Origin of the sequence: Mycobacterium sp. M23085, from assembly GCF_045343915.1 — a bacterium.
GTDB lineage: Bacteria > Actinomycetota > Actinomycetes > Mycobacteriales > Mycobacteriaceae > Mycobacterium.
In genome coordinates this window covers 5,420,570-5,476,802 of sequence record NZ_CP174280.1, presented here as the reverse complement: position 1 = coordinate 5,476,802, position 56,233 = coordinate 5,420,570, and the positions used below count along the sequence as shown (strand labels likewise).

At 69.0% G+C, this 56,233-nt stretch carries 55 protein-coding genes and 1 pseudogene (2 of these 56 cut by a window edge); 27 read left to right on the top strand and 29 right to left on the bottom strand.

Going from position 1 to position 56,233, the window contains the following annotated elements; genetic code table 11:
* Both idsA2 and ACIUM1_RS25510 read left to right on the top strand, forming a co-directional pair.
* Window positions 1-449, top strand: partial view of a bifunctional (2E,6E)-farnesyl/geranyl diphosphate synthase gene (idsA2, locus tag ACIUM1_RS25515; protein WP_406815244.1) — the 3' end only. It extends 601 nt beyond the left edge of the window; only the last 449 of its 1,050 coding nucleotides appear in the window; the start codon falls outside the window, past its left edge; its stop codon occupies window positions 447-449.
* Between the two features lie 4 nt (window positions 450-453).
* Window positions 454-1,995: an alpha-(1->6)-mannopyranosyltransferase A gene (locus ACIUM1_RS25510; RefSeq protein WP_406815243.1), complete on the top strand. Its 1,542-nt coding sequence runs from the start codon at window positions 454-456 to the stop codon at window positions 1,993-1,995.
* Between the two features lie 10 nt (window positions 1,996-2,005).
* Here ACIUM1_RS25510 and ACIUM1_RS25505 read toward each other — a convergent pair whose 3' ends face one another.
* The gene (locus ACIUM1_RS25505; RefSeq protein WP_406815242.1) at window positions 2,006-2,410 is read right to left on the bottom strand and encodes an Rv2175c family DNA-binding protein; all 405 of its coding nucleotides are present in this window, start codon (window positions 2,408-2,410) and stop codon (window positions 2,006-2,008) included.
* 197 nt (window positions 2,411-2,607) lie between these two features.
* Here ACIUM1_RS25505 and ACIUM1_RS25500 point away from each other — a divergent pair, with 197 nt between their 5' ends.
* Window positions 2,608-3,816, top strand: a complete 1,209-nt coding sequence (locus ACIUM1_RS25500) for a protein kinase domain-containing protein (RefSeq protein WP_406817864.1) — start codon at window positions 2,608-2,610, stop codon at window positions 3,814-3,816.
* Between the two features lie 126 nt (window positions 3,817-3,942).
* Window positions 3,943-5,394, top strand: coding sequence for an FAD-dependent oxidoreductase (locus ACIUM1_RS25495; RefSeq protein ID WP_406815241.1), 1,452 nt, complete (start codon window positions 3,943-3,945; stop codon window positions 5,392-5,394).
* Here ACIUM1_RS25495 and ACIUM1_RS25490 read toward each other — a convergent pair.
* The 4 genes from ACIUM1_RS25490 to ACIUM1_RS25475 form a co-directional block, all read right to left on the bottom strand.
* The gene (locus ACIUM1_RS25490; protein WP_406817863.1) at window positions 5,391-6,380 is read right to left on the bottom strand and encodes an IS481 family transposase; all 990 of its coding nucleotides are present in this window, start codon (window positions 6,378-6,380) and stop codon (window positions 5,391-5,393) included. The genes ACIUM1_RS25495 and ACIUM1_RS25490 overlap by 4 nt on opposite strands.
* A gap of 107 nt (window positions 6,381-6,487) precedes the next feature.
* The gene (locus ACIUM1_RS25485) at window positions 6,488-7,876 is read right to left on the bottom strand and encodes a class II 3-deoxy-7-phosphoheptulonate synthase (protein WP_406815240.1); all 1,389 of its coding nucleotides are present in this window, start codon (window positions 7,874-7,876) and stop codon (window positions 6,488-6,490) included.
* An 87-nt stretch (window positions 7,877-7,963) separates the two neighbouring features.
* Complete coding sequence (locus tag ACIUM1_RS25480) at window positions 7,964-8,458, bottom strand: polyadenylate-specific 3'-exoribonuclease AS (protein ID WP_406815239.1); 495 nt, start codon at window positions 8,456-8,458, stop codon at window positions 7,964-7,966.
* Between the two features lie 23 nt (window positions 8,459-8,481).
* The gene (locus ACIUM1_RS25475; RefSeq protein WP_406815238.1) at window positions 8,482-9,366 is read right to left on the bottom strand and encodes a hypothetical protein; all 885 of its coding nucleotides are present in this window, start codon (window positions 9,364-9,366) and stop codon (window positions 8,482-8,484) included.
* Between the two features lie 92 nt (window positions 9,367-9,458).
* Between ACIUM1_RS25475 and ACIUM1_RS25470 the strand changes: the two genes are divergently transcribed.
* Complete coding sequence (locus tag ACIUM1_RS25470) at window positions 9,459-10,751, top strand: glycosyltransferase 87 family protein (protein WP_406815237.1); 1,293 nt, start codon at window positions 9,459-9,461, stop codon at window positions 10,749-10,751.
* Here the strand turns inward: ACIUM1_RS25470 and ACIUM1_RS25465 are convergent.
* The 5 genes from ACIUM1_RS25465 to ACIUM1_RS25445 form a co-directional block, all read right to left on the bottom strand.
* Window positions 10,748-11,476: a lysophospholipid acyltransferase family protein gene (locus ACIUM1_RS25465; protein ID WP_406815236.1), complete on the bottom strand. Its 729-nt coding sequence runs from the start codon at window positions 11,474-11,476 to the stop codon at window positions 10,748-10,750. The genes ACIUM1_RS25470 and ACIUM1_RS25465 overlap by 4 nt on opposite strands.
* 86 nt (window positions 11,477-11,562) lie before the next feature.
* Complete coding sequence (locus ACIUM1_RS25460; RefSeq protein WP_406815235.1) at window positions 11,563-11,967, bottom strand: hypothetical protein; 405 nt, start codon at window positions 11,965-11,967, stop codon at window positions 11,563-11,565.
* A complete protein-coding gene (locus ACIUM1_RS25455) occupies window positions 11,964-13,244 on the bottom strand; it encodes an ArsA family ATPase (RefSeq protein ID WP_406817862.1) in 1,281 nt (426 codons plus the stop codon). Before ACIUM1_RS25455 ends, ACIUM1_RS25460 begins: the two co-directional genes overlap by 4 nt.
* Complete coding sequence (locus tag ACIUM1_RS25450) at window positions 13,237-13,674, bottom strand: SRPBCC family protein (protein ID WP_065075751.1); 438 nt, start codon at window positions 13,672-13,674, stop codon at window positions 13,237-13,239. Before ACIUM1_RS25450 ends, ACIUM1_RS25455 begins: the two co-directional genes overlap by 8 nt.
* A gap of 102 nt (window positions 13,675-13,776) precedes the next feature.
* Window positions 13,777-14,166, bottom strand: a complete 390-nt coding sequence (locus tag ACIUM1_RS25445) for a polyketide cyclase / dehydrase and lipid transport (protein WP_406815234.1) — start codon at window positions 14,164-14,166, stop codon at window positions 13,777-13,779.
* Between the two features lie 178 nt (window positions 14,167-14,344).
* Here ACIUM1_RS25445 and ACIUM1_RS25440 point away from each other — a divergent pair, with 178 nt between their 5' ends.
* On the top strand, window positions 14,345-16,147 hold the full coding sequence (locus ACIUM1_RS25440) for an AMP-dependent synthetase/ligase (protein WP_406815233.1): 1,803 nt from the start codon (window positions 14,345-14,347) through the stop codon (window positions 16,145-16,147).
* A 20-nt stretch (window positions 16,148-16,167) separates the two neighbouring features.
* Here ACIUM1_RS25440 and pimB read toward each other — a convergent pair whose 3' ends face one another.
* The 4 genes from pimB to ACIUM1_RS25420 all read right to left on the bottom strand — a co-directional run bounded on the left by pimB (window position 16,168) and on the right by ACIUM1_RS25420 (window position 19,810).
* Complete coding sequence (gene pimB, locus ACIUM1_RS25435) at window positions 16,168-17,298, bottom strand: GDP-mannose-dependent alpha-(1-6)-phosphatidylinositol monomannoside mannosyltransferase (protein WP_406815232.1); 1,131 nt, start codon at window positions 17,296-17,298, stop codon at window positions 16,168-16,170.
* Between the two features lie 64 nt (window positions 17,299-17,362).
* Entirely contained in the window at window positions 17,363-18,205 is an 843-nt protein-coding gene (locus ACIUM1_RS25430) for a hypothetical protein (RefSeq protein ID WP_406817861.1), read from the bottom strand.
* Window positions 18,206-18,239: 34 nt separating this feature from the next.
* A complete protein-coding gene (gene ripC, locus ACIUM1_RS25425) occupies window positions 18,240-19,376 on the bottom strand; it encodes a peptidoglycan hydrolase RipC (RefSeq protein WP_406815231.1) in 1,137 nt (378 codons plus the stop codon).
* A gap of 179 nt (window positions 19,377-19,555) precedes the next feature.
* Window positions 19,556-19,810, bottom strand: coding sequence for a hypothetical protein (locus tag ACIUM1_RS25420; protein ID WP_406815230.1), 255 nt, complete (start codon window positions 19,808-19,810; stop codon window positions 19,556-19,558).
* 123 nt (window positions 19,811-19,933) lie between these two features.
* On the opposite strand from ACIUM1_RS25420, the pseudogene ACIUM1_RS25415 reads away from it, so the two are divergent.
* A pseudogene (locus tag ACIUM1_RS25415) lies at window positions 19,934-21,865 on the top strand (DEDD exonuclease domain-containing protein); the annotation flags it as partial.
* On the opposite strand, the gene trpD reads toward ACIUM1_RS25415, so the two are convergent.
* Entirely contained in the window at window positions 21,803-22,885 is a 1,083-nt protein-coding gene (gene trpD / locus ACIUM1_RS25410; protein ID WP_406815229.1) for an anthranilate phosphoribosyltransferase, read from the bottom strand. The pseudogene ACIUM1_RS25415 and the gene trpD overlap by 63 nt on opposite strands.
* Window positions 22,886-23,031: 146 nt before the next feature.
* On the opposite strand from trpD, the gene ACIUM1_RS25405 reads away from it, so the two are divergent.
* From ACIUM1_RS25405 to ACIUM1_RS25390, 4 genes are read left to right on the top strand one after another with little or no spacing between them, the layout of a single operon-like run.
* Entirely contained in the window at window positions 23,032-23,643 is a 612-nt protein-coding gene (locus ACIUM1_RS25405) for a heme-copper oxidase subunit III (RefSeq protein WP_406815228.1), read from the top strand.
* 29 nt (window positions 23,644-23,672) lie between these two features.
* Window positions 23,673-24,530 carry a c-type cytochrome gene (locus ACIUM1_RS25400; protein ID WP_406815227.1) on the top strand — a complete coding sequence of 286 codons (858 nt, stop codon included), beginning with the start codon at window positions 23,673-23,675 and terminating at the stop codon, window positions 24,528-24,530.
* Window positions 24,527-25,738, top strand: coding sequence for a ubiquinol-cytochrome c reductase iron-sulfur subunit (locus ACIUM1_RS25395; RefSeq protein WP_406815226.1), 1,212 nt, complete (start codon window positions 24,527-24,529; stop codon window positions 25,736-25,738). Before ACIUM1_RS25400 ends, ACIUM1_RS25395 begins: the two co-directional genes overlap by 4 nt.
* The gene (locus ACIUM1_RS25390) at window positions 25,735-27,432 is read left to right on the top strand and encodes a cytochrome bc complex cytochrome b subunit (RefSeq protein ID WP_406815225.1); all 1,698 of its coding nucleotides are present in this window, start codon (window positions 25,735-25,737) and stop codon (window positions 27,430-27,432) included. Before ACIUM1_RS25395 ends, ACIUM1_RS25390 begins: the two co-directional genes overlap by 4 nt.
* Before the next feature lie 9 nt (window positions 27,433-27,441).
* Here ACIUM1_RS25390 and ACIUM1_RS25385 read toward each other — a convergent pair whose 3' ends face one another.
* Window positions 27,442-28,011 (bottom strand): carboxymuconolactone decarboxylase family protein, encoded by a 570-nt coding sequence (locus ACIUM1_RS25385; RefSeq protein ID WP_406815224.1) that lies wholly within the window; start codon window positions 28,009-28,011, stop codon window positions 27,442-27,444.
* A 142-nt stretch (window positions 28,012-28,153) separates the two neighbouring features.
* On the opposite strand from ACIUM1_RS25385, the gene ACIUM1_RS25380 reads away from it, so the two are divergent.
* Window positions 28,154-28,420 carry a winged helix-turn-helix transcriptional regulator gene (locus ACIUM1_RS25380; protein ID WP_406815223.1) on the top strand — a complete coding sequence of 89 codons (267 nt, stop codon included), beginning with the start codon at window positions 28,154-28,156 and terminating at the stop codon, window positions 28,418-28,420.
* Here ACIUM1_RS25380 and ACIUM1_RS25375 read toward each other — a convergent pair.
* The 4 genes from ACIUM1_RS25375 to ACIUM1_RS25360 all read right to left on the bottom strand — a co-directional run bounded on the left by ACIUM1_RS25375 (window position 28,417) and on the right by ACIUM1_RS25360 (window position 31,777).
* Window positions 28,417-29,067, bottom strand: a complete 651-nt coding sequence (locus tag ACIUM1_RS25375; RefSeq protein ID WP_406815222.1) for a DUF2561 family protein — start codon at window positions 29,065-29,067, stop codon at window positions 28,417-28,419. The two genes, ACIUM1_RS25380 and ACIUM1_RS25375, sit on opposite strands and share 4 nt — an antisense overlap.
* On the bottom strand, window positions 29,067-30,056 hold the full coding sequence (locus ACIUM1_RS25370; protein ID WP_406815221.1) for an MmpS family transport accessory protein: 990 nt from the start codon (window positions 30,054-30,056) through the stop codon (window positions 29,067-29,069). Before ACIUM1_RS25370 ends, ACIUM1_RS25375 begins: the two co-directional genes overlap by 1 nt.
* Before the next feature lie 187 nt (window positions 30,057-30,243).
* Complete coding sequence (locus ACIUM1_RS25365) at window positions 30,244-30,663, bottom strand: cytochrome c oxidase subunit 4 (RefSeq protein WP_406815220.1); 420 nt, start codon at window positions 30,661-30,663, stop codon at window positions 30,244-30,246.
* A 13-nt stretch (window positions 30,664-30,676) separates the two neighbouring features.
* Complete coding sequence (locus ACIUM1_RS25360; protein WP_406815219.1) at window positions 30,677-31,777, bottom strand: cytochrome c oxidase subunit II; 1,101 nt, start codon at window positions 31,775-31,777, stop codon at window positions 30,677-30,679.
* 157 nt (window positions 31,778-31,934) lie between these two features.
* Here ACIUM1_RS25360 and asnB point away from each other — a divergent pair, with 157 nt between their 5' ends.
* Window positions 31,935-33,893, top strand: a complete 1,959-nt coding sequence (asnB, locus tag ACIUM1_RS25355; RefSeq protein WP_406815218.1) for an asparagine synthase (glutamine-hydrolyzing) — start codon at window positions 31,935-31,937, stop codon at window positions 33,891-33,893.
* A 78-nt stretch (window positions 33,894-33,971) separates the two neighbouring features.
* Here the strand turns inward: asnB and ACIUM1_RS25350 are convergent, their stop codons facing one another.
* Window positions 33,972-34,943, bottom strand: coding sequence for a carbohydrate kinase family protein (locus tag ACIUM1_RS25350; RefSeq protein ID WP_406815217.1), 972 nt, complete (start codon window positions 34,941-34,943; stop codon window positions 33,972-33,974).
* A 184-nt stretch (window positions 34,944-35,127) separates the two neighbouring features.
* Here ACIUM1_RS25350 and ACIUM1_RS25345 point away from each other — a divergent pair, with 184 nt between their 5' ends.
* Complete coding sequence (locus tag ACIUM1_RS25345) at window positions 35,128-35,820, top strand: hypothetical protein (protein WP_406815216.1); 693 nt, start codon at window positions 35,128-35,130, stop codon at window positions 35,818-35,820.
* 59 nt (window positions 35,821-35,879) lie between these two features.
* Here the strand turns inward: ACIUM1_RS25345 and ACIUM1_RS25340 are convergent, their stop codons facing one another.
* Both ACIUM1_RS25340 and ACIUM1_RS25335 read right to left on the bottom strand, forming a co-directional pair.
* Window positions 35,880-36,239, bottom strand: coding sequence for an iron-sulfur cluster assembly accessory protein (locus ACIUM1_RS25340; RefSeq protein WP_007770699.1), 360 nt, complete (start codon window positions 36,237-36,239; stop codon window positions 35,880-35,882).
* 96 nt (window positions 36,240-36,335) lie between these two features.
* Entirely contained in the window at window positions 36,336-37,412 is a 1,077-nt protein-coding gene (locus ACIUM1_RS25335; protein WP_406817860.1) for a glycerate kinase, read from the bottom strand.
* Between the two features lie 191 nt (window positions 37,413-37,603).
* Between ACIUM1_RS25335 and ACIUM1_RS25330 the strand changes: the two genes are divergently transcribed.
* From ACIUM1_RS25330 to ACIUM1_RS25315, 4 genes are read left to right on the top strand one after another with little or no spacing between them, the layout of a single operon-like run.
* Window positions 37,604-38,293 (top strand): DUF3043 domain-containing protein, encoded by a 690-nt coding sequence (locus ACIUM1_RS25330; protein WP_406815215.1) that lies wholly within the window; start codon window positions 37,604-37,606, stop codon window positions 38,291-38,293.
* 27 nt (window positions 38,294-38,320) lie between these two features.
* Window positions 38,321-38,857 carry a bifunctional adenosylcobinamide kinase/adenosylcobinamide-phosphate guanylyltransferase gene (locus ACIUM1_RS25325; RefSeq protein ID WP_406815214.1) on the top strand — a complete coding sequence of 179 codons (537 nt, stop codon included), beginning with the start codon at window positions 38,321-38,323 and terminating at the stop codon, window positions 38,855-38,857.
* Window positions 38,854-39,927, top strand: a complete 1,074-nt coding sequence (gene cobT, locus ACIUM1_RS25320; protein WP_406817859.1) for a nicotinate-nucleotide--dimethylbenzimidazole phosphoribosyltransferase — start codon at window positions 38,854-38,856, stop codon at window positions 39,925-39,927. Before ACIUM1_RS25325 ends, cobT begins: the two co-directional genes overlap by 4 nt.
* Window positions 39,924-40,688: an adenosylcobinamide-GDP ribazoletransferase gene (locus ACIUM1_RS25315; protein ID WP_406815213.1), complete on the top strand. Its 765-nt coding sequence runs from the start codon at window positions 39,924-39,926 to the stop codon at window positions 40,686-40,688. The genes cobT and ACIUM1_RS25315 overlap by 4 nt, the downstream gene beginning before the upstream one ends.
* Window positions 40,689-40,698: 10 nt before the next feature.
* On the opposite strand, the gene ACIUM1_RS25310 is transcribed toward ACIUM1_RS25315, so the two are convergent.
* Entirely contained in the window at window positions 40,699-41,808 is a 1,110-nt protein-coding gene (locus ACIUM1_RS25310) for a branched-chain amino acid aminotransferase (protein WP_406815212.1), read from the bottom strand.
* Between the two features lie 55 nt (window positions 41,809-41,863).
* Window positions 41,864-42,967 (bottom strand): glycine cleavage system aminomethyltransferase GcvT, encoded by a 1,104-nt coding sequence (gene gcvT / locus ACIUM1_RS25305; RefSeq protein ID WP_406815211.1) that lies wholly within the window; start codon window positions 42,965-42,967, stop codon window positions 41,864-41,866.
* Between the two features lie 44 nt (window positions 42,968-43,011).
* On the opposite strand from gcvT, the gene ACIUM1_RS25300 reads away from it, so the two are divergent.
* Together ACIUM1_RS25300 and ACIUM1_RS25295 are read left to right on the top strand one after the other, a co-directional pair.
* Window positions 43,012-44,130, top strand: a complete 1,119-nt coding sequence (locus tag ACIUM1_RS25300; RefSeq protein WP_406815210.1) for an adenylate/guanylate cyclase domain-containing protein — start codon at window positions 43,012-43,014, stop codon at window positions 44,128-44,130.
* 15 nt (window positions 44,131-44,145) lie between these two features.
* Complete coding sequence (locus ACIUM1_RS25295) at window positions 44,146-45,699, top strand: leucyl aminopeptidase (RefSeq protein ID WP_406815209.1); 1,554 nt, start codon at window positions 44,146-44,148, stop codon at window positions 45,697-45,699.
* On the opposite strand, the gene ACIUM1_RS25290 is transcribed toward ACIUM1_RS25295, so the two are convergent.
* Complete coding sequence (locus ACIUM1_RS25290; RefSeq protein ID WP_406815208.1) at window positions 45,696-47,291, bottom strand: phytoene desaturase family protein; 1,596 nt, start codon at window positions 47,289-47,291, stop codon at window positions 45,696-45,698. The two genes, ACIUM1_RS25295 and ACIUM1_RS25290, sit on opposite strands and share 4 nt — an antisense overlap.
* Entirely contained in the window at window positions 47,288-47,737 is a 450-nt protein-coding gene (locus ACIUM1_RS25285; RefSeq protein ID WP_406815207.1) for an SRPBCC family protein, read from the bottom strand. The genes ACIUM1_RS25290 and ACIUM1_RS25285 overlap by 4 nt, the downstream gene beginning before the upstream one ends.
* Before the next feature lie 142 nt (window positions 47,738-47,879).
* Between ACIUM1_RS25285 and ACIUM1_RS25280 the strand changes: the two genes are divergently transcribed.
* Window positions 47,880-48,221, top strand: a complete 342-nt coding sequence (locus ACIUM1_RS25280) for an aminopeptidase (RefSeq protein WP_406815206.1) — start codon at window positions 47,880-47,882, stop codon at window positions 48,219-48,221.
* A gap of 6 nt (window positions 48,222-48,227) precedes the next feature.
* Here ACIUM1_RS25280 and ACIUM1_RS25275 read toward each other — a convergent pair whose 3' ends face one another.
* The gene (locus tag ACIUM1_RS25275) at window positions 48,228-50,006 is read right to left on the bottom strand and encodes an SDR family oxidoreductase (RefSeq protein ID WP_406815205.1); all 1,779 of its coding nucleotides are present in this window, start codon (window positions 50,004-50,006) and stop codon (window positions 48,228-48,230) included.
* Window positions 50,007-50,204: 198 nt separating this feature from the next.
* Between ACIUM1_RS25275 and sucB the strand changes: the two genes are divergently transcribed.
* From sucB to ACIUM1_RS25250, 5 genes are read left to right on the top strand one after another with little or no spacing between them, the layout of a single operon-like run.
* Entirely contained in the window at window positions 50,205-52,025 is a 1,821-nt protein-coding gene (gene sucB, locus ACIUM1_RS25270) for a 2-oxoglutarate dehydrogenase, E2 component, dihydrolipoamide succinyltransferase (RefSeq protein WP_406815204.1), read from the top strand.
* Window positions 52,026-52,054: 29 nt separating this feature from the next.
* Window positions 52,055-52,978 (top strand): TIGR01777 family oxidoreductase, encoded by a 924-nt coding sequence (locus ACIUM1_RS25265; protein WP_406815203.1) that lies wholly within the window; start codon window positions 52,055-52,057, stop codon window positions 52,976-52,978.
* Window positions 52,979-53,025: 47 nt separating this feature from the next.
* Window positions 53,026-53,724 (top strand): lipoyl(octanoyl) transferase LipB, encoded by a 699-nt coding sequence (lipB, locus tag ACIUM1_RS25260; RefSeq protein ID WP_406815202.1) that lies wholly within the window; start codon window positions 53,026-53,028, stop codon window positions 53,722-53,724.
* Window positions 53,721-54,644: a lipoyl synthase gene (lipA, locus tag ACIUM1_RS25255; protein ID WP_406815201.1), complete on the top strand. Its 924-nt coding sequence runs from the start codon at window positions 53,721-53,723 to the stop codon at window positions 54,642-54,644. Before lipB ends, lipA begins: the two co-directional genes overlap by 4 nt.
* Before the next feature lie 57 nt (window positions 54,645-54,701).
* Window positions 54,702-55,454 (top strand): DUF4191 domain-containing protein, encoded by a 753-nt coding sequence (locus ACIUM1_RS25250; RefSeq protein WP_406815200.1) that lies wholly within the window; start codon window positions 54,702-54,704, stop codon window positions 55,452-55,454.
* 51 nt (window positions 55,455-55,505) lie between these two features.
* Here ACIUM1_RS25250 and ACIUM1_RS25245 read toward each other — a convergent pair whose 3' ends face one another.
* Window positions 55,506-55,925 carry an RDD family protein gene (locus tag ACIUM1_RS25245; protein WP_406815199.1) on the bottom strand — a complete coding sequence of 140 codons (420 nt, stop codon included), beginning with the start codon at window positions 55,923-55,925 and terminating at the stop codon, window positions 55,506-55,508.
* A gap of 247 nt (window positions 55,926-56,172) precedes the next feature.
* On the opposite strand from ACIUM1_RS25245, the gene glnA reads away from it, so the two are divergent.
* On the top strand, window positions 56,173-56,233 hold the start of the coding sequence (gene glnA, locus ACIUM1_RS25240) for a type I glutamate--ammonia ligase (RefSeq protein ID WP_406815198.1). 1,376 nt of this gene lie beyond the right edge of the window; 61 of the gene's 1,437 nt are visible here — the first part of the coding sequence; its start codon is at window positions 56,173-56,175; the stop codon falls past the right edge of the window.

Genomic DNA, 56,233 nt, shown 5'->3' with positions numbered 1-56,233 from the left:
TGCAGCTCGGGGCGGCCGCCGCGGCCGAGCGGCCCGACGTCCACGACGTCTTCGGCCAGTTCGGGACGGATCTGGGGGTGGCGTTTCAGCTGCGCGACGACGTGCTGGGGGTTTTCGGTGACCCCGCGGTGACCGGCAAGCCGTCCGGGGACGATCTGCGATCGGGCAAGCGCACCGTGCTGCTGGCCGAGGCGGTGGAGTTGGCGGAGCAGTCAGACCCGGTGGCAGCCAACCTGTTACGGACCTCGATCGGAGCACAGCTGACCGACGCGCAAGTGGAACAGCTGCGCGAGGTCATCGAGTCGGTGGGCGCCCTGGCCGCGGCCGAACAACGGATCGCCGCGCTGACCCAGCGGGCCCTGGCCGCGCTGGCGGCCGCACCCATCAACACCGCCGCCAAAGCGGGCCTGTCCGAATTGGCCAAGCTGTCCACGAACCGGTCCGCCTGAACCGATGACGACGCCCACGGACACCTCGGCAGCGGATTCGCCACCGGCCAAACCCGCTCGCGGCGAACGGCTTTCCCAGCTGAGAGCATTCCTGGCCGCCGGTGACTCCCGTCCGGCGAAGCTGGGCATGCTGGGATCGGTGCTGATCACCCTGGGCGGTCTGGGTGCCGGCAGCACCCGCCAGCACGACCCGCTGCTGGAGTCGATACACATGTCCTGGTTGCGTTTTGGCCACGGCCTGGTGCTGTCGTCGATCGTGTTGTGGACCGGCGTCGGCCTGATGCTGATCGCGTGGCTGGGTCTGGGCCGCCGGGTGCTGGCCGGCGAGGCGAGCGAGTTCGCCATGAAAGCGACCACCGGGTTCTGGCTGGCGCCGTTGCTGGTGTCGGTGCCGGTCTTCAGCCGGGACACCTATTCGTATCTGGCGCAGGGCGCGCTGCTGCGTGACGGTCTGGACCCGTACGCGGTGGGCCCGGTCGCCAACCCGAACAGCCTGCTGGACAACGTGAGTCCCATCTGGTCCATCACGACCGCACCCTACGGCCCGGTGTTCATCCTGGTGGCGAAGGTCATCACCATCGTGGTGGGCAACAACGTGGTGGCGGGCACCGCGCTGCTGCGGCTGTGCATGCTGCCCGGCCTGGTGCTGCTGATCTGGGCGACGCCCCGCGTGGCGCGCCATCTGGGCGCCGACGGTGCGACGGCGCTGTGGACCTGCGTGCTCAATCCCCTGGTGCTCATCCACCTGATGGGCGGGGTGCACAACGAGATGCTGATGGTGGGCTTGATGGCCGCCGGTATCGCGCTGACGTTCGGGGGCCGCCACGCCGCGGGCATCACGCTGATCACGGTGGCCATCGCGGTCAAAGCCACCGCGGGCATCGCTCTGCCCTTCCTGGTTTGGGTGTGGATGCGGCATCTGCGCGATCGCCGGGAATATCGGCCGGTGGCAGCGTTTTTCGCCGCCACGGCGTTATCGCTGCTGATCTTCGTCGCGGTCTTCGCGATCGTGTCCGCGGCGGCCGGGGTCGGCCTGGGCTGGCTGACCGCGCTGGCCGGATCGGTGAAGATCATCAACTGGCTGACCGTACCCACCGCGGCCGCCAACCTGATCCACGCGATCGGCAGCGGGTTTTTCCCGGTGAGCTTCTATCCGATCCTGCGCGTCACCCGGCTGATCGGCATCGCGGTCATCGCGGTGTCGCTGCCGCTGTTGTGGTGGCGGTTCCGCCGCGACGACCGGGCAGCGCTTACCGGCATCGCGTGGTCGATGCTGATCGTGGTGCTGTTCGTGCCGGCCGCCCTGCCCTGGTACTACTCGTGGCCGCTGGCGATCGTGGCGCCGCTGGCGCAGTCCCGACGCGCCCTGGCGATCATCGGCGCCCTGTCGACCTGGGTGATGGTGATCTTCAAACCCGATGGCTCGCACGGCATGTACTCGTGGCTGCACTTTTCGCTGGCCACCGCGTGCGCGCTGATCGCCGGGTACGCCCTGTACCGGGTTCCGGAGGGGCAAGCCGAGCCGGCCGACGCCGCCGCCGGATGAGCGAACGGGCTCAGTAGGCCATCGCTTGCGCCCGGCGCACGACCTCCCGCGCCTGGTGGGCGTGCAGGGCATCGACGGGGCGGGCGTTGTTGAGGGCGTCGCGGCTGCCATCGCGGGTGACCGTCAGCGAGGGGTCCCGGGTGAACAACCAGCGCACGATCTCGGTGTCGTGGTAGCCACCGTCATGCAGGATCGTCAACAGCCCCGGCAGGCTTTTGACCACCTCACCGGACTTGGTGAAGAACACCTGCGGTACCACCAGGCCCTCGCCGCGCCGGACCGCAACCAGGTGGCCCTCGCGGAGTTGCTGGTGCACCTTGGTGACCGGCACCCCCATCAATTCGGCGACCCGCCTCAGGTCGTAAATCGGCTCGTCGGGTTCTAGCACATCGTCGCCGGCAGGAATACTGCTCATCCGGGCAAGTGTATGCCTAGATGCCCGGGTTGAGCCCGTGTTCTACCGGCCAACCACGGCCACGCACCTACGATGGCCCGGTGGCCAAAGCTGAACCGCCCGGCCCTCCCCCGCGCGCGGGCGGGACCCCGGCCTCGGGCCGGCCCGGCCCGCCTCGTCGCCGGCCCGAAGCCGGGCCGGTCGATCCGTTGCACAACATGTTGCTGGACGGCCGCTACCTGGTGCAGTCCAGGATCGCCAGCGGCGGCACGTCGACGGTGTACCGCGGCCTGGACACCCGGCTCGACCGCCCGGTCGCGGTGAAGGTGATGGATTCCCGCTATGCCGGCGACGAGCAGTTCCTGACCCGCTTTCAGCGCGAGGCGCAAACCGTGGCCCGGCTGAAGGACCCCGGGCTGGTCGCGGTCTATGACCAGGGCTTGGACGCCCGGCACCCGTTTCTGGTGATGGAGCTCATCGAGGGTGGCACGCTCCGCGAGCTGCTGAGCGAGCGCGGGCCCATGCCGCCGTATGCCGTGGCGGCGGTGCTTCGTCCGGTGCTGGGCGGGCTGGCCGCCGCGCACCGGTCCGGTCTGGTGCATCGCGACGTCAAGCCCGAGAACGTGCTGATCTCCGACGACGGCGAGGTGAAGATCGCCGATTTCGGGTTGGTCCGGGCCGTCGCGGCCGCCGGAATCACCTCCGCCAGCGTGATTTTGGGCACCGCGGCCTACCTGTCGCCCGAGCAGGTGCGCGACGGTGACGCCAGTCCGCGCAGCGACGTCTACTCCGCGGGCATCATGACCTACGAGTTGCTGACCGGGCGCACACCGTTCACCGGCGATTCGGCGTTGTCGCTGGCCTACCAGCGACTGGACACCGACGTGCCGCCGCCCGGCGCGGTCATCGACGGCGTGCCCGCACAGTTCGACGAATTCGTCGAGCGGGCGACGGCCCGCGACCCGGCCGAACGGTACGCCGACGCGATCGAGATGCGCGCCGATCTCGACGCGATCGCCGAAGAGCTTGCGCTGCCGAACTTTCGGGTGCCGGCGCCCCGCAACTCGGCACAACACCGGTCGGCGGCGCTGCAGCGTGGCCAGTCCACCCAGCAGCCGCCCACCACGGCGCAGCCCGCGCCGCCCAGCCCGGCGCCGGTGCGGCAGCCCACTCGCCAGATGACGCGGGGCCTGCAGGACTGGCCGGAGCCGCAGCGGTCCCCGCAGACCGACGACGAGCCCGAGGATGACTACGAATACGAGCCGGTTTCAGGCGAATTCGCGGGCATCCCGATCAGCGAATTCGTGTGGGCGCGCCAGCACAACCGGCGCATGGTGCTGGTGTGGGTGGCGCTGGTGCTGGCTATCACCGGTCTGGTCGCCACCGCGGCGTGGACCGTCGGAAGCAACCTGGACGGTCTGCTGTAGCCGGGCGGTGAGCCGGCAAGAACCTGCCGCGACCGGGGATCAACCCGCTGCACTGCCGACAACACGATCTTAAAGTAATCACAAAGTTCTCTTATTTTTCTTATTTTTGGTGTACCGTACTTCTGCATGGGTCCGACAATGCAAGGCGTCGACTCGCCGAACCGGCTCGGCGAGCACGCAGTCGTACTGGGTGCCGGAATGGCGGGTTTGCTTGCCGCGCGCGTGCTTTCGGAGTTCTACGATTCGGTCAGTGTGGTCGAGCGGGACAGGTTGCCCGACTACCCGTGCCACCGCCGGGGCATCCCCCAGGGCCGGCACGTGCACAACTTCTATAGCCGCGGCCTGCAGGTGTTGGACGAATTGTTTCCCGGCCTGCTCGATGACCTGGCCAGGGCCGGGGCGGTCGTCGTCGACAACGGGGATCTGTCGAATTTCTACGTGCGCAGCGGGCGCTACGAGCTGAAAAGCTCGGGCGCGTTCGCCGATCCGGGCGCTTTGGCGCTCCATATGACGACCCGGCCGTTCATGGAGTTCCACCTGCGCCGGCGCGTCAAGGCCCTGCCCAATGTCACGTTCCTCGACGGGCACGACTTGTCCGAACTCCTCACCACCGCGGACATCGTCAACGGCGTGCGAATTGCCGGGCGCTACAACGGTTTTCCCACGACTCTGGACGCCGATCTGGTGGTGGACGCCATGGGGCGCGGGGCGCGCACCCCGGCCTTTCTGGAGAGCCTGGGTTACCAGCGGCCAACCGAGGACCGGACGGTAGCCAGATCCGGTTACGCGAGCCAACAATTGAGCATTCCCGACGGATCCATCGCCCAGCGATTGGTGCTGTTCAACCCCTGGGGCGGCAGGCCGGGGGGCTTGTTGGTGGCCAACGAGCACGACACCTGGATGCTGGCGATCGGGGTGCCGGCCGACACTGGCGAGCCGCCAACCGATTTCGCCGCGATGCTGGCGATGGCCGAGCCGTCCCTACCCCCGGCCATCGTCGAGGGCCTGTGCGGTGCGTACCCCATCGGGGAAGCCGTGATCTATCACCACGCCGCCGCGACCTGGCGACGCTACGATCAGCTGGCCGAATTCCCGTCCGGACTGCTGGTGATCGGCGACGCGATATGCAGTCTGGATCCCACCTACGGCCAAGGCATGACGATCGCCGCGCTGGAAGCTCTGACCCTGCGCGATTGTCTGCTGGCGGGCGATGCTCAACTGGCACAGCGCTTTTTTCGGGCGACGGCCCGCTACATCGGCGAGACGTGGGCCGCCAATCAGGCCAGAGACCGGCTCACGTCCCGCGCGCACCGCCCGCGCGGGATGCGGCAGCGGCTTGAACGCTGGATATCCAGAGCGGCATTGAACGCCTCGACCCGCGACGTCGTCCTCACCGAACGCTTCTTTCGAGTGTCCAACTTCGTCGACCCGCCGTCGCGACTGCGAGATCCCGCTCTGCTACCCCGCATCGTGTGGGGCAACCTGCGAGCCCGGTTCGCGCACCAGCGAAGTCACGCGGTCAAGGCTCCGATCGCGCCGCCGAGCCCGCAGCCGGAGCGGCTTACGGCGCTCCGCTAGTTGTTCTGACCTGACAGGTTAGGTACGCGGGTGGCGGGTGGTTGGCCGCCGAGTGCAGTGTGGCCGCGGTGGTGATTGTAGGTGTGTAGCCAGATGGGGAACTGTTCGCAGCGTTCGGTGTCGCTGGTGTAGAGGCGGGCATAGGCCCATTCGTCAGCCAAGGTCCGGTGGAATCTCTCCACTTTGCCGTTGGTTTGAGGGCGATAGGGGCGGGTCCTGCGGTGTTCGATGTCATCTAGGGCATCGCGGAATGCCTGGGATCGGTAACAGGAACCGTTGTCTGTCAGCACTTTCCGAACAGTGATGCCGCATTGGTTGAACCAGCTGTTAGCGCGTGTCCAAAACGCGGCGGCGGTGTCTTTGCGTTCGTCGGTCAAGATCTCGCTGTAGACGAGCCGTGAGTGCCCGTCTAAGGCGGTATGCAGGAAATGGTGCCCACGCAAGGGATGACGGTACTTACTCGATAGCCCCGAACTCTTGTCGGCCTGAGCGTTGCGGTTGCCGACGGTGCGGCCCAGCATCCGCCAGCCACCGCCGGCCGGGATCTTGCCCAGTTTCTTGACATCGACATGGACCAAATCACCGGGCTTGACGGATTCGATACGACGAATGACACGCCCAGTCGGGCGATCCAGCCAGCGCAGTTTGGCCAATCCGTAGCGGGTCAACACGCGGTGCACGGTCGAGGGGTGAATGCCCAGCAGGTAACCAATACGCGCGGGTCCCCAGCGTCGCAGGACGCGAATTTTGATGATCCGCCGCTCGATGCGTGCAGGCGTGCGATTCGGGCTGCGGTGCGGCCGTGAGCTGCGATCAACCATCCCCGCTAAGCCGTGGTTGCGATAACGGTGGGCCCAGCGGGCCGCCGTGGTGGGCGACACCTGGAACCGCTCGGCGGCCCGGCGCAGCGGCCAACCGTCTTCGACAACACAACGGGCCAGCCTTAGTCGACCGGTTTCTGACAAGGGGGCATTACGGTGGGACACGAAGACCTCCGAAGTGAGTGGTGCGTTCCTTGACAGCTCGCACTTCACTCGGAGGTCTTCGCTATGTCACCACGCCACGCCGTCCCTAACGTCTGTGGTCAGAACAGCTAGTCGCGCAGCATCTCAGCGACGAGGAAGGCCAACTCCAGCGACTGCTGGGTGTTAAGCCTTGGGTCGCAAGCGGTTTCGTAACGTCCGGCCAGGTCGGTGTCGGAAATGGCTTGCGCCCCGCCCAGGCATTCGGTGACGTTTTCGCCGGTGATCTCGACGTGGATGCCGCCCGGGTGGGTGCCCAGTGCGCGGTGCACCTCGAAGAAGCCCTGCACCTCGTCGACGATGCGGTCGAAGTGACGGGTCTTGTAGCCGTTGGACGACTCATGGGTGTTGCCGTGCATCGGGTCGCACTGCCAGATCACCCGATGGCCGGTGGCCTGGACCTTCTCCACGATCGGAGGCAGCAGATCGCGGACCTTGTTGTTGCCCATCCTGCTCACCAAGGTCAGCCGGCCGGGCTTGTTGTGCGGATCCAGCCGCTCGACGTATTCGACGGCCAGTTCCGGAGTGATCGTCGGGCCGATCTTGACGCCGATCGGGTTGGCGATCACTTCGGCGAAGGCAACGTGCGCGCCGTCGAGCTGGCGGGTCCGCTCGCCGATCCACACGGTATGCGCCGACAGGTCATACAGCTGCGGTTCGCCGCTGTCGCTTTCGGACAGGCGCAGCATCGACCGCTCGTAGTCGAGCACCAAAGCCTCATGGCTGGCGTAGATCTCGGCGGTCTGCAGGTTGCGGTCGGCCACCCCGCAGGCGCTCATGAAGCGCAAACCGCGGTCGATCTCGGTGGCCAGCGCCTCGTAGCGGGCGCCCGCCGGCGAGGTCCGGACGAATTCCCGGTTCCAGTCGTGCACCAGGTGCAGCGAGGCCAATCCCGAAGACGTCAGCGCCCGAACCAGGTTCATGGCGGCGCTGGCGTTGGCGTAGGCGCGCACCAACCGCGACGGGTCGTGCTCGCGCACCGCGGCGTCGGGGGCGAAGCCGTTGACCATGTCGCCGCGGTAGGACTTCAACCCCAGCGCGTCGATGTCGGCCGAGCGCGGCTTGGCGTACTGGCCGGCGATGCGGGCCACCTTGACCACCGGCAGGCTCGAGCCGTAGGTCAGCACCACCGCCATCTGCAGCAGGGTGCGCACGTTGCCGCGAATGTGGGGCTCGGTGTTCTCGGTGAACGTCTCCGCGCAGTCGCCGCCCTGCAGTAGGAACGCCTCACCCCGGGCCACCTGGGCCAGCTGCTCTTGCAGCCGGACGATCTCCGACGGCACCGTCACCGGGGGCACACTCTCCAGGACCGTGCGCATCGCCGACGCCTGGTCGGCAGGCCAGCTGGGCTGCTGGGCGGCCGGTTTGGCCAGTGCGGCGTCCAACCGCGTCCGCAGATCGGTCGGCAGCGGCGGCAGCGGCGGCAGCTGATCGATCGGGATGTCCACGGTCCAGTTCATCGGTTCATCTTAACCGGGGCGCGGCCGCCCCAGGTCAGGGTTGATCTGCGGGAACGCGGCTAGGTGGACACGTCCCAGCGCGCCGCCTCACTCCCCGGCGGTGATGAGCCGGTATCTGCGGAGCTGATCACGCGCGTCCACCAGTGCGTCGTGCGCATCGGACGGCCGGGGCGGCATCCGCGGGCTGCCCCGGTCTTCCCACAGTTGCCGCAGCTCACGGGTGAAACGGGGAATGGACCGCGGCAACTCCGGCATGGTCCCCCACAACTGGCACAACGCCACATGGTCGTAGGCCGCCACCCACGCCCACAGCTCGATCGGCTCAGCGGGCTCCTGCCCGGCACTCACCCCGAAGAAGCTTTCCAGGTCTTCCCGGATCTGGCGCCGGGAGCGCCACAGCTGCGACGCCGGCGGCGGCAACTTGGGCAGCACGTTGGCGCGCACCCAGGGCCCGGCGCGCTCGGGGTCGAACTCGGTGGACACCGCGTAGTACTCGCGGCCGTCTTCGGCGGCCACCCCGATCGAGATCAACTCGATGGTGCGGCCGTCCTCGATGAATTCGGTGTCGTAGAAATACCGCACCCGACGAAGCCTAGGTATCCGGGTCAGCGGCTGATCAAGATGGGCCCGGTGGGCGCCGGCGCGGGGTGGATCTCCTGGTCCAGCGTGGCGTCGACCGTGCGTTCGTCGGGCAACCGCGGTGTGCCGGCGATGGCGCACTGCAGGTACAGCTTGGCCCGCACCACCGGTCGGCGCAGCCTCCGCTCGCGTTGCAGTGCGCGGCGCATCTTGTCCGGCTGCGTGGAGTATCGCCACCGGGCCCACGGGGCGTGCGGGCGCGACAGCCGGACCGCGCCGATGACCAGCAGGATGACCAGGAACATGCCCAGCAGGCCGGTCCACACCTTGCCCTTGAGCACCACCACGACCGCCAGCGGCAGCGTCAACGCCATGGCACCGGCCACCACGGCCCGCAGCGCCGTCGAGCCGGCGCCGTGCCACATCGGCAGAAAGAACATCAGCGGGTGCAGGCCCATCATCAGCAGCCCGGCAACCGCCACCGCGGCGAACACCGCGTCCACCGAGGTGCGGCCGTCCTCGGACCAGTACACGTCGGACAGGTGCAGGATGAGCGCGTACTCGTCCAGGACCAGGGCGGCCCCGATTCCGAAAAGTGTTGCTGCAACGATGAATTCGGGCTCATGACCGTCGAGGGACAGCGTTACCAGCATCAGCCCGGACAGCAGGGTGAGCACCACCCCGAAGGTCACGTGGTGAATGTGCACCCCGCCGATGTGGACGTTGCGTGGGTGCCACCACCGCGCGGGCCGACCGGTGTCGGCGCGGTGGCGGATGAACCGCACGGACGTTCGGGTGACGAAAAAGGTGAGGATGAAGGCGACCAGGCAGCACAGCAGCGGCAGGTGGCCACTGGCGTGCACATCGTGTGCAAACCATCGGGTCACCTCGACCACGAACGAATCGAGCACTCTTGAAACGTACGCCTGTGGGCGCCGGGCTCGTGGGAGCCGCGCTGCACCAGGCGGGTGGGGCCCGGCGACCCATTACGCTGTTGTGCGACATGAGTACACGGCAGGCGCCCGGGGCGGGCTTGGCAGGTAAGCGTGGTCCCGGGTGGGCGCTGTGGTGGGGGCTGGCTTGGCTGGTGGCCGCCGCGGGGCTGAGCTATGCGGGGTGGCAGCTGTTCGGCCACACCCCCTATCGCATCGACATCGACGTCTATCAGATGGGCGCCCGGGCCTGGATGGACGGCCATCCGCTGTACCGCGGGGATGTGCTGTTCCACACGCCGATCGTGGATCTGCCGTTCACCTATCCGCCGCTGGCCGCCATCGTGTTCTGCCCGTTCGCCTGGATGCACATGCCCACCGCCAGCGTCGCGGTCACCGCCTTGACCCTGGTGCTGCTGGTGGTGTCGACCGTCATCGTGCTGGCCCGCCTCGACGTGTGGAGCACCTCGACGGTGCTGCCCGGTCCGGCCTGGCTGCGCCGGTGCTGGCTGGCCATCGTGGCCGCGGCCGCGGCGGCGGTCTGGCTGGAACCGATCAACTCGAACTTCGCCTTCGGCCAGATCAACGTGGTGCTGATGACGCTGGTGATCGCCGACTGTATGCCGCGGCGAACGCCGTGGCCGCGCGGCCTGCTGCTGGGCGTGGGGATGGCGCTGAAGCTGACCCCGGCCGTGTTCCTGCTCTACTTCCTGCTGCGGCGTGACAACCGGGCGGCGTTGACCGCGCTGGCGTCCTTTGTCGGGGCGACGCTGCTGGGTTTCGTACTGGCCTGGGACGACTCGTGGGAGTACTGGACGCACACCGTGCATCACACCGATCGGATCGGTTCCGCGTCGTTGAACACCGACCAGAACATCGCCGGCGCCCTGGCCCGGCTGGGCCTGGGACAACAGGAACGTTCCCTGCTCTGGGTGGCCGCGTCGCTGCTGGTGCTGGCGGTGACGGTATGGGCGATGCGACGGGTGCTGCGCGCCGACGAGCCGGCGCTGGCTCTGGTGTGCGTCGCGCTGTTCGGATTGGTGGTGTCGCCGGTGTCCTGGTCGCACCACTGGGTCTGGGTACTGCCGGCGGTGCTGGTGACCGGAATCCTGGGCTGGCGACGGCGCAACGCGGCGCTGCTGGTGATCAGCGCGGTCGGGGTGGCGCTGATGCGCTGGTCGCCGATCGACCTGCTGCCCAAGCACCACGAGGCCAGCGCGGCCTGGTGGCGTCAGCTGGCCGGGATGTCCTACGTGTGGTGGGCGCTGGCGGTCATCGTCACGGTGGGACTCACCGTCACCGCCCGCGGGGTGGCGCGCGATACCGCTCCGCAGCGGTTGGCGCCGGTTACCGCCGTCGGCTAACCGGCCGCGGTCTCGGGAATCCGCACGGGCTCGCCGGTGGCGGCGGCGTCGTTAGCGCTGTTTTTCAGGCTCGCCGCGTAGATGTCGACGTATTCCTGGCCGGACAGTCCCATCAGCTCGTAGATCACCTCGTCGGTGACGGCCCGCTCGATGAAGCGGTTGCCGGCCAGCCCCTCGAAGCGGGAGAAATCCATCGGCTTGCCGAAGCGGACGGTGACGCGGCCGAACCGCAGCATGTTCGTCCCGGGCGGGTTGACGACGTTGGTGCCGATCATCGCGACCGGGATCACCGGAACGCCGGTCTCCAGGGCAAGCCGCGCCAACCCCGTCTTGCCTTTGTACAGCCGCCCGTCCGGCGACCGGGTGCCCTCGGGATACATGCCGAGCAGCTTGCCCTGGCTCAGCACCTGCTGCGCGGTGTTCAGCGCGGCCTGGGCGCTGTCGGCGTCGGTGCGGTCGATCGGCACCTGTCCCACGGCGGTGAAGAACCACCGCTGAAACCAGCCCTTCAAACCGGTGCCGGTGAAATATTCCGACTTGGCCAGGAAGGTGATTCGGCGCCGGACCACCAGCGGAAGGTAGAAGCTGTCCATCACCGCCAGGTGGTTGCTGGCCAGTATCGCCGGACCGGAGCTCGGAACGTGTTCTATGCCTTCAACTTTCGGCCGACCCAGCAGCGACAGCAGCGGGCCGAGGAGCACGTACTTGAATAGCCAGTACCACATGGCCCTCCCTCTCGGCTGTAGGCGCTGATGTTCTGCGCCAACTGTACCCATCCCCACCCGAACCGACCACCTGCGGCGCGGCCCGCTCACTCCTCGAGCGTGACCGGGATGGGCTGATAGCGGGTTCGTGATTGGGCGTCCTGGGCGGCGTTCTTCGCGTCGCCCGACGGGCCGGGGCCACCGCCGGGCGGACCGTCCGGCGGTTCCGGCGTCGGCTTGGGTGACCGGTCGATGTCGTTGACGATGTCGCGGACCACCTCGAGCAGGGCGATGCTGTGGTCGGCGATCGCGGTGAGCAACGGGTGCTGGTCGCCGGTTGCCAGCGCGGCCAGCGCGCACACCGGGCACCACACCTGCTGGCACTTGCCGGTTCCGACGCCGGCACCGGCCGTCAACGCCGCCGCCGCGCGCACCGCGGGGTCGATGCCGTCCAGGATGGTCTGGGCGAGCCTGCGAAGTTCCGGACCGATGTCGGAATGAGCCTCACTCACCTCGGCCACACCTCCGGATCTGGTCGAAAACGCACCGTCAGTTCGCTGCCGCGCAGGTGTGCGTCCAGCACGGTGCAGCGCCGAAGCACTGATGCCAACCTAACCCTGCGCCGCAATCCCCCGGCACTGATGACCAGATCGTCATCGACGCGGCCCAGCGTCAGGGCCGACGGATCGAGTTGCGGCAACGCCAGCCGCATTCGGTAGATGGACCCTAGCCCCGTCCCGGATTCGAGGTCCACGGTGGGCCGCAGCGGACCGGGTGGCGCCGCGCCGCCCCGGCGCCGGGCGGCGTCGAGCAACCCGCTCAGCGCCTTGGGGCCGATCGGCTCGCCGGACAGGTGCGGGGTCATCACCAGCGCCACCCCACCGATGGTGGCGTCGAGCTCGTCGAGCACGCTCTGCTGCTCGGCGATCCGCTCGGTGTACCAGTAGAAGGCGGGGTGCTCGGGCAGATTGTGGTACTCGTACGAGTCGTCTTGCAGCAGAACCTGGTTCACGATCAGCTCTTCGACCCGTACCCCCATCAGCGCCAGAGATCCCAGCGTCCGGGCCGCCTCGGCGGCGACCACCCGTTCGGGCGTCAGCACCAGGTGCGCGCTGACCAGATCGCCGTCGGTGAGCAGGCTGCTGAGCGACTCCACATGAGAGCTGATCCGCTCGAGCAGTTCGACCACCGCCGCCGACCGGGTGTCGTCGGCGGTGACGGACAGCCGGCGGTGCCGCGGCCACGCCCGCTCGACGTACAGCCCAAAGGTGGCGGGCAGCGTCAACATTCGCAGGGCATCGGCCGTCGACGCGCAATCGACCACCACGCGGTCCCATTGCCCGGATCGGGCCAGCTCTCCGACGGCGTGCAGACCGAGCACTTCCTGAACACCGGGGAGAGCTGAAAGTTCTTCGGGCGCAATGGTATTCAGTTCAGAGTCGGGAAAGCGCCGGTTCAGTGTGGCGACCACGTCATGCCATCGGACCTCAAGCAGACCCAGCGTGTTCAATGCCAGCGCATCGAGAAACCCGCCGTCGGCCTCCGCTTGCCCGGTCTCGAGGTCGGCGAAGACCCGCACCGGTTCGCCTCGACTCGGCGGGACCGCGATGCCCAGGACGTCACCCAGCGAGTGCGCCTGGTCGGTGGAGACGACGAGCACGCGCTGCCCGGCGCTTGCGGCACCGACGGCGGTGGCGCAAGCCAAGGTGGATTTCCCTACCCCGCCTTTGCCGACGAAAAGGCTGATCCGAGCCGGGGCGGGCGCTCCGAATTCAGTGGACTCACTCAGCCTCGACTCGTTTCTTGAGATCTTTCAGCGCGGTGTCGGTCAACCGGCGCTCGGCCTTGCGCTTGAGCAGGCCGATCATCGGCATGGCCAGGTCGACGGAGAGCTCGTAAGTGACCTCGGTGCCAGATCCTTTGGCCGCCAACCGATATGAGCCTTCAAGGGATCGCAGCAGCGAGCTCGACACCAGCGTCCAGCTCACCGATTGGCGATCTTTGGGCCACTCGTAGGACATCACCATCGTGTCTTTGATGACCGTGGCGTCCATAACGATCCGCGCGACTTTGGGGTAGCCGTCGGCGTCCTTCTCCTGAACCTCGGCTTCCTTGTACTCCGAGATCCACTGCGGGTAGGAATCGATATCCGCGATCACCTGCATCACGGTGGCCGGGTCGGCTTCGATGTAGATGGTTTGCGTCGTCTTCTCCGCCACCTGGTTGCTGCCCTCTCTCCCGCGAACGGATCGACTCCCGCAATGTCGGGGACCCCGCGGGTCTCGGACCGACACGGTACTCTCCGCGCGGCCCTGACCCGGCTAAACTACCGGAGAAACTCCGACCGGACGTGACCGTTCCAGTGTCGTCTTGACCTCGAAGGCCATTTTCTTACCCGCCACCCGACGGCGGTGCGTCATCTTTGCCAAGTTCAGCTTGGCCAGTTGGTAGGCCGCGACCCCGGTCGGCTCGGCGTGCAAGAAGTAGTGCAGCACGACACCGTCCAGCGACGGTTCCAGCCAGACCTCCATGGTCCCGGTCAACGCGCCGGTCACCGACCAGCGGATGCCCTTTTCCCCGCGATCCTCGACGACCTGCAGTCGCAGGTCCGGCCACCAGCGGCGCCAGCTCGACTGGTCGGCGACCGCGGCCCCCACCCGTGCGCCGGCGGCGGCGACAAACGTCTCATCCGCGACCTGGATGCTGTTCATCATCACAGCTTCACACACGGCTCCGTGGCGTCCCGCCCAGGGCGGGGCGTAGGTGGCGCCGGGCAATCGCGGGGCCGGCCTGACCCAGTCCGGCCGTGCTGGGTCAACGCGCGGATTAGGCTGGTTGCCAGCAACCCGGCTCCCGGGAATCTTCACGAGGTCAATCGAGGTCATAAGAGTGCGTGAGTACAGCGTCCCCGCCCGCTTCTCCGTCGGCGAACACGACAACATCGCGGCGATGGTCTTCGAACACGAGCGCGACGACCCCAACTTCGTCATCTACCAGCGCCAAGTCGAGGGCGAGTGGACCGACGTCAGCTGCGCCGAGGCGGCCGAGCAGATCCGCTCGGCCGCTCTGGGTTTGATCTCGCTGGGCGTGCAGGCCGGCGACCGGGTGTCCATCTTCTCGGCCACCCGCTACGAATGGGCCATCCTCGACCTGGCGATCCTGTCGGTGGGTGCGGTCACCGTGCCGATCTATGAGACGTCGTCGGCCGAGCAGGTGCGCTGGGTGCTGCAGGACTCCGAGGCGGTGCTGGCGTTCGCCGAAACCGACGAGCACGCCGCGATGGTTACCGAGCTGACCGCCGAACTGCCCGCGCTGCGCCGGGTGCTGCACATCAACGGTTCGGGACCCAAGGCGCTCGACCAGCTGGCGGAGGCCGGTGGCTCGGTCGACCCGGCCGAGCTGACCGCGCGCCTCGAGGCGCTGCGGGCCGAGGATCCGGCGACCCTCATCTACACCTCCGGCACCACCGGGCGGCCCAAGGGCTGCCAATTGACCCACTCGAATCTGCTCTATGAGACGCGGGGCGCCAAGGAGAGCCTGCCGACGCTGCTCGACGAGGGCCAGCGGCTGCTGGTCTTCTTGCCGCTGGCCCACGTGCTGGCACGCTCGCTCACGTTGTCCGCGTTCGCCAACAAGGTCACCGTCGGATTCACCAGCGACATCAAGAATTTGGTGCCGCTGTTCGCGGTGTTCAAACCGACCGTGGTGGTGTCGGTCCCCCGGGTGTTCGAGAAGGTCTACAACACCGCCGAGCAGAACGCCTCCAACGACGGCAGGGGCCGCATCTTCGCGGCGGCCGTCCAGACCGCCGTCGACTGGAGCGAGGCGCAGGATCGCGGTCGGCGCGGGCTGGTGCTGCGCGCCAAGCACGCCTTGTTCGACCGGCTGGTGTACAACAAGCTGCGCGCCGCACTGGGCGGCGACTGCCACGCGGCGGTCTCCGGCGGCGCGCCGCTGGGCTCGCGGCTGGGGCACTTCTACCGCGGCGTGGGTTTGACCATTCACGAGGGTTACGGCCTGACCGAGACCAGCTCGGCGATCACCGTCAACCAGGTCGGCAACGTCAAGATCGGCACCGTCGGAACGCTGGTGCCCGGCAACAGCATGCGCATCGCCGAGGACGGCGAGCTGTTGGTGCGCGGCGGCGTGGTCTTCAGCGGCTACTGGCGCAACGAGCAGGCCACCGACGACGCCTTCACCGACGGCTGGTTCAAGACCGGCGATCTGGGCGTGCTCGACGAGGACGGCTTCTTGAAGATCACCGGGCGCAAGAAGGAGATCATCGTGACCGCGGGCGGCAAGAACGTCGCGCCCGCGGTGCTGGAGGACCGGCTGCGCGCCCATCCGTTGATCAGCCAGGCGATGGTCGTCGGGGACAACAAGCCGTTCATCGGCGCGTTGGTCACCATCGACCCGGAAGCGTTCGACGGCTGGAAGCAGCGCAACCAGAAGGGGGCCGGCGCCTCGGTGGGCGAGCTGACCACCGACCCCGACCTGGTCGCGGAGGTGGACGCCGCCATCAAGGACGCCAATCAGGCGGTGTCGCACGCGGAGTCGATCCGCAAATTCCGCATTCTGCCGGTCGATTTCACCGAGGACACCGGTGAGCTGACACCGACGTTGAAGGTCAAGCGCAACGTGGTGGCCGAGAAGTTCGCCTCCGATATCGAGGCGATCTACGAGAAGGACTAACGGGCCCGCTCGGGTGCTGTTCAGCCGAGCAGCGCGCTCAACCGCGCCGCCAGGGCGTCCCAGCGCCATTGCGCCGTCACCCAGTCGCGCCCGGCCGCTCCCATCGCGGCCGCCCGGTCGCGATCGGTCAGCAATTCGGTGACGGCGTCGGCGATCGCGCCCACCTCGCGGCCGTCGACGACCAGCCCGGTCTTGTTGTGCTGCACCGTTTCTGGTGCTCCCCCGGACTTGCCGGCGATCACCGGCACGCCGGTCGCCGAGGCCTCCAGGTAGACGATGCCCAACCCTTCGACGTCCAGCCCGGCGCCGCGGGTGCGGCAGGGCATCGCGAACACGTCGGCCAGCGCGTGGTGGGTGGGCAACTCGGCCGCCGGTACACCGCCGGTGAACGTCACGTCGTCGGCCACCCCGCACTCGCGGGCCAGCGCGCGCAACGCCTGTTCGTAGGGGCCGCCGCCGACGATGACCAGGGCGGCGCCCTGGACGCGTCGCCGGATCGACGGCAGCGCTTTGATGAGCATGTCCTGCCCCTTGCGCGGCACCAGCCGGGACACGCAGACCACGGTGGGCCGCTCCCCCAACCCGTAGCGGTCACGCAGCCGGGCGCGGCCCGCCGGATCGGGCCGGAACCGGTCGATGTCCACTCCGGACGGCAGGTATTCCAGTGCAGCCTTGGGGCCGAAGGCCGGCGCGAACCGGGAACGGGTGTAGCGGCTGACGAAGGTGACGACGTCGGTGTCGTCGCCGATGCGGCGCAGTACCGAGCGGGCGACCGGGAGCATCGACCACCCGACCTCGTGCCCGTGCGTGCTGGCCAGCACCCGGCCGGCCCCGGCGTCGCGGGCGCGCTGGGCCAGTAGCGCCAGCGGCGCGGCCGCGCCGAACCAGACGGTGTCGATGCCCCGATCGGCGATCAGCCGGCGCATCCGGGTGTCGACCGCGGGGCCGGGCAGCATCAGCGTGCCCGGGTGCCGCACCACCGGATAACCGGCGGCCTCGTCGTAAGCCTCGGCGCCCTTCCATTGCGGCGCGTACACCGTCACCGAATGCGACCCGGCCTCGACCAGCCGGCCGACGAACTCACCGAGGTAGGACTGGATGCCGCCCCGGCGGGGCGGAAAGTCGTTGGTTACCAGCAGGACCCGACTCACCTGCGTCAGGCTAGCTTGGCGACGATGCGGACGGCGCACCCGGTGTGAGCCGCGCGGCCCGGCCCTAGTGGGTCAGCCACTGTTGCCAGCGGGTGAGCAGACCCGCCGGGCTGGTGGCCAGCACGTCTTGGCTGGCGGCGGCCATGTCCGCGTGCCTGATGCCGCAGGTGGCCAGGTAGAGCTCGCGCAGCTTCGGCGGCCCGTAGGCATCCGCGACGAAGCGGGCGAACCACCAGGCGCGGTCGTAGGCCAGCGAGCGCTGCGTCCCGGGCACGTCCAGGTCACTGTCGACGGGCAGCGTCATGGGCAGCAAGGTGTCGGCGGGCACCGGCGCGGGTGGGCGGCCGACGAAGTCGGCCACCCCCTCGGTGAGCCAGCGGGGTGCGTCCGCGACGGTGTCGGCGCGCGCGGCGTAGTGAAAAAGCTCGTGGGTCAACACGATTCGCAACGATGCGGTGCTCATGCCGGCAGCGCCGGGGGCGAACACGATCCGCTGGCCGACGGCGACCCGGCGAACGGGATCAACGCGGTCCGCGACCGTCACCGCCGCGATATCGGCCCATTGCTCGGCCGGCCCCCCGCCCGCGGCGGCGCGGAATTCCTCGTCCGTTCCGGCCACCACCACCGAGATGTCGCGGGTCCAGTCGACCCCCCAGAACGCCTCTACCGCCGTGATCGCCGCGGCCATGTTCGACGCCACCCGGGTCAGCAACCGGTCGCCGGCGGGGCCGCCGAGGGCCCGCAGTCGGACGGTGCGGTCGCCGATGGCGATCGACTTCGCCGACGCACCGCTTTGGCTGCGGGCCGGCATGACCAGTTGCGCGGGCCGGATCCGGCTTTCCCGAACGGCGTCGAACGGAACGGCCGCGGCCACCAGCAGTTCGACGACGAATACCCAAGCCAGCAGCGTCGAGAGCCGCCGTCGTCGCGGTCGGGGTTGGCTAGTAACGGCGGGCGTCGTAGATCGGGCCGCCGGCGCTCATCGGCGCCACCCGGACCGGCACGCCATAGGTCGAGGAGTGGATCATCATGCCGTCACCGATGTAGATGCCGGTGTGCGAGGCGTCGGAGTAGAAGGTCAGCACGTCACCGGGCTGCAGATCCCCGAGCGAGACGGGCTGGCCGCCGTGGGCCAGCGCCTGGCTGGAGTGCGGCAGCGAGATGCCGGCTTGCTGGAACGCCCACATCACCAGGCCGGAGCAGTCGAATCCGCCGGGCGCGGAGCCACCCCATACATAGGGCGAACCGACCTGGGTCAGCGCGGCCTGCACGACGGTGGCGCGGTCACCGCCGCCGACCCCGCCGGGAGCCGTTCCGGGCAGTCCGGGCATTCCGCCGGCGGGCGGCGCCTCGCCCGGCGCCTGCCCGGGAGGCGCGCCCGGGGGCGCGGCTTCGGGTGCCGGAGCGCCCGGCGGCGGCGCGGGGTTGGCCAGCGCGGTGCGCTGATCGGCAGTCAAAGAAAGGTATTGCGACTTCACGACGGCGATCTGCACCTGCAGCTGGCTCTGCTTGGACTGCAGGCTCGCCCGGACCGCGGCGGCCTGTTCCGCCGCGCTCTTGGCGTCGGCGGCCGACTTGGCGGACTCCCGCTCGGCCTTGGCGGCCTGCTCTCCGGCGATCCGGAAGCTCTTCATCTGGCTGGCCATCTGCGCGGCCATCACCCGCTGCACGGCCAGCTTGTCGATCAGCCCCTGCGGGGAGCCGGCGGTCAGGATGGCCTCCATGCCGTCGACGTGACCGCCCATGTAGGTCGCGGCGGCCAGCTTGTTGACCGAGTCCTGATACGAGGACAGGTGCGCCTTGGCCGCATCGACCGCGGCCTGGTCATCGGTGTGCTTCTTGTCCGCGGCGCGTTGGGCGGCCAGCTTGTCGTTCAGATCGAGCTGGGCACTGTGCATCGCCTCGGTGGTCTGCTCGGCCTGGCGGGACAGTTCGTTGAGTTTTGCCGTGGCGTCTTCGGCCGGGTCTGCCCACACCGGGGCGGTGGTGACGCCGGAGAAGATCGCGAAGCCAGCTAGCGCCCCTATGGCCGTACGTGTGAGAGCACGCGCAACCGGGTACCTAGAGTCAAGCCTCAAGATTTGCTTCCTTAAACGGCCATCGACGGGATAGGTCGTCGAGCTGGTTTAGGTCTCAAACAGGTTACGAAACGATATCGGCGTTTGTCCAAAGCGAGCGGTTAAGAAATTAGAAAGATTCCTGTCATTTCTATGTGAATCGTTTCGCGTGGCCCGAGGACCTTTGTGGGACAAGGCGATTACGCTACACCAGATCCTCGATCCCGACGAATAGGCACGAGACGAAGGCGCGGCGCCAAACCGGCTTCGGCGAGAACTTCCAAAGCCGCTCGCTCGTCGTGCAATAAAGTATCCGGGACCCCGAGTATCACGCTGACGACACAGTCGCGGCAGCCGGGGCCGCGCACCGCGCAGTCGTCGCAGTCGATCACCACCGGTGACCCCGGGTCCGGCGGCGTCATGCCGATGTCGGTCGGTCCAGTTCTTGGTGCCATCGGGCTCGGTCCTCTCGCTCTGGCCCGGCAAACTCGGTGGGCGTACATCACGCCGGACTGATCGAACGGTAACCGCGGGCACCGACATGTCCGGGTCCCCGCGTTCCGGCGGTTACACCCGGCGTGGCAGCCGCGCGGGTGTCGGTCGTGGCGCTTAACGTCACCGCCGTGGCTTCCCGGGGTGCGACTCAGCTGAGCTTCGCCGACGCGGGGTCGCCGTTCACGCCCGACGAGCTCCCGCTGCGCGAGACCACCTTCGTGGTGGTCGACCTGGAGACCACCGGCGGGCGCACCAAGAGCACCGCGGGAACCGTTCCCGACGCCATCACCGAAATCGGGGCGGTCAAGGTGCGCGGAGGCGTGGTGCTCGGCGAGTTCGCCACCCTGGTGGACCCGCAACGCAGCATCCCGCCCCAGATCGTGCAGCTGACCGGCATCACCACCGCGATGATTTCCGACGCACCGACCATCGACTCCGTGCTGCCGATGTTCCTGGAGTTCGCCGGTGACGCCGTGCTGGTCGCGCACAACGCCGGGTTCGACATCGGCTTCCTGCGTGCCGCGGCGCAGCAGTGCGACATCGCCTGGCCGCGGCCCCGGGTGCTGTGCACGGTCCGGCTGGCCCGCCGGGTGCTCAGCCGCGAGGAGGCCCCCAGCGTGCGGCTGGCCGCGCTGGCGCGGCTGTTCGCCGTCGCCACCCAGCCCACCCACCGCGCCCTGGACGACGCGCGCGCCACCGTCGACGTGTTGCACGCCCTCATCGAACGGGTGGGCAACCAGGGCGTACACACCTATGCCGACCTGCGCGCCTATCTGCCCGACGTGACGCCCACCCAGCGCCGCAAGCGGGTGCTCGCCGAGGGCCTGCCGCGCCGGCCGGGGGTGTATCTGTTCCGGGGGCCGTCGGGCGAAGTGCTCTACATTGGCACGGCCGTCGACCTGCGACGCCGGGTCAGTCAGTACTTCACCGGGGCCGAACCTCGGGGCCGCATGAAGGAGATGGTCGCGCTTGCCGGCGCGGTCGACCACGTCGAGTGCGCCCACGCGCTGGAGGCCGGCGTGCGCGAGCTACGGCTATTGGCCGCCCATGCCCCGCCGTACAACCGGCGGTCCAGGTTTCCGCAGCGCTGGTGGTGGGTCGCGCTCACCGACGAGGCCTTCCCCCGCCTCGCGGTGGTGCGGGCGCCGCGGCACGACCGTGCCGTCGGACCGTTCAAAGCCCGCGCCGACGCCGCCGACACGGCCGCGCTGCTGGCCCGGTTCACCGGGCTACGCAGCTGCACCAACCGGCTGGGCCGCTCGGCGTTGCACGGGCCGTTGTGTGCCGAGGCCGAGGTGTCGCCGTGCCCGGCCGCGCGCGGCGTCACCGCCACCCAGTACGCGGCGGCCGTGGCGCGGTTCGCCGCCCTGGTCGACGGCGTGGACAACAGCGCGCTGAGCTCGGCCGTGGACCAGGTCGGCGCGCTGGCCGAGCGGCATCACTTCGAGAGCGCCGCGCGACTGCGCGACCGCACCGTCACCGCCGTCGAGACGCTGTGGCGCGGCCAGCGGCTGCGTGCCCTGGCCGCGCTGCCCGAGCTGATCGCCGCCGCACCCGACGGCGAGGGCGGCTATCACCTGGCCGTCATCCGCCACGGCCAACTTGCCGCGGCGGGCAGCGCCCGGCGCGGGGTGCCGCCGATGCCGGTGGTTGACGCGATTGTTGCTGGGGCACAAGCGATTCTGCCCATGCCTGCCCCGCTGGGCGGCGCGCTTGTCGAGGAGACGGCGCTGATCGCGCGCTGGTTGACCACGCCCGGGGTGCGCATCGTTCGGGTGGCCGAGGACGGCTGGGCGTCCCCGCTGCGATCGGCCGGCGCTTGGTCGGCCTGGGCCGCGGCGGCGCGCTCGGCGCGACTGGCCGCAGAACAGTTTTCGGCGCAGGCTTGGCCTGATTGCCCGCCTCCTCCTCGCCCCGCCGAGCGGGCCGCATCGTCGCCGGGCGGGCGCCGCTCAGACCTGCTGGCCGAACCGCACCCATCGCGCGAGCAGGTGTTCGGCCGCACCGGAATCGATCGCCGCGCCGGCCCGGGCCAACCCGTCCTCCCACGCCGGCAGCCATTCAGCGCGGCTGGATAACCCGGCGTGGGCCACGATCGCCCCGGCGGCATTGAGGACGACGGCGTCGCGCACCGGGCCCTTGCCACCGGCCAGCACCGCACGGACCTCCGCCGCGTTGGCCTGGGCGTCACCGCCCAACAAGTCGTCGAGATCGGCTCGGGGAAAACCGAATCCGGCCGGATCGAACGTCAGCCTGTCCACGGTGCCGGCCTGCACCCGCCAGATGGTGCTGGTGGTGGTGGTCGTCAGTTCGTCGAGCCCGTCGTCCCCGTGCACCACCAGCACGCTGGACCGGCGGGCGGCGAACACGCCGGCCATCACCTCGGCGAGTCCGCCGAATGCGCAGCCGATCAGCCCCGCCCGCGGCCGGGCCGGATTCGTAAGGGGCCCAAGGAGATTGAACACCGTCGGTACGCCGATCTCGCGGCGCACCGCGGAGGTGTGCCGGTAGGAGGGGTGAAACAGCGGCGCGAAGCAGAACCCGATGCCGACCTCGGCGAGGCTGCGGGCGACCTCATCGGGCCCCAGGTCGATGCGAATGCCGAGCGCCTCGAGCGTGTCGGCGCCGCCGGACAACGACGAGGCCGCCCGGTTGCCGTGTTTGACCACCGGCACACCCGCGGCCGCGGCCACGATGGCCGCCATCGTGGACAGGTTCACGGTGTTGACGCCGTCGCCGCCGGTGCCGACGATGTCGACGGTGTCGTCGCGGATGGCGCCCGCGGGCATCGGCAGCGCGTGGTTGAGCATGACCTCGGCCAGCTCGATGACTTCGGCCGAGGTGGGCACCTTCACCTGCATCGCCACCGCGAAGGCGGCGATCTGGGCGGGGCTCGCGTCGCCGGACATGATCTGGTCCATGGCCCAGGCGGCCTGCCCGCGCGTCAGGTCCTGACCGCTGGTCAGACGAGACAAGACCCCCGGCCACGAGGTCGCGGACGGGCCGGACGGCGAAGCCTGCGATGCCAAAGCCACGCGCCGATGGTCCCACGAGGACCACACCAGCCCCAACCTCCGGCGAACCGGCCGCGAGCGGCCCGTTGCGTCCCCGGGCGCGACGCGCAGACACAAAAGCCGCCCCGGGTGGAGTTCAACAACTACAAAGCGTCATACTTGCGGATGTGACCAGCGCTGCCGGGACTTCGGGTACTGCAATTACGTCGCGGGTGCATTCGCTGAACCGACCCAACATGGTCAGCGTCGGCACCATCGTTTGGCTTTCCAGCGAGCTAATGTTCTTTGCTGGACTCTTCGCGATGTACTTCACCGCTCGCGCCCAATCGGGCGGGAAGTGGCCGCCGCCGCCGACCGAGCTGAACCTGTACCAGGCCGTTCCGGTCACATTGGTGCTGATCGCGTCGTCGTTCACCTGCCAGATGGGGGTGTTCGCGGCCGAGCGTGGCGACGTGTTCGGGCTGCGCCGCTGGTATGTGCTGACCTTCCTGATGGGCCTGTTCTTCGTTTGCGGCCAGGGCTACGAGTACTACCACCTGGTGTCGCACGGGACCACCATCCCCGGCAGCGCCTACGGCAGCGTGTTCTACCTGGCGACCGGGTTCCACGGCCTGCACGTCACCGGCGGCCTGATCGCCTTCATCTTCTTGCTGGCCCGCACCGCGATGAGCAAGTTCACGCCGGCGCAGGCTACCGCCAGCATCGTCGTCTCGTACTACTGGCATTTCGTCGACATTGTGTGGATCGCGCTCTTCGCCGTGATCTATTTCATCCGATGAGCAGGCGCTGGACGAACAGGAGTGCTCGGTTGAAGAAACTGGGATCTAGCCGATCCGGTGCGGCCAAGCCGCCACAGGGGCAGCGTGACCGTTCCCGACGGCGGCTGCGCCGCCGGCTGTCCGGCGGTCTGTTGCTGCTGATCGCGCTGACCATCGCCGGCGGTCTGGCCGCCATCCTGACCCCGCGACCGCAGGTGGCCGTCGCCGACGAGTCCAACTCGGCGCTGCTGCGCACCGGCAAACAGCTGTTCGACACGTCGTGCGTGTCCTGCCATGGCGCCAACCTGCAGGGCGTCCCCGACCGCGGGCCGAGCTTGATCGGCGTCGGCGAGGAAGCCGTCTACTTCCAGGTGTCGACCGGCCGGATGCCGGCGATGACCGGCGAGGCGCAGGCGCCGCGCAAGGAACCGATCTTCGACGAGGGGCAGGTCGACGCGCTGGGCGCCTACGTCCAGGCCAACGGCGGCGGCCCCACCACGGTGCGCAACCCGGACGGCAGCCTGGCGATGCGCTCGCTGCGCGGCCAGGACCTGGGCCGCGGCGGCGACCTGTTCCGGCTGAACTGCTCGTCGTGCCACAACTTCACCGGTAAGGGCGGGGCGCTGTCGTCCGGTAAGTACGCGCCCAACCTCGAGCCCGCCAACGAGCAGCAGATCCTGGCGGCGATGCGGACCGGTCCGCAGAACATGCCGAAGTTCTCCGACCGTCAGCTGTCTTTCGAAGCCAAGAAGGACATCATCGGCTACATCAAGGCGGTGACCGAGGAGCGTCAGCCGGGTGGCTACGGCCTGGGCGGATTCGGGCCCGCACCCGAGGGGATGGCCGCCTGGATCATCGGGATGGTCGCCGCCGTCGGGCTGGCACTGTGGATTGGGGCACGAGCATGAGTGAGGCGGACGTTCGCGGCTCTGACACCGGCGGGAACCCGCACGGCACCGGCGAGAGGGAACCCGACGACGCGGCGCTGGCCGCCATGTCGCAGCAGGAACTGGTGGCGCTGGGCGGCAAGATGGACGGCGTCGAAACGGTGTTCAAGGAACCCCGTTGGCCGATCGAGGGCACCAAGGCCGAAAAGCGCGCCGAGCGTGGCGTCGCCCTGTGGCTTTTGCTGGGCGGCTTCTTCGGCCTGGCGCTGCTGCTGATCTTCTTGTTCTGGCCCTGGGAGTACAAGCCCAAGGAGGAAGCCGGAAGCTTCCTGTACGACCTGGCCACCCCGCTGTACGGGCTGACCTTCGGAATGGCGATCCTGTCGATCGGGATCGGCGTCGTCCTGTACCAGAAACGCTTTATCCCCGAAGAGATTTCGATCCAGGACCGCCACGACGGCGCTTCGCGGGACGTCGACCGCAAGACGGTGGTGGCCAACCTGGCCGACGCGTACCAGAGTTCTACCGTCGGGCGGCGCAAGCTGATCGGCCTGTCGCTGGGAATGGGGCTGGGCGCCTTCGGCCTGTCGACCCTGGTGGCGTTTGCCGGCGGGCTGATCAAGAACCCGTGGAAGCCGGTCGTGCAGACCGCCGACGGCAAGAAGGCCGTGCTGTTCACCTCCGGGTGGACCCCGCGCTACCACGGCGAGACCATCTACCTGGCCCGCGCCACCGGCTCCGCGTCCACGTCGCCTTTCATCAAGATGCGCCCCGAGGACATCGACGCCGGCGGCATGGAAACCGTCTTCCCGTGGCGGGAGTCCGACGGCGACGGCACCACCCCGGAATCGCAGGAAAAGCTGCGGGCCATCAACCAAGGTGTGCGAAACCCGGTGATGCTCATCCGCATTCGGCCCACCGACATGGGCCGCGTGGTCAAACGTCAGGGCCAGGAGAGCTTCAACTTCGGCGAATTGTTCGCCTTCACCAAGGTCTGCTCGCACCTGGGCTGCCCCGCCTCGCTGTACGAGGAGCAGTCCTACCGGATCTTGTGCCCGTGCCACCAGTCGCAGTTCGACGCGCTGCACTTCGCCAAGCCGATTTTCGGGCCGGCCGCGCGTGCGTTGGCGCAACTGCCGATCACCATCGACACCGACGGGTATCTGGTCGCCAACGGTGACTTCGTCGAGCCCGTCGGACCGGCATTCTGGGAGAGGACGACGACATGAGTCCGAAATTGAGTCCCCCGAAGATCGGCGATGTCCTGGCCCGCCAAGGCGAGGACATCGACACGCGCTACCACCCGGCGGCGGCCGTCCGCAGACAGCTCAACAAGGTCTTCCCCACGCACTGGTCGTTCCTGCTGGGTGAGATCGCGATGTACAGCTTCATCGTGCTGCTGCTCACCGGGGTGTACCTGACCCTGTTCTTCGACCCGTCCATGGCCGAGGTCACCTACAACGGCGCCTACCAGCCGCTGCGCGGTGTGGACATGTCGAAGGCCTTCGCGTCGACGCTGGACATCTCCTTCGAGGTGCGCGGCGGCCTGTTCGTGCGTCAGGTCCATCACTGGGCCGCGCTGATCTTCTCCGCGTCGATCATGGTGCACCTGGCCCGCATCTTCTTCACCGGCGCCTTCCGGCGCCCCCGCGAGGCCAACTGGGTCGTGGGGTCGCTGCTGCTGATTCTGGCCATGTTCGAGGGCTACTTCGGCTACTCGCTGCCCGACGACCTGTTGTCGGGCATCGGGTTGCGCGCCGCGCTGTCCTCGATCACGTTGGGTATGCCGGTGATCGGCACCTGGTTGCACTGGGCCCTGTTCGGTGGTGACTTCCCCTGCGGTGGCGTCGGAAACGAATGCGCGACAGCGGGTTACATCATCCCGCGGATGTACGCCCTGCACATCCTGCTGCTGCCCGGAATCATCCTGGCGCTGATCGGGCTGCATCTGGCCATGGTGTGGTTCCAAAAGCACACCCAGTTCCCCGGCCCGGGTCGCACCGAGCACAACGTGGTGGGCGTGCGAGTGATGCCGGTGTTCGCCGTCAAGTCCGGCGCGTTCTTCGCCGCGATCGTCGGTGTGCTGGGCCTGCTGGGTGGCCTGCTGCAGATCAACCCGATTTGGAACCTGGGCCCGTACAAGCCTTCTCACGTGTCGGCCGGTTCGCAGCCGGACTTCTACATGATGTGGACCGAAGGCCTGGCCCGTATCTGGCCGCCATGGGAGTTCTACTTCTGGCACCACACCATTCCGGCGGTGGTCTGGGTGGCGCTGATCATGGGTGGCGTGTTCGGTCTGCTGATCGTCTACCCGTTCCTGGAGAAGCGGTTCAGCGGTGACTACGCGCACCACAACCTGCTGCAGCGGCCGCGCGACGTGCCGGTGCGCACGTCGATCGGCGCGATGGCGATCGCGTTCTACATGTTGCTGACGCTGTGCGCGATGAACGACATCATCGCGTACAAGTTCGACATCTCGCTGAACGCGACGACGTGGATCGGGCGCATCGGCATGGTGATCGTGCCGCCGGTGGTCTACTTCATCACCTACCGGTGGTGCATCGGGCTGCAGCGCAGCGACCGCGCGGTGCTCGAGCACGGCATCGAGACCGGCATCATCAAGCGGCTGCCGCACGGCGCCTACGTCGAGCTGCACCAGCCGCTGGGCCCAGTCGACGACCACGGCCACCCGCTGCCACTGGAATACCAGGGCGCCCCGCTGCCCAAGAAGATGAACAAGTTGGGCTCGGCCGGATCCCCGGGCAGTGGCAGCTTCCTGTTCGCCGACCCGGCGTCCGAGGATGCGGCATTACGCGAGGCGGCGCACGGCTCTGAGCAACGCGCCCTGACCGCGCTGCGCGAGCACCAGGACGGCCACGGTTCGTCGAACGGTTCGACGAACGGCGAGAACGGCCACCACTAGGCCGGCAAGCTAAGCGATGGGCGGGAATGATGCCGCCCATGGTTCGGGCTGCACTTCAGCGACGCCGATCAGGTAGGCGATGGTGCGGTACCAGCCCGCGGTAGCGGTCAGCTCCAGGATTTGCCGGTGGTCGAAGTCGGCGGCCAGTTCGGCGAACAGCTCATCGGTCACCGTACCGGTGTAATGCAATTGATCGGCTAGCCGGATTATGTTGCGCTGCTTGCGGTTCCAGCAGGTGTCACCCGGTCCGCCGTGCACGGTGGAGTACAGCTGGGCCTCGGTCAGTCCCAGCGGCCTGCCGAACGCGACGGCGTGCACCCCCCACTCGTATTCGGCACGATTCAGGCCGCAGGTCCGGGCGATCATCACCTCGCGAATCAGCGGATCGACGAGGCGGCTGCCCAGTATCCCCGCACCGAGCGGGCGCATGCGTGCGGCGAGCTCGTCGTGCACGGCCAGGGTACGAAACAATGCAAGCGGTGGGACGGCCCCGCCCGGCGGCATCCACTTGGCAAGTAGTTCGGCGATCTTCGGTTCGTATGGGGGCTCCATCGGGCTGATGCGGGGCGTGCGCGACATGAGCGACCTCCATGTGCTCCGTTTTTCAGAGCACTCACCCTAGTGCTCTGAAACTAAGAGCACAAGTGCCGGCGAGTACTGCGGCGCCACCGGCCCGGTCCAGTAGTCTGCGACTGTGCCGGCGCGGCCGAAAGAACCCATCATGGCCCTACTCGACCTACTCGGGCGACGCTGGGCGATGCGGGTGATCTGGGAACTGCGATCCGACGAAATGACGTTCCGCCAACTGCAGGAAGGCTGCGCCGGAGTCTCGGCGACCGCGCTTAACCGGCGGCTGCACGAACTGCGCGACGCCGGCATCGTCGAGAGCGGCGCCAACGGCTATCGGCTGACCCGCGAGGGCCGGGGGTTACTGGCAGCCTATGAGCCGCTGCGCAGCTGGGCTCATCGATGGGCGCGCCGGCGCTAACCCTCGGCGACAACCTCGCGGAGCTGGCGAATGTGCAGCCACTCCACCACCGGCATCGCCGCGGTGATGACGCCGGCGAACCCGTATCCGACCCACGACGCGCCATCGTGACCGACCGCCATCAGGTAGGTCGCCGTCGCCACCGCGATCAGCGCCGCGCCCATGGCGGCGGTCAGAATCACCGTGCCGCGCAACCAGACTCGGTCCACCGCCTCGCCCGACCACTCGGCGCCCGAGGCCGGCGTCGCCGTCTGCAACGTGGCGGTATGCCCGGTTCCGGTGCGCAGCGCGCCGGTGCCCAGCCGCACCGGAGGCCGCGCCGGCCCGCGCGCCGGCGCGGTCATCGCCTGGGCGGCCGGCTCGGACTGCGACATCCGGCGGGCGCGCAACAGGATGGGGATCGCTCCCGCGATGATCAGCGCCGAAACGATGATGACGGCATACAGCACCCAGGTGGTGTGCGGGCTGCTGGCCGCCTTGTGAAAACCCCTGCCCAGATCCGCCAGCGCGACGGCGGCCGCCACGCTGACGCCCAGCAGCACCAGATAAATAGCGGCGCACGCGCCGATCAGAATGCGGTCGATGACCTCCGGCGCGATGGTGTCGTCGCCCAAGCCACGCCGATAAGCCGAATATTTGCTGACCATCAGCAGCTCGTCTGCGGCAAGTCGTTGCTGTTCGACGAAAGCACCGTTCCGTCGCTGGTCGTGATCGAGCAATTCAGCCTGCTGACCCGGAACAGGCTCGACGCCTCCACCGAGCCCACATCGGATTGCGAGATCGGGGTGACGGTCATCGACCACGGGATGTACACGTTGTGCTGGGTGCGACGCCGGCCGGACGCATCGACGTACGTCACCGAAATGATGTCGCCCGGCGCCTTGGTGCCGGTCACCGAGTAGGTGACCTGGCGCGGACCGGCCGGCGTCGTGGGCGGCGGCGGCGGCGGTGGTGCGGCCGCCGGGGACGTCGCCGGCGGCGGCGCCGGAGCGGGGGCGGGCGGGGGCGGCGGTGCCGGAGAAGGCGTCACCGTCACAGTCTGGGTCTCCGTTGCTGTCGGGGGCGGCGGTGGTTCGGTGGTGGACGGCGGTGGCGGCGGCGGGGGTGGCGGTTTGGTGGTCGTGATCTCGTCCTGCAGCGGCGGCGTGGACGGGGCGGTGGTGGTTCCGGGGTTGGCAAGCTTGGTGGTATCGGTGCGCGCGAACAGCAGGGACACCGACACGACCAGCGCGATCGCGGCGACGATGGCGGCGACCCCCACCACCCACGGCCAGCGCGCGGTGCTGCGCTCGTCCTCAGCGTCGACGGGCTCGTCGAAGTCGTCGTAGTCGTAGAGCCGCAGATCGGCCGGCAGGTAGGGGCCGCTGGTGAAATGCTCGGACTCCGGGGCCGAGTAGGCGCGGGAGTAGGCGTCCGTCTCGTCGGCGCGGTCCGCGGCGGCCAGTTCGGCGCTGTCGTCGAAGGGTTCCGGTTCGGCCTCGACATCGCCGCCACCGCCGGGTTCCAGATCGTCGTCCGGCTCGGCGCCGGGCTCGAGGTCATAAGCCGGCTCACCGGCGGAATGTGGTTCGTGGCTGATCGGGTCGGCAGGGTCGGGTTCGTCAGGATCCCATCCCGGGGGTCTCGACCCGCTCATCTCTGCCTTTGCCTACCCTGTTCGACTGCCTCACCTGCGCACAAGATTCCGCGATCACATCGGTGCGGGCGCGCTGGGAAGCTTCTCGTTTGCCTGGGCAAAACACTACCGAACGCCAAAAAGCAAAGCCGTCGTGGCGAACGGCGCAGCCGATCACGTGATCGGATTGTGACCTTTATGCCGCGAATCAGTGCTTCTCGGGACCGATGTAGTACTCGAAGACCAGTCCGGCCACCGACGTCAGGACGAACATCACCCCGGCGGCGAGCAGCCACGGCAACCACAGCGCGATGCCCACCGCGACCACCGAGCCCGACAGCGCGATCAGAATCGGCCACCAACTGTGCGGGCTGAAGAAGCCCAATTCGCCTGCTCCATCGCTGATCTCGGCACCCTCGTAGTCCTCGGGCCGGGTATCCAGCCGGCGCGCCACGAAGCGGAAAAAGGTCGCCGTGATCATCGCCAGGCCACCGGTCAGCACCAGCGCGGTGGTGCCCGCCCATTCCACGCCGCCGGTGGCGAAGAGGGCGGTCAGCACCCCATAGAGCACCGCAACCAAAATGAAAAACCCGGCAATGAACTCGAATAGCCTGGCTTCGATATGCATTTGGTGTCCTAACCTACTGGCTTCCGGCCAATTGACCGCGCTTGGTGTCGAACGGGTGGGTGGTCACCGCGAGCGGAGGTTGCCCGATCGCCTGCAATGCCTCGGCGTTGCTCTTTCCGTCCATCCGCTGCTGCAGGTAGGCCTTGAAGTCGTTGGGCGCCACCACCCGTACCTCGAAGTTCATCATCGAGTGATACGTGCCGCAGAACTCGGCGCAGTGGCCCACGAACGCACCCGGCGTCTGGATCTCCTCGGTCTGGAAGACGTGCACCGAGTTGTTCGCGTCGGCGTTGGGGATCACGTCGCGCTTGAACAGGAACTCCGGCACCCAGAACGTGTGAACCACGTCGGCGGACGCCAGGTCGAATTCGATGCGCTTGCCGGTGGGCAGCACCAGCACCGGGATCTCCTCGCTGGATCCCAGCGTCTCGATCTTGTCGAAGTTCAGGTACTGCCGGTCCGAGGTGTTGAGCCCGCGGACGGCACCGACGCGCTCCTCACCGTGCGCGTCCTTGCCCTCCGGCTTGCTCAGCATCGCCTTCTTGCGTGCCGGGTCCGAACCGTCGTAGGTCAGTGTGCCGTCCTTGAAGGCCACGCGCTGGTAGCCGAACTTCCAGTTCCACTGGAAGGCGGTGACATCGATCACCACCTCGGGGTCCTTGGCCAGGTGCAGCATCTTCTCCTGCACCACGACCGTGAAGTAGAACAGCACCGAGATGATCAGGAACGGTGTCACCGTGAGCACCAGCTCCAGCGGCATGTTGTAGCCGAACTGGCGGGGCAGGTCGGTGTCGGTTGCCTTCTTGCGGTGGAAGGCCGACGCCCAGAAAATCAGGCCGAACACGATGCCGCCGACGACCAGCGAGGCGATCACCGCGCCGATCCACAGCTCCCGGTTCAGGTGCGCCTCCGGGGTGATGCCCCGCGGCCAGCCCAGGGCCAGCGCGTCCGCCCAGCTGCTGCATCCGCTCAGGAACAACGCCAGCACGCCCAACGTCACCGCCAGCGCGAACGGCCGAAGACGACGGGACAGACCCGTCGCCGGGCCCCCCGAACGGCGCCGAAACCTGCCCTGCGACAAACGTTGCGAACGGTCCTGCTCGCGAGGGGTCACGTCAGCGCCTCCTGCTCGGATATCGAATACTACGCAGCGTAGACCACGCGCCTGAGCCGGGCGACGAAACCCCGGCCCGCCGGTCCCGATCGGCCATTCCCGGCGTGCCGGGTGCGACGTCCACGCACACCCGGCAAGTGCGGCATACTGGGGCGCCGTGTGTGGTCTGCTGGCGTTCGTCGCCGCCCCGGAGGGCTCCGACAAAGAAGCGGCCGCCGCCCGCGCCGACGACGCCATCGCGCGGGCGTCGCATTTGATGCGTCACCGCGGCCCCGACGAGCCGGGCACCTGGGTGGACCTAGGTAGCGACGGTTCCGTCGTTTTCGGTTTCAACCGGCTGTCCATCATCGACATCGCGCATTCGCATCAGCCGCTGCGGTGGGGGCCACCCGAGGCGCCCGACCGCTACGTGCTGGTGTTCAACGGCGAGATCTACAACTACCTCGAGCTGCGCGACGAACTGGCCACCCGGCACGGCGCCGCCTTCGCCACCGACGGTGACGGCGAGGCCATCGTCGCCGGATATCACTACTGGGGCAGTGACGTCCTGACCCGGCTGCGCGGCATGTACGCGTTCGCGCTGTGGGACACCGTCACCCGCGAATTGTTCTGCGCCCGTGACCCTTTCGGCATCAAGCCGCTGTTCATGGCGACCGGCCCCGGCGGCACCGCGGTGGCCAGCGAGAAGAAGTGCCTGCTGGACCTGACCGAGCTGATCGGCTTCGACACCGCGATCGACGAACGCGCCGTGCAGCACTACACCGTCCTGCAGTACGTGCCCGAGCCCGAGACGCTGCACCGAGGGGTGCGCCGGCTGGAATCGGGCTGCTACGCCCGGATCCGCCCGGACCGGCCGCAACCGGAGATCACCCGGTATTTCGTGCCGCGCTTCGCCGCGGTGCCGATGACCCGCGACACCGAACAGGCCCGCTACGACGAGATCACCGCGGTGCTCGAGGACTCGGTGGCCAAGCACATGCGCGCCGACGTCACGGTCGGGGCGTTCCTGTCCGGCGGCATCGACTCCACCGCCATCGCCGCACTGGCCATCCGCCACAACCCCAGGCTGATCACGTTCACCACCGGTTTCGAGCGTGAGGGCTTCTCGGAGATCGACGTCGCGGTGGCCTCGGCCGAGGCGATCGGGGCTCGCCACATCGCCAAGGTGGTCACCCCCGACGAGTTCGTCGCCGCCCTGCCCGAAATCGTCTGGTACCTCGATGAGCCGGTCGCCGACCCCGCGCTGGTGCCGCTGTTCTTCGTCGCCCGGGAGGCCCGTAAGCACGTCAAGGTGGTGCTGTCCGGGGAAGGCGCCGACGAGTTGTTCGGCGGCTACACGATCTACCGGGAACCGCTGTCGCTCAAGCCCTTCGACTATCTGCCGCGACCACTGCGGCGGTCGATGGGCAAGGTGTCCAAGCCCCTGCCGGAGGGCATGCGGGGCAAGAGCCTGCTACATCGCGGCTCGCTGACGCTCGAAGAGCGCTACTACGGCAATGCCCGCAGCTTCTCCGACGCGCAGCTGCGCGACGTGCTGCCGGGATTCCGCCCGGAATGGACCCACACCGACGTCACGCGGTCGGTGTATGCCGGATCGGCGGGCTGGGATCCGGTGGCACGCATGCAGCACATCGACCTGTTCACCTGGCTGCGCGGCGACATCCTGGTCAAGGCCGACAAGATGACCATGGCCAACTCCCTGGAGCTTCGGGTGCCGTTCCTGGACCCCGAGGTGTTCGCCGTCGCCTCGCGGTTGCCCGTCGAGGCGAAGATCACCCGTACGACGACGAAGTACGCGCTGCGGCGCGCGCTGGAGCCGATCGTTCCCGCGCACGTGCTGCACCGGCCCAAGCTCGGCTTTCCGGTCCCGATCCGGCACTGGCTGCGCGCCGGCGAGCTGCTGGAGTGGGCCTACGCGATGGTGGACTCGTCACAGGCCGATCCCCTGGTCGACAAGACCGCCGTGCGCCGGATGCTCGACGAGCACCGCAACGGCGTCAGCGATCACAGCCGCCGGCTGTGGACGCTGCTGATCTTCATGCTCTGGCACGCGATCTTCGTCGAAGGCAGCGTGGTACCGCAGATCAGTGAGCCGCATTATCCGGTCCAGCTCTAGGCCGGGATCGCGAGCGTAACCAGGCTGCGAAAATTCTCGCCGAAAATCGCGGTGTGGCTACGCTCGCGACGCGTCGCGCTAGGCGAGCACCGCGGCGATCTCGGCGGCCGCCTCCTCGCCGTAGGCGTCGGCCAGCCGGGTCTTGCCCACCGCGGGGTCCCACGTCCACTCCTGGGTGCCGGTGGACTCCAGCACCAGCACCGCGACCAGCGAGCCCAGCTGCGCCGACCGCTCGAGGCTCAGCCCGGCGGTGCGGCCGGTCAGGAAACCGGCCCGGAACGCGTCACCCACGCCGGTCGGGTCGGTCTGGCTGGTCTCGGGCACCACGCCGACGTGGGTGGTGGTCCCGTCGCGCTCGACGATGTCGACGCCCTTGGCGCCCAGCGTGGTCACCCGCAGGTCGACCTTCTGCTGCACGTCGGCCTCGGACCAGCCGGTCTTGGAGAGCAGCAGCTCCCACTCGTAGTCGTTGGTGAACAGGTAGGCCGCCCCGTCGACGAGCTTGTCGATCTCCGCGCCGGACAGGCGGGGCAGCTGCTGGGACGGGTCGGCGGCGAACGGCAGGCCCAGGCTGCGGCACTCCTCGGTGTGCACCACCATCGCGGCCGGGTCGTTGGCCCCGATGATCACCAGGTCGGGCTTGCCCGCCGCCGCGAGGTCGGCGAGCTTGATGTTGCGGGCCTCCGACATGGCGCCGGGGTAAAAGGATGCGATCTGCGCCATGTCCTCGTCGGTGGTGCAGACGAAGCGCGCGGTTTTCGCGGTCTCCGAGATCAGCACGTGGTCGCAGTTGACGCCGTGCGATTGCAGCCATTCGCGGTACTCGCCGAAGTCGTCGCCGGCCGCACCGACCAGCGCGACGTCGCCGCCCAGTACGCCGATGGCGAAGGCGATGTTGCCCGCCACGCCGCCGCGGTGAATCACCAGGTCGTCAACCAGAAAACTCAGGGACACCTTCTGCAGGTGCTCGGCCAGCAGATGCTCGGAAAACCGGCCGGGGAACCGCATCAGATTGTCGGTCGCAATCGAACCTGTCACCGCGATCGTCACGAAAACTCCATCCTCCGTTAGTAAGGTTATCTAGCTTACTCACGGGTCTCGACCGTCGCTGTCTGCACGGTCGGCGCGAGGGTGTGCGCTAGCCTCCCTAGGGAACTCACTCAAGTCGCCGGGATCACATTGCTCGGGCCGCAACCCGGCTTACAGTCCCGTCTACCACCGTAGGAGAACCACGATGGCAGGTCCGCACTCGCCGAACCACACCGTCGGCAGCGGCAATAGCGGACCGAGCGGACATGAGTCCCGAAACGAATCCCAGCCACTCGAGTTCCCCGATGACCCCAACACCGGTGACCCGGGCTTCGCCCACGCTGCGCAGTCAGGACATTCCTCCGCCAATTATGCCGGGCAGCCGCCGGGGCCGCTGCCCTACCCGCCGCAGCGGTCCAAGCGGCGGCTGATCGTCGGCGTCGCGCTGGCCATCGCGCTGGCCGCGGTGCTGACGGTGGCCATCGTGTACGGGGTCCGCACCAACGGGGCCAATACCGGCGCCAGGTTCTCCGAGGGCGCGGCCAAGACGGCCATCCAGGGCTACCTGGACGCGCTGGAGCACCGCGACATCAACGAGATCGCTCGCAACGCGCTGTGCGGCCTGTACGACGGCGTCCAGGACAAGCGGTCCGACCAGGCCCTGGCCAAGCTCAGCAGCGACGCGTTCCGCAAGCAGTTCTCCGAGGTCGAGCTGACGTCGATCGACAAGATCGTCTACCTGTCCCAGTACCAGGCTCAGGCGTTGTTCACGATGCGGGTGACGCCGGCCGGCGGCGGCCCGATGCACGGACAGGTGCAGGGCATCGCGCAACTGCTGTTCCAGCGCGGCCAGATCATGGTCTGCTCGTACGTGCTGCGCACCGGCGGCTCGTACTGAACGCGATCCGTCAGCCGGACTGCACAGCCCGGCTGACGGATATCGCGGGATTTAACCGATCAGTTGAACGAGTCGCCGCAGGCGCACGAGCCGGTGGCGTTCGGGTTGTCGATGGTGAAGCCCTGCTTCTCGATGGTGTCCACGAAGTCGATGGACGCTCCTTCGACGTAGGGCGCGCTCATCCGGTCCACCGTCAGCTTCACGCCACCGAACTCCGCGGTCAGGTCGCCGTCCAGCGCCCGGTCGTCGAAGAAGAGGTTGTAGCGCAGGCCGGCGCAGCCACCCGGCTGCACCGCGATGCGCAGCGCCAGGTCGTCGCGACCCTCCTGGTCCAGCAGGGACTTGGCCTTGGTGGCGGCGGCCTCGGTCAGGATCACGCCGTGGGTCGTCGTGGCGTTCGACTCGTTTTGCACCGTCATTACTTCTCCTACATGCCTCATCGTTGGGTGGGGGTCGATCGAGCCCGAAATCACCAGCTCACGCCGGGCGATCCGGACCGCCGAAAGTCCACTACCTCAACGGTACCTTGCGGGACCGCTATTCCCGAGTCGCGCCGCAACCACGGATGCCAGTCCCATCAGCTGGTTGGCCGCGTCGGCCTGCGCCAGCCGCACCGATCCGGCGTGCTCGGCGATGGACAACGCGGCCATGATGCCCGACGAACGCACCGTCGCGCTGTCCAAGTCCACCTGCCCGGCCAGCACGACCACCGGGATCCCCCGCGGCCGGGCGGCGTCGGCCAGAAAGCCCACCACCTTCCCGTGCAGGGACTGCTCGTCGAACCGGCCCTCACCGGTGACGATCAGCTCCGCGGTGTCCAGGTCGTCGGACAACCGGGTGTGCTCGGCGATGATGGCCGCTCCGGACTCACAGCGCCCGCCCAGCGCCAGCAGCCCGGCCCCGATGCCGCCGGCGGCCGCCGCTCCCGGCTCGGCGCTCACGTCTCGTCCGGCCACCGCTTCCAGGATCAGCGCCCAGGCCTGCAGGCGAACCTCCAGCGCCGCGACGGTGGCCGTGTCGGCGCCCTTCTGCGGCCCGAACACCCGCGCCGCCCCCCACGGCCCCAGCAGCGGGTATTCGGTGTCGGAGGCGGCGATCAGCTCCACGTTGCCCAGTTGCCGGCGGGCGGTGTCCAGGCCGCCTAGCTCGGCGATCATGCCCTGCCCGCCGTCGGTGCAGGCGCTGCCGCCCAATCCGACCACGATGCGGGTCGCCCCGACCCGCAGCGCCTCGGCGATCAGCTGCCCGACGCCTTTGCTGTGGGCCGCCATGGCGGTCTCCGGGGTGGGCGGTCCGCCGATCAGCGCCAGCCCGCACGCCTGGGCGCACTCCAGGTAGGCGGTGGCCGAGCCGCCATCGAACACCCATTCCGCTTCGACCATGGTTTTCAGCGGTCCGGACACCCGCAGCCGGCGCTTCTTGCCCAGCCGGCTGGCCAGCACCTCGACGAAGCCGGGGCCGCCGTCGGATTGCGGGGCCACGATGAATCGATCGCCGGGACGCGACCGGGTCCAGCCCGTCGCGATGGCGGCCGAAGCTTCGACGGCCGACATGCTGTCGGCGTAGCAGTCCGGAGCTACCAGCACCTGCATGGCCGGCAACTGAAGGCGGCCGGGGGCCAGGCCGGGACCATCATCATCCGAGGCCATCGACCCGTCGTCCATCAAAGGCTGCCGTTCATCACGTGTAAGAGTAGGGCCAACCAGCGCACTAACGCAGGTCTAATAGGAAGGCATTCCAGGCGAATTCCGGCGCGTGTCGGCCGCGAAGTAACCTGGCCTCTGTGAAGCTGTTGGGCCGCAAGAAGGGCCAGGACATCGACCTCGACGAGAGCCCGGCCTCGTCGGCCGCCTCCGGCGTTGCTGGCGCCGCCGGTGCCACCCGCGAGGCGCAGCGGACCGGCCGCAAGGGCCGCCCGACGCCCAAGCGCAGCGAGGCCCGTCGTAACCCCAGGAAGGGGCCGGTGGCGCCCGCGCCCATGACGGCCGCCGAGGCGCGCGCCCGGCGTAAATCGCTAGCGGGTCCCAAGCTCAGCCGCGAGGAGCGCCGGGCCGCCAAGGCCGCCGGCCGCGCCGGCATGTCGGAACGCCGGGCAAAGATGATGGCCGGCGAAGAGGGCTACCTGTTGCCGCGCGACCAGGGTCCCATCCGCCGCTACGTGCGCGATGTGGTGGACGCGCGGCGCAACCTGCTCGGCCTGTTCATGCCGTCGACCCTGTTTTTGATGTTCGTCATGTTCGGCGTTCCGCAGCTGCAGCTGTGGGTGTCACCGGCGATGCTGGTGCTGATGGCCGTGATGAGCGTCGACGGGCTGATCCTGGGCCGCAAGGTCAGCAGACTGGTCGACGCGAAGTTCCCGAACAACACCGAAAGCCGTTGGAAGCTCGGCCTTTACGCCGCAGGACGGGCGTCGCAGATGCGCCGGTTGCGGGCGCCGCGGCCCCAGGTCAAGCACGGCAGCAGTGTCGAATAGAGCCCGCCGGAAGGCGGGCTGACACCGGTGCGCACCCTGGTGCTCGGCGGGATCAGGTCAGGCAAATCGCAGTGGGCGGAGCAGGCCATCGCCGACGGGTTGCCGCCCGGGCAGCCGGTTCACTACCTGGCGCCCGGGCCGGCCGGCCACGACGACGCGGCCTGGGCGCACCGGATCGCCCAGCATCGGCGGCGCCGGCCCGCACACTGGTCGACGATCGAAACCGACGACGTCGCAACGCAATTGCGTCAATCGCCAGGAACTCCCACGCTGGTCGATGATCTGGGCACCTGGCTGACCTGCGCGCTGGACCGCAACGACGCCTGGGCCGGCGGCTCGGTGGCGGCTGCCGTCGATGACCTGCTGGCCGCCGTCGGCGATTTCGGTTCCCCGCTGGTGCTGGTCAGCCCGGAGGTCGGGTTGACGATCGTGCCGGCCACCGCCTCCGGGCGGCGGTTCGCCGACGAGTTGGGCGGCCTCAACCAGCGCCTCGCGCGGTTGTGCGACCGGGTGGTGCTGGTGGTGGCCGGTCAGCCGGTGCCGATCAAACCGGCGGGGGCCTGATGGAATTCGCCGCCGTCTCACCGCCGGATGCGGGCGCCGCCGCAGCCGCGCGTGCCCGCCAGGACACCCTGACCAAGCCCCGGGGCGCGCTGGGCCGCCTGGAGGATTTGTCGGTGTGGGTCGCGTCGTGCCAGGGGCATTGCCCGCCAAAGCAATTCGAGCGCGCCCGGGTGGTGGTGTTCGCCGGTGACCACGGAGTCGCCCGTTGCGGGGTGTCGGCCTACCCGCCGGAGGTGACCGCGCAGATGGTCGCCAACTTCGAGGCCGGCGGGGCCGCGATCAACGCCCTGGCCGACATCGCCGGGGCGGGGGTGCGCGTCGCGGACCTGGCGGTCGACGCCGACCCGCTGACCGACCGGATCGGCGCCCACAAGGTGCGGCGCGCCAGCGGCGACATCCGGGTTGAGGACGCGTTGACCGACGAGGAGACCGTGCGGGCGCTGGCCGCCGGCGCGGCCATCGCCGACGAGGAGGTCGACGCCGGGGCCGACTTGTTGATCGCGGGCGACATGGGGATCGGAAATACCACGGCCGCAGCGGTATTGGTGGCGGCGTTGATCAACGCCGAGCCGGTGGTGGCGGTGGGCTTCGGCACCGGGATCGACGACGCCGGCTGGGCCCGCAAGACGGCCGCGGTGCGCGACGCCCTGTTTCGCGCGCGGCAGGTGCTGCCCGATCCGGTGGCGCTGCTGCGCTGCGCCGGCGGCGCCGACCTGGCCGCGCTGTCGGGTTTCTGCGCCCAGGCCGCGGTCCGGCGCACACCGCTGCTGCTCGACGGCTTGGCGGTGACGGCGGCCGCGCTGGTCGCCGAGCACCTGGCGCCGGGTGCCCGGATGTGGTGGCAGGCCGGTCACCGGTCCACCGAGCCGGCTCACGGGCTGGCGTTGACGGCGCTCGATCTGGAGCCGATTCTCGACCTGCGGATGCGGCTCGGCGAGGGCACCGGCGCTGCGGTCGCGCTGCCGGTGCTGCGCGCCGCGGTGGCCGCCCTGTCGTCCATGGCGACCTTCACCCAGGCCGGGGTGTCCAACCGCTCCGGAAGTCCACCCCAGGCCGCTCCCCCGTCATGATGCGTTCGCTGGCAACGGCTTTCGCGTTCGGCACGGTGCTGCCCGTGCCGGGTGGCGGCACCGCGCCGATCGGCCGCGGCGCCATGACCGCGCTGCCGGTGGTGGGCGCGGCCCTGGGGGCGCTGGCCGCGGCCGTCACCTGGGGTGGGGTGCAGGTATTCGGCCGGACCAGTTCGCTGCCCGGTCTGCTCGCGGTCGTGGCGCTGCTGCTTGCGACCCGCGGCCTGCACCTCGACGGCGTCGCCGACACCGCCGACGGCCTGGGGTGTTACGGGCCGCCGCAGCGGGCGCTGGCGGTGATGCGCGACGGGTCGACCGGACCGTTCGGCGTCGCGGCCGTGGTCATGGTGATCATGCTTGAGGCGCAGGCGTTTTCGGCGCTCGGCGGCACGGACCGGGCCATCACCGGGGTGCTCGGGATTGCCGTGGCGGTCTTCGCGGGCCGGGTGACCGCGGTGCTGGCCGGTCACCGGTCCGTGCCGGCGGCCGACGGCAGCGCCCTGGGCGTCCGGGTCGCCGGAAGCCAGCCGACCGCGGTGGTGGCGGCCTGGATCGCGGTGCTGCTGGCCGCCTCGCTGCCGGCCGGGACGCGGCCCTGGCAGGGACCGGTGGCGGTGCTGGTGGGCCTGGGCTGTGGCGCGATCCTGGTGCGGCACTGCGTGCGCCGATTCGGCGGCATCACCGGCGACGTGCTGGGCGCCGCGATCGAACTGACCACGACGGTGAGCGCGGTGCTGCTCGCGGGACTGGTCTGGTTCTGACGCCCGGCTACTAGCCCAGCCGGGCCATCCAGCCGTGGGTGTCGGCGAAGGTGCCGCGCTGGATGCCGGTCAGCGTGTCGCGCAACGCCATCGTCACCTCGCCCGGTTGGCCGTCGGCGACGGTGAACTCGACGTCGCCGTACTTCACCTGCGACACCGGGGTGATGACCGCGGCCGTGCCGCAGGCGAACACCTCGGTGATCTCCCCGGCGGCGGCCTTCTTCTGCCACTCGTCGATATCGATCTTGCGTTCCTCGACGGCGAATCCGGCGTCAATAGCCAACTGCAGCAATGAGTTTCGGGTGATCCCGGGCAGCAGCGAACCGGACAGCTCCGGGGTGACCAGCCGCGCCGACCCGCCGCTGCCGAACACGAAGAAGATGTTCATCCCACCCATCTCTTCGACGAAGCGTCGTTCGACGGCGTCCAGCCACACCACCTGGTCGCAGCCGTTGGCCGCGGCCTCGGCCTGAGCCGACAGCGAGGCCGCGTAGTTGCCACCGAACTTGGCCGCGCCGGTGCCGCCGGGGCTGGCCCGCACGTACTCCGTCGAGACCCAGACGGTGACCGGGCTGATGCCGCCCTTGAAGTAGGCGCCGGCCGGCGAGGCGATCAGCAGGTAGCGGTAGCGCTTGGATGGCCGCACACCCAGTCCGGGCTCGGTCGCGATGACGAACGGACGCAGGTACAACGCCTCTTCGCCGCCGGCGGCCGGAACCCAGGCGTTGTCGACCGCGATCAGCTGGCGCAGCGATTCCATGAACAGCTCTTCGGGCAGCTCCGGGATGGCGAGTCGCCGCGCCGAGGACCGCAGCCGGGCGGCATTGGCCTGGGCGCGAAACGACACGATCGAGCCGTCCGCCCAGCGGTAGGCCTTGAGCCCTTCGAAGATTTCCTGCGCGTAGTGCAGCACGATCGCCGACGGGTCTAGCTCGATGGGGCCGTACGGGATGACGCGCGCGTTGTGCCAACCTTCGTTGGTCTCGTCATAGTCGATCGACACCATGTGATCGGTGAAGTACTTGCCGAAACCCGGCTCGGCCAGGATGGTTTCGCGTTCAGCGTCGGTTGCCGGATTTGCCGAGCGCGAAACCGTGAACTCGAGGGAGCCACTGGTCATTGGCTGATTGTATATCCGCCTGCCGAATCGGATTTCGCCCGCGCAAGCGGCGCGGCTAGCGGGTTTTCACCGCGACGAAGGGCGGCCGAACGACTTCGCACGCGGCGGGACGGCCGCGGACGTCGACCGTGATCTCCTGACCGTCCTCGACTCCGGCATCGGTGTCGATGAGCGCCAGCGCGATCCCGGCCTGCAGCGTCGGGGAGAACGTGCCCGACGTGGTGACCCCCACCGGGGTGTCACCGGCGAGCACCGTCAGCCCGGCGCGCAGCACGCCCCGGCCGAGCATCCGCAGGCCGCGCAGCAGCCGCGCCGGGCCCGCCTCCTTCTCGGCCAGCAGGGCATCCCGGCCGAAGAACGCGTCCTTCTTCCAGCCGATCGCCCAGCCGCAGCGGGCCTGCAGCGGGGAGATGTCCAGTGCGAGCTCGTGGCCGTGCAGCGGGTAGCCCATCTCGGTGCGCAGGGTGTCGCGCGCGCCCAGGCCGGCCGGCTCGCCGCCGGCCGCGCTCACCGCCGCGGCCAGGGCGTCGAACACCACCCCGGCGGAGTCCCACGGCGGCAGCAATTCGTAGCCGTGCTCCCCGGTGTAGCCGGTGCGGCAGACCCGCACAGGTACGCCGGAGAACGACGTGTCGGCGTAGGCCATGTAGTCCATCTCGGTGGGCAGGCCCAGCTCGCCGAGCACGTCGGCCGATCGCGGTCCCTGCACGGCCAGCACCGCGTACTCGCGATGCTGGTTGGTGATGGTGAGGCCCGCCGGGGCGGCGGCCTGCAGCGCCTCGACCACCGCGGCGGTGTTGGCGGCATTGGGCACCAGGAAGATCTCGTCGTCGTCGACGTAGTAGGCGATCAGGTCGTCGACGACGCCCCCGGATTCGGTGCAGCACAACGTGTATTGCGCCTTGCCGGGTCCGATGCGGTTCAGGTCGTTGGTGAGCGCGGAATTGACGAACTGCGCCGCACCCGGACCGCGGACCAACGCTTTGCCCAGGTGGCTGACGTCGAAGAGGCCGACCGCGTTGCGCGTCGCATTGTGCTCACTGACGGTGCCGGCGTAAGACACCGGCATCAGCCAGCCGCCGAACTCGGCGAAACTGGCGCCCAGGCTCCGGTGACGGTCTTCCAGTGGTCCCGTTAGCAGTTCCGGCGCATCGCTCACGACGACCCACCCTAATCTGCACAGCTGCTGGCAGACTTGGCTAGGTGTCCGATTCGCTGGACTTCGAGGCCCTGGAAGCCGCCGGGATCGCGAACCCACGCCAACGGGCCGACCTGATCAAATATCTGCACGAGTTCGGCTTCACGATCGACGAGATGGCCGAAGCCGAACGGCGAGGCCGCCTGTTCGGGCTCGCCGGCGACGTCCTGCAATGGTCGGGCCCACCCACGTACACGCTGCGGACCGCCGCCGAGGCGCTCGGGTTGCGGGCCGAAGACGTCGCGCGCGCCTGGACCCTTCTCGGCCTGACCACGGCGGGTCCCGACATCCCGACCCTCAGCCAGGCCGACGTGGACGCCCTGGCGACCTGGGTGGCGGTCAAAGCGGTGGTGGGCGCCGATGGCGCGGAGGGAATGCTGCGGGTGCTGGGCGCGGCAATGGCCCGGCTCGCCGAGGCCGAGTCGTCGATGATCCGCACCGGAATGCCGGACATCCAGATGGACCAGACCCACGACGAGCTGGCCACCGCCCAGGCGTATCGCACGGCCGCCGAGTTCATTCCCCGGCTCGGGGCGCTGATCGACACCGTGCACCGCCACCATCTGATCGGCGCGCGGACCTATTTCGAAAACGTCGTGCAGGACCGCTCGACGAGCGTGACGTGCGGCATCGGGTTTGCCGATCTGTCCGGTTTCACCGCGCTGACCCAGACGCTCACACCTGAGAAGTTGTCCGGATTGCTCAACGAATTCGGCGCCACCGTCGCCGACGTGGTGCACGCCGACGGCGGGCGGGTGGTGAAGTTCATCGGAGACGCCGTGATGTGGGTGAGCTCCTCGGCCGAGCGCCTGGTCCAGGCGGCAATCCATTTGGTCAGCCACCCCAGGGCGCGCAAAGCCGGCCTGCAGGTCCGCGCCGGTCTCGACTACGGCACCGTCCTGGCGATCAACGGCGACTACTTCGGCAGCCCGGTAAACCTCGCCGCGCGACTCGTGGCGGCCGCGGAGCCGGGACAGATACTCGCCGCGCCGACGCTGCGCGAGAAAGTACCGGATTGGCCCGCGGTCGCCCATGGCCCGTTGACGCTCAAGGGATTTGACGAGCCTATGCCGGCTTTCGATCTGAGCGCCGGGACGCCACCGGGTGAGGCCGATCCGCGATGACTATGGTAATGACGCGTGAGTACCGAACCGGGATACCAGGCCCCTTCCGTCAATGTCGCCTCGTCACTGCCACGGCGCGCCGCCGCGTCCACCGTGCTGATCGTGCCGGTCATCTCGACCGGCGAGGACGACAAGCCGGGCGCGGCCGTCGCGGCGGCCGAGCCGTTCCTGTCCTCCGAGGCGGTCGCCGAGATCGAATCCGGTCTGCGGGCGCTGGAGGCCACCGGTGGCGCCGAACAGGTGCACCGGCTGGTGGTGCCGTCGCTGCCGGTCTCCAGCGTGCTGACCATCGGCCTGGGTAAACCGCGATCCGAGTGGCCGGCCGACACCGTCCGTCGCGCCGCCGGAGTGGCGGCGCGATCGCTCGGCTCGACCGAATCGGTGATCACCACGTTGGCCGAACTGCCCGGTGCCGGCGTCGCTTCGGCCGCCGTGGAGGGCCTGATCCTGGGCAGCTACCGGTTCACCGAATTTCGCAGCGACAAGACGGCTCCCAAGGACAAAGGGCTGCGCAAGATCACGGTGCTCGCCACGGCGAAGGACGCCAAGAACGACGCCGCGCACGGCGCGGCCGTGGCCACCGCCGTCGCCACCGCGCGCGACTTCGTCAACACCCCGCCGAGCCACCTGTTCCCCGCCGAATTCGCCAACCGTGCAAGAGCTTTGGGTGAGGCCGTCGGCCTCGAGGTGGAGGTGCTGGACGACAAGGCGCTGCAGAAGGGCGGCTACGGCGGGATCATCGGCGTCGGGCAGGGCTCGTCGCGCCCGCCGCGGCTGGTGCGCCTGACCCACCGCGGCTCAAAGCTGGCCAAAGGCAAGAAGGGCAAGGCTACAAAGCGAGTGGCGCTGGTCGGCAAGGGCGTCACCTTCGACACCGGCGGCATCTCGATCAAGCCGGCCGCAGGCATGCACCACATGACCTCGGACATGGGCGGAGCCGCCGCGGTGATCGCGACCGTCGCGCTGGCCGCGCAGCTCAAGCTTCCGATCGATGTGATCGCCACCGTGCCGATGGCCGAAAACATGCCGTCGGCCACGGCGCAGCGCCCGGGCGACGTGCTGACGCAGTATGGCGGCATCACCGTCGAGGTGCAGAACACCGATGCGGAGGGCCGGCTGATCCTGGCCGACGCGATCGTGCGGGCGTGCGAGGACAACCCCGATTACCTGATCGAGACGTCCACGCTGACCGGTGCGCAGACGGTGGCGCTGGGCGCCCGCATCCCCGGGGTGATGGGCAGCGACGAGTTCCGCGACCGGGTGGCGGCGATCTCGCAGCGGGTCGGCGAAAACGGCTGGCCGATGCCGCTGCCCGACGAGCTCAAAGAAGACCTGAAGTCCACGGTGGCCGACCTGTCGAACATCAGCGGGCAGCGCTTCGCCGGCATGCTGGTGGCGGGCGTCTTTCTGCGTGAGTTCGTCGCCGACGGCGTGAGCTGGGCGCACATCGATGTGGCCGGCCCGGCCTACAACACCGGCAGCCCGTGGGGCTACTCGCCGAAGGGATCCACCGGCGTACCCACCCGGACCATGTTCGCGGTGCTCGAAGACATCGCCGAAAACGGCTAACGGGTCAGCCGTTTGAGCACGGCTCGGCCCAATTTGCGGCGCGGCCAGCCGGTCGCGCCGTCCGCGGCCAGGGCGGCGTTGGCCGCGTTACGCCCGCACGCACCGTGTACCGAACCACCCGGTGTCGCCGACGCGCTGCCCAAATAGAGCCGCTCGATCGGTGTTTCGGCTCGGCCCATGCCTGGCGCCGGGCGGAAGACCAGCATCTGCTGCAGCTGCGCGGTTCCGCCGTTGAGCGCCCCGAGGTGCAAGTTGGCGTCGCTGGCCTCCAGATCCGACGGCCGTTGTACGAACCGGTCGATCACCGCCGAACCGAAGCCCGGCGCGTGGTCTTCGATGACCCGGTCCACGGCCGCGGCCAGGCGGTCGGCGGAGGCGTCGTCGGGCACATTCCGCGGCAAATGCGTGTAGGCCCAAACGCTTTCGGTGCCGACCGGCGATCTGCTGGGATCCGCCGTGGTGGTCTGGCCCAACAACATGAACGGATACTCGGGGACCACGCGGGTGTTCAGGTCGGCCATCCAGCGGACCAGCCCGTCTCCGTCGGCCCCCAGGTGGACGGTCCCCACCGACCGCAGGTTTTGCGCGCGCCACGGAATCGGAGTGGCCAGCGCATAATTGACCTTCACCACCGGCGGATCCCATTCGAAGTGCTGCATGTCGCGGCGCAGCGCCGCCGGCACCGCGTCCGCGGGCAGCATGTCACAGAACAATCGCGGCGCCGTCACGTCGGCCACCACCGCGCGGCGGGCGGTCACCGATCGTCCTTCGGCGGTGGTCACACCGACCGCCCGGCCACCCTGCACCTGGATGCGAGAAACGTTCTGATTAACTTCGATTCGCGCTCCGGCCGCGCACGCGCGTTTCACCAGGGCGGCGGTGAGCTGGCCGGAGCCGCCCACCGGCACCGGCCAGCCGTGATCCTGGGCCAGCATTGTCATCAGGAAGCCCATGGCGCCGCTGATGGGTGCATCCGGGGGGACGTCGGCGTGCATTGCGTTGCCCAACAGCAACACTCGCGGCGCCTCGCCCTCGAACAGTTGGCTCGCCATGGCATTGGCCGGCTGCACCAGCAGCCGCGCGACGCGGAGGGCCTCCGGCGTTCCGAGTCTGCGCAGCAGCCCGAGCAGTGGGCGCACCGGCGGGAAGGGCGCCAGCATGGCGTCGAGCAACGGGGCCTTGATCTTGTTCCACAGCTCCACCAGACGCCACCAGTTCTCGCCGTCGGCGGGCGTTCGCCGCGCGAATTCCGCTGCCGTCTGTGCGGGATCGTGGTACACGATGGGCGGATCGTCGTCGGTGCAGCTGCGCGGGTGGCCGACCACCGTCGGCGCATGTGACCACCGCAACCCGTGATCCTCCAACTGCAGCGCCGCGATCGCCGGAGACGCCACCGTCATCGGATAGAAGGAGCTGAACAAGTCGGTGATGTAGCCCGGGGTCAGCTCGGCGCTGCGCACCGCTCCGCCCGGTTCCGGCTGGGCTTCCAGCACCAGCACGTCCCAGCCCGCATCGGCCAGCATCGACGCCGCCACCAGTCCGTGGTGCCCCGCCCCGATCACGACCGCGTCGACGGTGTCGCGCACGGTCACTTCACCTGGCTCGGCTCCAAGCGCTCCGCTAACGCCGCCAGCCGCCACAGGCACTCCTTGTTACGCGGGTACGCCGCGGCCAGCGCGAGGGAATCGGGGACGACCCCCATCGGGCCCTCCACGGGCACCTCGATCATCTCGATCCGGCACCCGTTCGGAATCTCGTGCAGCAGCATGGTGATTCGCGCCGCACCCAGCGGGCCCAACCGGGCACGCAGCACCAGCTTGCGCTGCGGTTCGCACTCCTCCACGATCGTCGCGTCGTTGATCACCAACGGCCAGATCCCGATCGAGTGCCTGATCGAGGAGCCCGGCTCCGGCCAGTTCGGATCGACCGCCCGCATGCGGCTGTTGCCCACCACCCACTGGGTGTAGGTCCAGCCCTGGGCGAGCACCTCCCATACCCGCTCACACGACTCGGGCACATCCCGCTTTGCAGTGATCACCTCAGCACCCTCCATGTCTTTGGTTACCGCGCCGGATACCCGGCAATGGGGGGGATATTCGGCCCGCGCCTCGGGTTTACCGGCGCATGCCTGCGGTTAATCTCCCTAGCGGTCGAAAACCGGGACGACGAAAGGCGAGACCATGACGGTGCGACGGTTGATCCTCGGTGTGGGTGCCGTGCTGCTACTGGCCGGGATCATCGGACTGCTGGCGCCGGTGTCGGTTTCTGACAGCAACGGGCATTCGGTCGGATGTGGAAACGCCGTGGCGACGGACCTTTCCGCGGCCCGAAACGCGAACAACAGCAACGGGGCGAACATCCCGATCCTGAATCAGATCGTCCCGCACACCGACTATGTCGCGCAGTGCCAGTCGTCGGTGGGCGGTCGGCGCGCGTGGGCGATCCCGCTGGCCGTGCTCGGGGTCATCGCGATCGGCGCGACGTTGCTGACGGGACGTCGCGGGGCGGCAACGGGCGCTTAGCCCGGCTCAGATCACCCGGATTCGCGCGGCGTTGCGCAGCCCCTGCGGCGCGACCCGCGAAAGGCCGTACAGCGCATAGGCTTCCGGTGCTACCGGACGAATCGCCTTCTTCTTCTGGATCGACGACAGGATCGCGGTGGCGACCTTGTCGGGGCCGTAGCGCCGCACCGCGAACATCTTGCCCAGCTGCCCGCGGCGGCCGTCCACGGCGTCGGACTGCTTGCCCGCGGGCACATCGAATCTGGTGGTGTTGATGATGTTGGTGTCGATGACCCCGGGGCAGATGGTGGTCAGGCCCACCCCGGCGGCGTCGAGTTCGGCGCGCAGACAGTCGGAGAACATGTAGGTCGCCGCCTTCGAGGTGCAGTAGGCGCTCAGCGACTGCGACGGGGCGTAGGCCGCCATCGACGACACGTTGACGATGTGGCCGCCGGTGCCGCGCTCCACCATCCGCCGGGCGAACGACCGGCACCCGTTGACCACACCGCCCAGGTTGATGTCGAGCACCCGGTCGAACTGCTCGGCCGGGGTGTCCAGGAACCCGCCCGCGTGCCCGATACCGGCGTTGTTGACGACGATGTCCGGGACGCCGTGCTCGACGCTGATCCGCTCGGCGAACGACTCCACCGCCTGCGCGTCCGATACGTCGAGCGTGTAGGCGTGCGCGACGCCGCCGCGGGCGGCGATCTCGGCCGCGGTGGCCTTGACGGCGGCCTCGTCGATGTCGCTGATCACCAGCTCGGCGCCTTCGCGCGCGAAGGCGAAGGCGGTCTCGCGGCCGATCCCGCTGCCGGCGCCGGTGATCGACACCAGGGTGTCGCCGAACGACCCGCGGGGACGCCCGACCTGTGCGCGCAGCAGTGCGCGGCTGGGTCGCTTGCCCTCGTCCCAATCGGCGAACTCGTGCACCGCCGCCGCCATCACCTGCGGGTGCGACATCGGCGAGAAGTGGCCGGCCCGGATGTCGCGGCGCCACAGCCGCGGTACGAAGCGCGGGGTGTGGTCGTAGCCGTAGGGCCGCACGTACTTGTCCTTGGTGTTGACGATGAGCTGCACCGGTACGTCGATGACCGCCACGCCCTGCCTGCGACCGGAGAATGACCGAAAGTAGTTGGCGGGATAGGTTTTCACCGACTGGGCGGCGTCTCGGGCCAGCTTGTCGGAGTGGTGGATCTGCTCGACGGGGATGTTGTCGACCGCGTTGCGCCGCAGCGCCGGTACCGACAGGGCCAGCCGGAGGAGCAGCGGCGCGAGCACCGGGATCGAGAAGAAGATCATGTAGGTCAGCCGCAACGCCTGGCTGATCGCCCGGACGAAGGTGCGCGGCTTCCAGGGCGCCCGCAGACCGCTGAAGATGTAGTCGACCAGCTGGTCTTGGGCGGGTCCGGACACCGACGTGAACGTGGCGACCCGGTCATGGGCGCCGGGACGCTTCAGGTAGTGCCACACCCCGACCGACCCCCAGTCGTGGGCCAGGACGTGCACGGGCCGGCCCGGGCTCAGCTCGCCGGTCACGGCGGCGAAGTCGTCGGCGAAGCGGTCCATGCTGTAGGCCGACACCGGTTTGGGCACCGAGGACGCACCGACGCCGCGGTTGTCGTAGCGGAGGATCCGGAACCGCTCGGCCAGCAGCGGGACGACCCCGTCCCACAACACGTGCGAGTCGGGGAAGCCGTGCACCAGCACGACGGTGGGGCCTTCGGGATTGCCCTCTTCGTAGACCGCGATGCGCTCGCCGTCGGCGCTCTCGACGAAATGCTGGGCTACTTGTTGTGATGGCGGCATCTCCGACCTTCCGCTCCGGCTGCAGTGGCCACACCGTAGCAAGCGTGATCGGTGTCACAAGCCCGACGCGGGGTATCTGCCCTGGATGTGTCCCGGCGAGGGCGCAGTGACAGGATGGTTCTGGATGGCTCTTTCGCCTTCCGCAAGCGAGCTGATCGACCCGCCCCCGACCCACGAGCGATCGAGGAGTCAAAAAAGATGGCCTTCTCCGTCCAGATGCCGGCACTCGGTGAAAGCGTCACCGAGGGGACGGTGACCCGCTGGCTCAAGCAGGAAGGCGACACGGTCGAGCTCGACGAACCGCTCGTCGAGGTGTCGACCGACAAGGTCGACACCGAAATCCCGTCGCCGGCCGCGGGCGTACTGACCAAGATCGTCGCCCAGGAGGACGACACCGTCGAGGTGGGCGGCGAGCTGGCCGTCATCGGCGACGCCGCCGAGGGCGGCGGGGGGGGCGACTCCCAGCCGGCCGCGCCGGCGCCGAGCCAGCCGGAGCCGCAGGCGCAGGCCGCGCCCCCCCAGCCAGAGCCCCAGCCGCAGGCCCAGCCGGAGCCCGCGCCCGCTCAACAGGGTTCTGGTGGCGGCGCCGCGACCCCGGTGTTGATGCCCGAGCTCGGCGAGTCGGTCACCGAGGGCACCGTGACCCGCTGGCTCAAGAAGGTCGGCGACTCGGTCCAGGTGGACGACGCGCTGGTCGAAGTGTCCACCGACAAAGTCGACACCGAGATCCCGTCACCGGTGGCCGGCGTGCTGATCAGCATCATTGCCGAGGAAGACGCCACCGTGCCGGTCGGTGGCGAGCTGGCGCGCATCGGCGCCGGTTCCGACGCTGCCCCGCCCGCGGCCCCCTCGGCGCCCCCGCCCCCGGCGGCGCCGGCGCCGCCCGAACCCAAGCCGGAACCGGCGCCCCAGCCCCAGCCCCAGGCGCAGCCCCAGCCCCAACCCCAGCCCCAACCCCACCCCCAGCCCCAGGCGCAGCCCAAGCCGGCGCCCGCGCCGCAGCCCGAGCCCGCACCGGAGCCGAAAGCCCAACCGGCGCAGGCCCAGCCGGCGAGCGCGGGTGCCGACGGCGCGCCGTACGTGACGCCGCTGGTGCGAAAATTGGCCGCCGAAAACAACATCGACCTCAACTCGGTCACCGGCACCGGGGTGGGCGGCCGCATCCGCAAGCAAGACGTGCTGGCCGCCGCCGAGCAGAAGCAACAGGCCGCCAAGGCGCCCGCCGCCGCGCCGGCCCCCACCGCCGCGGCTCCCAAGGCCGCCGCGGCGCCCACCCCGGCTCCGGCGCTGGCGCACCTGCGGGGCACCACCCAGAAGGCCAGCAGGATCCGTCAGATCACCGCAAACAAAACTCGCGAATCCCTGCAGGCGACAGCCCAACTCACCCAGACCCACGAGGTCGACATGACCAAACTGGTCGGGTTGCGGGCCAGGGCCAAGGCGGCTTTCGCCGAACGCGAGGGGGTGAACCTCACCTTCCTGCCGTTCATCGCCCGCGCGGTGATCGACGCGCTCAAGATTCATCCCAACATCAACGCGAGCTACAACGAGGACACCAAGGAGATCACCTACTACGACGCCGAGCACCTCGGTTTCGCGGTCGACACCGAACAGGGCCTGCTGTCCCCCGTCGTGCACAACGCGGGTGACCTCTCCCTGGCCGGGCTGGCCCGGGCGATCGCCGACATCGCCGCGCGCGCCCGATCGGGCAACCTGAGGCCCGACGAGCTGTCCGGCGGCACTTTCACGATCACCAACATCGGCAGCCAGGGTGCGCTGTTCGACACCCCGATCCTGGTTCCGCCGCAGGCCGCCATGCTGGGCACCGGCGCGATCGTCAAGCGGCCACGGGTTGTGGTCGACGAGGCGGGCAACGAATCGATCGGCGTCCGCTCGATCTGTTATCTCCCGCTGACCTATGACCACCGGCTGATCGACGGCGCAGACGCCGGCCGCTTCCTGACCACCGTCAAGCACCGGCTGGAAGAGGGAGCCTTCGAGGCCGACCTCGGCTTGTAACGAAGGCCCGTAAAGAAGGACAAGCGAACGTGGCTCGCGCTGGTTCCAGTGCCGTGATCGCGATTGCGGGTTCGTCCGGCCTGATCGGCTCCGCCCTGGCCGCGGCCCTGCGCGCCGCCGATCACCGGGTGTTGCGCATCGTGCGCCGGGCCCCGGCGAACGCCGATGAGCTGCACTGGAATCCCGAGACCGGCGATCTCGATCCCGACACCCTGGTCGGCGTCGACGCCGTCGTCAACCTGTGCGGCGTCAACATCGGCAAGCGGCGGTGGTCGGGCGCGTTCAAACAGAGTCTGCGGGACAGCCGCATCGCCCCCACCGAAGTCCTGGCGCATGCGGTCGCCGACGCGGGTGTGGCGACCATGGTCAACGCCAGCGCGGTCGGCTTCTACGGCAACACCAAGGACCGCGTGGTCGATGAAAACGACCGCGCCGGAACGGGTTTCCTGGCCCGGCTGTGTGAAGACTGGGAGGCCGCCACGCTGCCGGCCCAGTACGGCGGTGCCCGGGTGGTGCTGGCCCGCACCGGGCTGGTTCTCTCCCCCGCCGGGGGCCTGCTGGGCCGGCTGCGGCCGTTGTTCCGCGTCGGGCTCGGCGCCCGGCTGGGCAGCGGGCGGCAATACATGTCGTGGATCACGCTGGAAGACGAAGTGCGCGCACTGTTGTTCGCGATTTTCGACGCCGAGCTGTCCGGCCCGGTGAACATGACCGGTCCCGCGCCGGTCACCAACGCCGAATTCACCACGGCACTCGGACGGGCGGTCAACCGGCCCGCACCCCTGATGGTGCCCGGTTTCGCCATCCGGGCCGCGCTGGGCGAATTCGCCGACGAAGGCCTGCTGATCGGGCAGCGCGCCATCCCGTCCGTGCTCGAGCGCGCCGGTTTCGTCTTCCACCACAACACCATTGGCGAGGCGCTCGGCTACGCCACCGCCCGGCGCGACCACGACTAATGGCGTCGCCTCACCCTTGCCGGCCCGGGCCGAGTACCGTCGCGACCGTGATCGATTCCATCCGGTCCAGCCAGGCCCTGATCGACGTCCGCCGGCTCGGGACCGTCGACTACCGCGTGGCCTGGCAGCAGCAGCGCGAGCTGGCCGACGCCCGGGTGGCCGGCGGCAGCGACACGCTGCTGCTGCTGCAGCATCCCCCGGTCTACACCGCGGGCCGGCGCACCGAGCCGCACGAACGGCCGGCGGACGGCACGCCGGTCATCGACACCGACCGTGGCGGCAAGATCACCTGGCACGGCCCCGGCCAGCTGGTGGGTTATCCGATCATCGGTCTGGCCGAACCGCTCGACGTGGTCAACTACGTGCGGCGCCTGGAAGAGGCGCTGATCAAGGTCTGCGCCGACCTGGGCGTGGACGGGGTCCGGGTGCCGGGCCGCTCCGGGGTGTGGGTGCCGGGCAACGAGGACCGGCCAGACCGCAAGGTGGCCGCCATCGGGGTCCGGGTGTCGCGGGCCACCACCCTGCACGGGTTCGCCCTCAACTGCGACTGCGATCTGGACGCCTTCCGCCCCATTGTGCCGTGCGGCATCCGCGACGCCGGGGTGACCTCGCTGTCGGCCGAGCTGCTTCGCCCGGTGTCGGTCGAGGACGTCCAGACGGCAGTCGGTGACGCCGTCTGCGACGCCCTGGACGGGGTGCTGCCGGTGCAGGATCACCCGGCCGCCCGCGTAGCATCAGCGATGTGACTGTCGCACCGGAAGGACGCAAACTGCTGCGCCTGGAAGTGCGCAACGCCGAGACCCCGATCGAGCGCAAACCGCCGTGGATCAGGGTGCGGGCCCGGATGGGCCCCGAGTACACCCAGCTCAAGAGCCTGGTCCGGCGTGAGGGGCTGCACACGGTGTGCGAGGAGGCCGGCTGCCCCAACATCTTCGAATGCTGGGAGGACCGCGAGGCCACCTTCCTGATCGGCGGCGACCAGTGCACCCGCCGCTGTGACTTCTGCCAGATCGACACCGGCAAGCCCGCCGAACTGGACCGCGACGAGCCGCGGCGGGTCGCCGACAGCGTGCGCACGATGGGACTGCGCTACGCCACGGTCACCGGGGTGGCCCGCGACGACCTCCCCGACGGCGGCGCCTGGCTGTACGCCGAAACGGTGCGCGCTATCAAGGAGCTCAACCCGTCGACCGGCGTCGAGCTGTTGATCCCCGACTTCAACGGCGAGCCCGGCCGGCTGGCCGAGGTGTTCGAGTCACGCCCGGAAGTATTGGCGCACAACGTCGAAACCGTGCCGCGTATCTTCAAGCGGATCCGGCCCGCGTTCACCTACCGGCGCAGCCTCGACGTGCTGACGGCGGCCCGCGACGCCCACCTGGTCACCAAGAGCAACCTCATCCTCGGCCTGGGCGAGACGCCCGACGAGGTGCGCACCGCCCTGGCCGACCTGCGCGGCGCCGGCTGCGACATCATCACCATCACCCAGTACCTGCGCCCGTCGGCGCGTCATCACCCCGTCGAGCGCTGGGTGAAGCCGGAGGAATTCGTCGAGTTCGCGCAGCACGCCGAAGAGCTGGGCTTCGCCGGGGTGCTGGCCGGACCGCTGGTGCGCTCGTCCTATCGCGCGGGCCGGCTCTACCAGCAGGCCGCCCGCAGCCGCGCCTGACCAAGCCGGGGCACGGTGGCAGCGCTTGCCAGTCGCGGCCCTACGTATCCTTTGACTATGGCTAAATCCCGCACCGCCGCTGAGAACAAGGCCGCCCGAGCGCAGGCGCAGGCCGCCCGCAAGGCCGCCGCGCGGGAGCGCCGCACCCAGTTGTGGCAGGCGTTCAACATGCAGCGCCAGGAGGACAAGCGCCTGCTGCCATACATGATCGGCGCCTTCATGCTGATCGTGGGCATCTCGGTGGGGGTCGGGATCTGGGCGGGCGGGCTGACGATGATCACCCTGATCCCGTTCGGCATCGTGCTGGGCGGGCTGGTCGCCTTCATCGTGTTCGGCCGCCGCGCCCAGAAGTCGGTCTACCGCAAGGCCGAAGGCCAGACCGGCGCCGCCGCATGGGTTTTGGACAACCTCCGCGGCAAGTGGCGCGTGACCCCGGGGGTGGCCGCGACCGGCCACTTCGACGCCGTGCACCGCGTGATCGGCCGCCCTGGCGTCATCCTGGTCGGCGAGGGAGCGGCGACCCGGGTGCGCCCGCTGCTGGCGCAGGAGAAGAAGCGCACCGCCCGCCTGATCGGGGACGTGCCGATCTACGACATCATCGTCGGCAACGGCGAGGACGAGGTTTCGCTGGCCAAGCTGGAGCGCCACCTGACCCGGCTGCCGGCCAACATCACCGTCAAGCAGATGGACACGCTGGAGTCGCGGTTGGCCGCGCTCGGCTCGCGGGCCGGCGCGGCCGTCATGCCTAAGGGGCCGCTGCCCAATGCGGGCAAGATGCGCGGTGTGCAGCGCACCGTCCGCCGCAGATAGCGGCGATCGCAAGCGCGGCGAAGCCGGGCGCGGCGGGTCGCCGCCCTCGGGTCAGCGGCGCACCACGGCCGTCGCGGTCACCCGATCCTGCATTCCGCGGCCGTCCCAATCGGTGAACAGCGCGGGGACAACCATTCCGACCAGCACGCCGCGCACCACGGCCCGGCCCAGGCCGACCGACCCGCGGTCGTCCACGGTCACCACCTGTAGGCGCAGTGCCAGCTGGCCGGGCGTGAACCCGAACAACCGCAAAAAGGCTACGCCCAGCATGAACCAGACCACCAGGACGGCGGTGGCCAGCACCGGCTGGGCGAACAGGCCGAAGCGCATGGCCAGCCCGGCCAGTCCGTAGGAGATCAGCCAGTCGATCATCAGCGCGCCCAGCCGGCGCCCCATCGGCGCCAGCGACCCCGGCCCGCTTTCTGGAAAGCCCAGCTTTTCGCCGGGGTATGCGGATCGCGATTCCGCCATCACCGGCGCGGACCGGAGTCCGAATACGCCGCGGAAACGGCCCGATGATAAGGGCACACGATGCGCCGGATGTCTGGAAAAGATACGATCTTGCGATCCATGGCCCCACAATAGAACCCGCCGCCGACGCGGCCACTTTTAGCGTGTGGCATGGTCACGTAACGTGCGCGCAACATCGGGTTGACTGACGGGCAACATCTGCTCCATAGCGTCAGGCCGCGGATCTCACCAAGTAAAGGAGCATTCTGTGACGGAAACGACGCCCGACGACGTCTTCAAACTCGCCAAGGACGAAAACGTCGAATTTG

Coding starts and splice junctions, on each gene's coding strand:
- ACIUM1_RS25510 (WP_406815243.1), top strand. CDS start 454: ATGACGACGCCCACGGACACCTCGGCAGCGGATTCGCCACCGGCCAAA.
- ACIUM1_RS25505 (WP_406815242.1), bottom strand. CDS start 2,410: ATGAGCAGTATTCCTGCCGGCGACGATGTGCTAGAACCCGACGAGCCG.
- ACIUM1_RS25500 (WP_406817864.1), top strand. CDS start 2,608: ATGTTGCTGGACGGCCGCTACCTGGTGCAGTCCAGGATCGCCAGCGGC.
- ACIUM1_RS25495 (WP_406815241.1), top strand. CDS start 3,943: ATGGGTCCGACAATGCAAGGCGTCGACTCGCCGAACCGGCTCGGCGAG.
- ACIUM1_RS25485 (WP_406815240.1), bottom strand. CDS start 7,876: ATGAACTGGACCGTGGACATCCCGATCGATCAGCTGCCGCCGCTGCCG.
- ACIUM1_RS25470 (WP_406815237.1), top strand. CDS start 9,459: ATGAGTACACGGCAGGCGCCCGGGGCGGGCTTGGCAGGTAAGCGTGGT.
- ACIUM1_RS25465 (WP_406815236.1), bottom strand. CDS start 11,476: ATGTGGTACTGGCTATTCAAGTACGTGCTCCTCGGCCCGCTGCTGTCG.
- ACIUM1_RS25445 (WP_406815234.1), bottom strand. CDS start 14,166: ATGAACAGCATCCAGGTCGCGGATGAGACGTTTGTCGCCGCCGCCGGC.
- ACIUM1_RS25420 (WP_406815230.1), bottom strand. CDS start 19,810: ATGGCACCAAGAACTGGACCGACCGACATCGGCATGACGCCGCCGGAC.
- ACIUM1_RS25395 (WP_406815226.1), top strand. CDS start 24,527: ATGAGTGAGGCGGACGTTCGCGGCTCTGACACCGGCGGGAACCCGCAC.
- ACIUM1_RS25390 (WP_406815225.1), top strand. CDS start 25,735: ATGAGTCCGAAATTGAGTCCCCCGAAGATCGGCGATGTCCTGGCCCGC.
- ACIUM1_RS25385 (WP_406815224.1), bottom strand. CDS start 28,011: ATGTCGCGCACGCCCCGCATCAGCCCGATGGAGCCCCCATACGAACCG.
- ACIUM1_RS25380 (WP_406815223.1), top strand. CDS start 28,154: ATGGCCCTACTCGACCTACTCGGGCGACGCTGGGCGATGCGGGTGATC.
- ACIUM1_RS25375 (WP_406815222.1), bottom strand. CDS start 29,067: ATGGTCAGCAAATATTCGGCTTATCGGCGTGGCTTGGGCGACGACACC.
- ACIUM1_RS25370 (WP_406815221.1), bottom strand. CDS start 30,056: ATGAGCGGGTCGAGACCCCCGGGATGGGATCCTGACGAACCCGACCCT.
- ACIUM1_RS25365 (WP_406815220.1), bottom strand. CDS start 30,663: ATGCATATCGAAGCCAGGCTATTCGAGTTCATTGCCGGGTTTTTCATT.
- ACIUM1_RS25345 (WP_406815216.1), top strand. CDS start 35,128: ATGGCAGGTCCGCACTCGCCGAACCACACCGTCGGCAGCGGCAATAGC.
- ACIUM1_RS25340 (WP_007770699.1), bottom strand. CDS start 36,239: ATGACGGTGCAAAACGAGTCGAACGCCACGACGACCCACGGCGTGATC.
- ACIUM1_RS25335 (WP_406817860.1), bottom strand. CDS start 37,412: ATGCAGGTGCTGGTAGCTCCGGACTGCTACGCCGACAGCATGTCGGCC.
- ACIUM1_RS25315 (WP_406815213.1), top strand. CDS start 39,924: ATGATGCGTTCGCTGGCAACGGCTTTCGCGTTCGGCACGGTGCTGCCC.
- ACIUM1_RS25310 (WP_406815212.1), bottom strand. CDS start 41,808: ATGACCAGTGGCTCCCTCGAGTTCACGGTTTCGCGCTCGGCAAATCCG.
- ACIUM1_RS25280 (WP_406815206.1), top strand. CDS start 47,880: ATGACGGTGCGACGGTTGATCCTCGGTGTGGGTGCCGTGCTGCTACTG.
- ACIUM1_RS25275 (WP_406815205.1), bottom strand. CDS start 50,006: ATGCCGCCATCACAACAAGTAGCCCAGCATTTCGTCGAGAGCGCCGAC.
- sucB (WP_406815204.1), top strand. CDS start 50,205: ATGGCCTTCTCCGTCCAGATGCCGGCACTCGGTGAAAGCGTCACCGAG.
- ACIUM1_RS25250 (WP_406815200.1), top strand. CDS start 54,702: ATGGCTAAATCCCGCACCGCCGCTGAGAACAAGGCCGCCCGAGCGCAG.
- ACIUM1_RS25245 (WP_406815199.1), bottom strand. CDS start 55,925: ATGGCGGAATCGCGATCCGCATACCCCGGCGAAAAGCTGGGCTTTCCA.